Genomic DNA, 55,644 nt, shown 5'->3' with positions numbered 1-55,644 from the left:
GAACGCTCCACAAAGCACCAAATGGTCGTGGTCACGGTTCCGACTCTTGGCGGCGTGGAAATAGCGAAGTTTACACGTAAATTGGCCAATCATTGGGGGATCGGCCGCAAAGGTCATAACGATGGAGTGGTCGTTCTTGTCGCTCCAACGGAGCAGAAAATTCGCATAGCGGTTGGCTACGGGTTGGAGGGGACGCTAACAAAGGCAGTCTGTCAGCAAGTCATTGTCGAGAAGATGTTGCCGCATTTTCGTCAGAACGATTTTGGGGGAGGCATAGAAGCCGGAATTGACGCGTTGATTGCTCGCTTGGGTTAACGTCCGCTTTCCATCAATTACGGCATCGACGATTTTCCTGTCCTACAGCACACCCAATATGCTTGGTTCATTCGATGATCCTTCGCGCCATCCTGACCGACATTTGCCCGCTGACACGCGGAGCACGCATGACGCCATTGACTCGCATGACACGATTACCACAAAACCTCGCCACACTGTCTAGTTGTCCAAAACGCCCCCCCGCATCCTTCCCGCCCCCCGCGCATTGACCCTCAAATGCGCGCCTTCAGCCAGCTCCTCGACGACCTCGTCTACACCCGCTCGCGCAACACCAAGCTGCGGCTGATCGGTGACTATCTCAAGGCCACTCCCGACCCTGACCGCGGCCTTGCCCTCGCCGCGCTGACCTCGACGCTCGACATTCCCGCGATCAAGCCCGCCGTCGTCCGCGCGCTCGCCGAGGAACGGATCGACCCCGTCCTCCTGCGCATGAGCCGCGACTATGTCGGCGACATGGCCGAGACCGTCTCTTTGCTGTGGCCAGCCCCGGACGGTGAACCCGGCGACCTCGACGACGGCACCATCACCGTCTCGGCGGCGGTCGCCCAGCTTACGGCCGCGAGCCGCGCCGACGCCCCCCGCATCCTCGCGCGCATGCTCGACCATCTCGACGCCTCGGGCCGCTTTGCCTTGCTCAAGCTGGCCACCGGGGCGCTGCGGGTCGGCATCTCGGCCCGCCTCGCCAAGCAGGCGCTGGCCAACGCCTTCGGGCTCGACGTCGAGCAGGTCGAGGAAGTGTGGCACGGCCTGCGCCCGCCGTTCACTGAGCTGTTCGACTGGGGCGAGGGCCGCGCCGAACAGCCGACCGCGAAGGACATCCCCGTCTTCCGCCCGTTCATGCTCGCCCACCCGCTCGACGAAACGAAAGTCGATCTCGCCGACTATGCGACCGAGTGGAAATGGGACGGCATCCGCATCCAGCTGGTCCACGCCGGGGGCGACACCCGCCTCTATTCACGTACCGGGGACGACATTTCCGGCAGTTTCCCCGACATCGCCGCTGCCTTCACCCACCGCGCGGTACTCGATGGCGAGCTGCTCGTGCGCGGCGCAGGGCAGGGGGCCGACGAACATGGCGGCGCCGCGGCCAGCTTCAACGCGCTCCAGCAGCGCCTCGGCCGCAAGAATGTCTCGGCCAAGGTGCAGGGCGACTACCCCGCCTTCGTCCGCCTCTACGACATGCTGTTCGACGGCGAGGAAGACCTCCGCGCCCTCCCCTGGTCCGATCGCCGCGCCCGGCTCGAAGCCTTCATGCCGACGCTCGACCCCGACCGGTTCGACCTTTCGACCATCATCGACGCCCCTTCGTTCGACGCCCTCGAGGAGCTTCGCGCCGGAGCCCGCGACTCGGCGATCGAAGGCATGATGCTCAAGCGCCGCGACTCGCCTTACGTCGCCGGCCGCCGCGTCGGACAATGGTATAAATGGAAGCGCGACCCGCTCACCGCCGACTGCGTCATGATGTATGCCCAGCGCGGATCGGGCAAACGCTCGTCCTTCTACTCCGACTTCACCTTCGGCTGCTGGACGGAAGGCGGCGAGTTGCTCCCTGTCGGGAAGGCCTATTTCGGCTTCACCGATGAAGAGCTCAAGATGCTCGACAAGTTCGTCCGCGGCCACACGCTCAATCGCTTCGGTCCGGTGCGCGAGGTCGAAAAATCGCTGGTCCTCGAAGTCGCCTTCGACTCGCTCCACAAATCGACTCGCCACAAGTCGGGCCTCGCCATGCGCTTCCCCCGCATCGCCCGCATCCGCACAGACAAGCCCGCGCACGAAGCCGACCATATCGACACGCTGATGAAGCTCGCGACCTAGAGGAGCGACTTCTCGAGCACGACAAACTCAAGCTCTTCATGTCCATCGATCGGGAATGGTCGCCGCTCGCCGGTCGCTGCATATCCCCGCCGCTCGTACCAGGCGATCAACTCGGTGCGCAGTCCGATAACGGTCATTTCTATCCGCCGTGCCCCAAGGTCGGCACGGGCATGATCCTCGGTGGCGGCCAGCATCATCCGCCCCAGCCCCGACGCCTGCCGCGCCGGATCGACCGTCAGCAGTCCCAGATACACCAGTCCCTCGTCCTTCCGCGTCAGCGCGACACAGCAGGCGGGACGCTCGCCATCGTGGAACAGCAGCAGGTGCTGCGCCGGATTGGCCAGCATCGCACCAAGCTCCGCCTGGTCGGTCCGCTCGCCCTCAAGCAAATCCGCCTCGTGGCTCCACCCCGCCCTCGCCGTCTCGCCCCGATACGCCGATTCAATCAGCGCATGGAGGTCGGGCAGATCGTCGGTCGTCGCTTCTCGAAGCTTCATCGCGTCCCCACTCATGGCTCAAGAAAAACCCGGCCGGCCATCACTGGCCGACCGGGTCATCATCCCGCAAGGGGATTAGCTGAAGAGTCGAACTTACTGGTTCGCCGGGCCGAGGTTCACCGCGGCATATTTACCACGACGATCGACCTCGATCTCGAACTCCAGCCGGTCGCCTTCGTTGAGCGTCGGCATGCCGGCACGCTCGACCGCCGAGATGTGCACGAACGCATCGGGCTGCCCGTCATCGCGACTGATGAAGCCGAAGCCCTTCATCGCGTTGAAGAACTTGACCGTTCCGCTGGCCTTTTCACCGGTCAGCTGACGCTGCGGTCCGCCACGATCGCCGCCCGGGGCAGCGCCGAAGCCGCCGCCGCCTTCGCGCGGGGCCGCCGGGGCACCGGTGCGGACGACTTCCATCGGCTCGCCATCGATGCGCAGGTTGGTCGCCGAGATGCGCCCGCCGCGATCGACGAGCGTGAACTCGAGCGGCTGGCCATCGGCAAGGTCGGCCAAGCCGGCCTGCTCGACTGCGCTGATGTGCACGAACACATCTTCGCCGCCGTCATCACGGACGATGAAGCCGAAACCCTTTTGCGGATTGAAGAATTTGACGACGCCCTTGCCTTCGCCAACGACCTGCGGAGGCATGCCGCCACCCGCGCCGCCGCCGCCGCCACTGCGGAAGCCGCCGCCGCCGCCGGGCGCACCGCCGCCGCTGCGGAAACCACCGCCGCCACCGGGCGCGCCGCCGAAGCCGCCGCCGCCACCGCCGCGATAGCCACCGCCACCACCGCCGCCGCCGCCGCCGAAGCCGCCACCGCCGCCACGATCGCCATAGCTGGCGCCGCCGCCGAAGCCGCCGCGATCACCGAATCCACCGCCACCGCCGCCGAAGCTGCTGCCGCCGCCTTCGTCACCACCAAAACTGTCGCGCTTGTCGCGGCCGCGTCCGCCGCGATCCCCTTTACGCCCTCGATCGAAACCCATTCAAACTCTCTTCACGTGCCCCGACGAGACGGATAACCAACGCGCGGGGCCCATGGCGCGAACGGTATGCGCCCGTGAAAACCGCGCGCGCACGGCCAATGGCATATCGTAAAAAGGCCTCGCCTCCTAGTGATTCGTCGGTTGGCCACTGGCACTGCCCCCCGATTAGCGCCTATTGGCCGCATGAGGCGGCTTCGGCGGCGCGAACAGGCAAAGGAATCAACGGCGTTGGCGATCCATTTCCATGAAGAAGACTTGCCCGCTGGCGTGACCTTCGCCGACGGCCCGATTGCGGTCGATACCGAGGCGATGGGCCTGATCGCCGGGCGCGACAGGCTGTGCCTGGTCCAGCTGAGCGACGGCGGTCCCGACGAGCATCTCGTCCGCTTCGGCCCCGACAGCGACTATTCGGCGCCCAATTTGAAAGCACTGCTGGCCGATCCGAACCGGCTCAAGCTCTATCATTTCGGCCGGTTTGATATCGGCATCATGCGTGCCTACCTCGGGATCATGGCCGCCCCCGTCTATTGCACGCGCACCGCGTCGCGGCTGATCCGCACTTACACCGATCGCCACGGGCTGAAGGAACTCGTCAAGGAACTGCTCGGCACCGACATTTCGAAGCAGCAGCAGACCAGCGACTGGGGCGGGCCCGACCTCAACGATGCCCAGCGCGACTATGCCGCGTCCGACGTCCGCTACCTCCACCGCCTCAAGGCCGAGCTCGACAAACGGCTGTTGCGCGAAAAGCGGATGGAGCTCGCCCAGGCCTGCTTCGACTTCCTCCCCAATCGCGCGCTGCTCGATCTTGCTGGCTGGGCCGAGCAGGATATTTTCGCGCATGCCTGAAGCGGCGGATCTCGACCGCGCGCCAGTTCCGCGCTGGGCGCGACCGGGAAGCTCGCATGACCGGTTCGTGCGGCTGCTCAAGCTCGGCCTGCCGGTGATCGGCTTTGCGCTGCTGCTGCTCCTCGCCATCGCCCCGTTCAGCAAGAAGACCGAAGTCAGCTTCCTGCTCGACAAGAACAAGGCCGACAAGGCGAGCGAACGGATGCGGGTTGAACAGGCGCGCTACACTGGCGCCGACGACAAGGGTCAGCCATTCGAGATCAACGCCCGCCAGGCGGTCCAGCATTCGAGCGCGGTGCGCATCGTCGACATCAACGGGATGACTGCGAAGGTCGGGCTCGACCAGGGCCCGGTGTCGATCGCCGCCGATCATGGCCGCTATGACCTCGACCGGCAGAGCGTCTCGGTCCCCGGCGCGGTCAGCGTGCGCGACGACAAGGGCTATCACCTCGACACCAGCAATGTGAACGTCGACCTGAAGGCCAAGAACCTGTCGAGCGGCGGACCGGTCAGTGGCACGATGAAACTCGGCACCTTCACTGCCAACCATCTTTCGGCCGACCTGGGCAGCCGCACTGTGACACTCAGCGGCGGCGCGCGCTTGAAAATCGTGCAAGGGGCGATCAAGAAGCAATGATGCAGCGCACACGCCCCTCAATCGCCGGCCCTCTGATCACCGGTCTCGCGGCCCTCGTCGGCGTCGTCGGCCTTGCCCATGCCGACCCGACCTCGGCCCTCAAGGGCCATGACAGCAATGCCCCGGTCGACATCAGCGGCGCGCGGATGGAGGTCCAGGACCGGGCCGACCGCGCCGTCGTCGCGGGCAAGGTCCATGTCCGCCAGGGCGAACTGACTCTCGACACCGAGCGGCTGACGATCGCCTACACCAATGTGAAGGGCATCGCGATCCAGCGGCTCGACGCCTCGGGCGGGGTCGTGGTGAAAAGCCCAACCGAGACCGCGCGCGGGTCGTTCGGAGTCTATGACCTCGACCGCAAGCTGATCACGCTGGTCGGCGGGGTCCAGCTCACTCGCCAGCAGTCGCAAATCAACGGCTCGCGGATGGTCATCGACCTCACCACAGGCCGCGCGGTCGTCGACGGCGGTGCCCCTGGGCTCGACGCCTCGGGCGGGCGAGTGACGGGCCACTTCATCGTTCCGCAGCGCAAGGGCTGATGGACCAGGCTACCCTTCTCGACCGCTCGGACAGTCCGCAGGCGGCAGCGCCGGTGCGCGGGCTCGAAGTATGCTCTATCGCCAAGTCGTACGACAAGCGCGCCGTGCTCCATGACGTCAGCCTGTCGGTCTCGCGCGGTGAAGTGGTCGGGCTGCTTGGCCCCAATGGCGCCGGCAAGACCACCTGCTTTTACTCGGTGATGGGGCTGGTCAAGCCCGACGCCGGGCGGATCATCCTCGACGGGCAGGATATTACCAGCCTGCCAATGTACCGTCGCGCGGTCCTCGGGCTGGGCTATCTGCCGCAGGAAACCTCGATCTTCCGGGGGCTCACGGTCGAGCAGAATATCATGGCGGTGATCGAACTGTCCGAGCCCGACAAGTCGAGGCGCCGTGATCGGCTCGAACAGCTCCTCGGCGAATTCGGGCTGACCAGATTACGCGACAGTGCCGCCATGGCGCTTTCCGGGGGCGAGCGTCGCCGCTGTGAAATCGCCCGCGCGCTGGCCGCCGAACCCTCGATCATGCTGCTCGACGAGCCGTTCGCGGGGATCGACCCGATCTCGATATCGGACATTCGCGACCTGGTGAAAGATCTCAAGCAGCGCGACATTGGCGTGCTCATCACCGACCATAATGTCCGCGAAACGCTCGACATCGTCGACCGCGCCTGCATCATCTACGGCGGCGAAGTGCTGTTCCAGGGCAGCCCGCAGGACCTGGTCGCCAACGCCGATGTGCGAAGACTCTATCTAGGTGAAAGCTTTGCGCTGTAAGGACTAAGGCGTGGGTTTAGGTCCTCGCCTTGATGTCCGCCAGTCGCAGTCGCTGGTGATGACCCAGCAGCTGCAGGCGGCGATCAAGCTGCTCGCGCTGTCCAACCTCGAACTCGAAGCCGTCATCGCCGAGGAACTGTCGAAAAACCCCCTGCTCGAGGCGAGCGGCGGCGACGGCGACAATGTCGTCATCACTGTCGACCGCGAAACCGGCGACGAAGCGGCCGAGCCGACCGGCGCCGACGAGCTGCTCGCTCGGGGCGACGACAGCGGGCTCGACATGGACTGGTCCGCCGCCGCGCTCGACACCGACAGCGCGTCCGATGTCGGCAGCGGAGGGAGCAGCGACGAAGCGTTTGACTTCGACCGGCTTGCCAGCTGCGAGACCGGGCTGTGCGAACATCTAATGGACCAGCTTCACGGCGCGAGCAGCCTGGCCGAGGCGATCGTCAGAGAGCTTGAGGAAACCGGCTACCTCGCTACCCCGCTCGAGGCGATCCAGGCCGCTACCGGCACCACCCGCCGCGAGGTCGAGGAGGCCCTTCGCCTTGTCCAGTCGCTCGACCCCGCCGGAATCGGCGCGCGCACCCTGTCCGAATGTCTCGCGCTCCAGGCGAAGGCCGCCGACCGCTACGACCCCGCCATGGCCCGCCTGATCGACAATCTCGACCTGCTCGCGCGCGGCCAGATGAAGGACCTCAAGCGCATCTGCGGGGTCGATGACGAGGATCTCGCCGACATGGTCCGCGAACTTCGTGCCTATGATCCCAAGCCCGGTTGCCGTTTCGCCGACAAGGCGCCCGACGCTGCCCAGCCCGACCTGTTCGTCCGCCGCACGCCCACCGGCTGGCACGTCGAACTCAACGCCGCCTCGCTCCCCCGCGTCCTCGTCAATCGCCGCTATCACGCCGAACTCAAATCAGGCGCGACCGACAAGGCGTCGAAGGCATGGCTGACCGATTGTCTCGCCAGCGCCCACTGGCTGGTCAAAGCACTCGACCAGCGCGCCCGCACCATCGTCAAGGTCGCCTCCGAAATCGTCCGCCGCCAGGAAGGCTTTTTCCTCGGCGGAGTTTCGGCGATGAAGCCGCTCACCCTGCGCGACGTCGCCGAGGCGATTGAAATGCACGAATCGACCGTCAGCCGAGTGACGTCGAACAAATACCTCCTCTGCGATCGCGGCCTGATCGAACTGAAATATTTCTTCAGCTCGGGGGTCGGCAGCGACGATGGCGAGGGCGCCGCCGCCGAAGCCGTCAAGGCCGCGATCGGCCGACTGATCCATGACGAAACCGACATTCTCAGCGACGATACTTTGGTCGATCTGCTCAAGGCAAAAGGCTTCGACCTCGCTCGCCGCACCGTCGCCAAGTACCGCGAGGCGATGGGCATCGGCTCCTCGATCCAGCGGCGTCGGCAAAGGAAGATGGCGGGCGGGTAGGGGAGTTTTTGTTGCGAAGAGAACCAGCGAAGCGCCAACACAACCCCATTCCTACCGCGGGTGGATTTTCGCCCACACCGGCAGATGATCACTCGCCTTCGACGCCGCGACGCTATGATGAACCCCGCAGTCCGCAATCGCCAGGCACCGCTCGACGATAATCCGGTCGAGCGCGGCCACCGGCCGCCGCGCGTGAAAGCTTGGCCCCGTATTGGCCATCTCGTACCGCCCATCGAATTCGCGCAGCACCCCGCCAGCCTTGCTCCACTCATTGGTGTCACCCATGATCACCGTCGGCATCGGCCGGTGGCGCCGGGCGATATGGTCGAGGATCCGCATCACCTGCCGCTTGCGCCACAGCCCGCTGAGGTCGAGGTGCATCCCCACCACGCGCAGTTCCTGCCCGCGCACGTTGAGCTCGGCCAGTACCGCCCCGCGCGGTTCCAGCGTCGGCAGGTCGAGTGCCTCGTAACCGGTGATCTCGACCTCGCGCTTCACCAAGATCGCATTGCCGTGCCAGCCCAGATTCTTGGTCACCAGCCCCAGCTTCGTCTCGATCGTCTCGCCGAACGGAATGGCATGCGCCAACCGCGAATGGCTCACCCCAAACTCGACCGGCTTGTACAGGCCATGGCTGTCGATCAGCGCGTGCGGCACCGCCGACGCGCGCGTGCCAAACCTCTTGTCCGCCTCCTGCAGCGCGACAATGTCGGCATCCATCTCCTGCAGCACCGCCAGCACGCGATCCGGCCGCCGCCGCCGATCAATCCCGATCGCCTTGCGCATATTGTAGGAAGCGACGGTGATGGTGGAGGCGCCAAGTGTCACTCGCCGCCAACCCCCCGCATCTGCCCCAAGTTCCTAAACGTCCAGATTCGCCACGCTCAGCGCATTGTCCTGGATGAACTCGCGCCTTGGCTCCACCACATCCCCCATCAATCGCGTGAAGATCTCATCGGCGATGTCGGCCTGGGTGACTTCGACCCGCAACAGCGAGCGGTTCGTCGGGTCGAGCGTGGTCTCCCACAATTGCTCGGCGTTCATTTCGCCAAGGCCCTTGTAGCGCTGGATCGACAGCCCCTTGCGCCCCGCCGCCAACACTGCGTCGAGCAATTCGGACGGCCTCGTCACCGGCAGCGACTTCTTGGTGTCGCTCGCGGCTTCCTCGATCATGTCTTCCTCGCCCTCCACCTGCTCGGGCGCGGCTTCGACCGGGGCGGTCGACTTGCGCACCGTGCGCAGCACCGCCGGCTTTGAGTAAAGCGGGCGCTGCTCGGCGGCGAGCGCGTGCAGTTTGCGCGCTTCGGCCGAGATCAAAAACGCCGGCTCGACGATGGTGACGTCGGTCACGCCGCGCCACAGGCGGCGGAGCAGATAGCCACCTTCGGCGGCAATCTCGCCTGACCAGGTTGCCTCCAAATCGCCTGCGCCCTGCCACGCCGCGACGGTCTCGATCATCGCCTTCTTGGCCGTCCGATCAATCTCGGGGTCGAGCGCGCCCGACAAGGCCAGCGCCTCGATCAGCGACGGATCATATTTCTTGGGGGCATAGCGCATTAGCGTGCGCATCCGCCGGCTATGCTCGACCAGGGTCCGCAAATCGGCCCCCGACCGCTGTCCTTCGCTAGTATCCAGTACCAGCCCCTCAAGCCCGGCATTGACCAGATATTCGTCGAGCGCTGGATCGTCCTTGAGATAGACTTCTGACCGGCCGCGCGCGACTTTGTAGAGCGGCGGCTGGGCGATGTAGAGATGCCCCGCCTCGATCAGCTCGGGCATCTGGCGATAGAAGAAGGTCAGCAGCAGCGTGCGGATATGCGCGCCGTCGACGTCGGCGTCGGTCATGATGACGATCTTGTGATAGCGCAATTTCTCGAGGTTGAACTCCTCGCGCCCGATCGACGTACCCAGCGCCTGGATCATCGTCCCGATTTCCTTCGACCCGAGCATCCGGTCGAATCGCGCGCGCTCGACGTTGAGGATCTTGCCCTTGAGCGGCAAAATCGCCTGGATATTGCGGTCGCGGCCCTGCTTGGCCGATCCGCCGGCCGAATCTCCCTCGACCAGGAATAGTTCGCACTTGGTCGGGTCGCGCTCCTGGCAATCGGCGAGCTTGCCGGGCAGCGAGGCGATATCCATCACCCCCTTGCGCCGGGTCAGCTCGCGCGCCTTCTTTGCGGCCTCGCGCGCGGCAGCGGCATCGATCGTCTTCTGGATGATCGATCGCGCATTTGCCGGATTTTCCTCGAGCCACTCGGCCATCTTGTCGCTCATCAGCGATTCCAGCGGCTGGCGGACTTCGGACGACACCAGCTTGTCCTTGGTCTGCGAACTGAACTTGGGATCGGGCAGCTTGACCGACACGATCGCGGTCAGCCCCTCGCGCATGTCGTCGCCGGTCAGCGTCACCTTTTCCTTTTTCAACATCCCCGATTTCTCGGCATAATTGTTGAGCGTGCGGGTCAGCGCGGCGCGGAAGGCGGCCATGTGGGTGCCACCGTCGCGCTGCGGGATGTTGTTGGTGAATGGCAGGACATTTTCATAATATGAGTCGTTCCACTCGAGCGCGACGTCGATCCCGATGCCGTCGCGGACCGCCGAAATGGCGATCGGATCGGGGAACAGCGCGATCTTCGCCCGGTCGAGATATTTAACGAACGCGCCGATCCCGCCCTCATAATATAGCTCGACTTCGCGACGCTCCTCGTGCCGCGCATCGGCCAGGATCAGCCGGACCCCCGAGTTCAAAAACGCCAGCTCGCGGAAGCGATGCTCCAGCTTCTCGAAATCAAACTCGATGATCTTGAACGTCGCCGGGCTCGGCAAAAACGTGACCTTGGTGCCCTTTTTGCCTTCTGGCGCGGGGCCCACCATCTTCAACGGCGCCACCGCATCGCCAAAGGCAAAGCGCATGAAATGCTCCTGCCCGTCACGCCAGATCGTCAGGTCGAGGAATTCGCTGAGCGCATTGACCACTGACACGCCGACGCCGTGCAGCCCGCCCGACACCTTATAGGCATTGTCGTCGCTGGTGTTCTCAAATTTCCCGCCCGCATGGAGCTGGGTCATGATGACTTCGGCCGCCGACACGCCTTCCTCGGTATGAATCCCGGTCGGAATCCCGCGGCCATTATCCTCGACCGTGACCGATCCGTCGGGGTTGAGCTGGATCAGAATCCGGTCGCAATGCCCCGCCAGCGCTTCGTCGATCGCATTGTCTGAAACCTCGAACACCATGTGGTGGAGGCCCGACCCGTCGTCGGTATCGCCGATGTACATGCCCGGCCGCTTGCGCACCGCGTCGAGGCCCTTGAGCACCTTGATGCTGTCCGCGCCATAGTCGTTCTGATTGGGATCTTCTGCCATGTCCCCGATATAGGGATTCGGGCTGAGAAGTCACGCGCACACGCACGCATGTGCGCACGCGAGCGAGGCCATTGCACCACTTTGCGTGGCTGCTAGCTTGGCCGCTTCAACCTGGGGGTCGGATCATGAAATACCGGACGCTGCTGCTCGCCACAACTCTGGCCCTTGGCGCAATGCCGGCGTCCGCCAAACTGCCGATCCCGGCGGCGATCTTCACCGATCCGGTGCGCGACCTGAAGCATCTCGCGCGGATGGAAGTGCTCCATGTGCCGAGCGGCGATGTCGCGCTCAACGGGGTTGCCTATCTTGCGTCAGGACCAGGTCCGCACCCGACCCTGGTGATTCTCCACGGCCTGCCCGGCAACGAGAAGAACCTCGATCTGGCCCACGCCGTCCGCCGCGCCGGGTGGAATGCTGTCACCTTCAACTATCGCGGATCATGGGGCTCGCCAGGTCGCTATAGTTTTGGCGGCAATCTTGAGGACCTGCCGGCCGTCCTCGCCTACCTGCGTGACCCCGCCAACGCGGCAAAGCTCGGCATCGACCCTGCGCGGATCGCGCTTGCCGGGCACAGCATGGGCGGGTGGGTCGCAGCGAAGACTGCCGAACAGGACCCAAGGCTGATGGGAACGGTGCTGATTTCAGCCGCCAACATGGGCGGACTGCGCCTCGGCCATGCCCGGGACACTGCATTCATGGCCGAGAATATGGAAAGCCTCGCTACGACGGCACAAGCGATGGCCGACGAGGTCAAGCAGCTTCAGCCGCACTTCGACTGGACGCCCGGCGCGGCGGGATTGGCCCGGCGCCCGCTGCTGATCCTGAGTTCGGACGACGGCCTTGCCCCCGGTACCGATGCGCTGGCGGCGGCGGTGCGGAGGGTCAAGGGCGCCCAGGTCACGACAGTTCACGTCGCCACCGACCATGGGTGGTCGGACCGGCGGATCCGCCTCGAGACCGAGGTGATCCGCTGGATCGCGACGTTGAAGCCGATCGCTCAGTAAGCCGAGCGCTGGCCGCCCGACGGACGACTTCCGCCGCCACCGCCGTTGCCGCCGCGGCCACGCTGGCCACCGCCATTGCCACCGGGACGACCGCCGCTGCCAGCAGGGCGTTGACCCTGACCTTCGTGCGAAGAACGCCCACCTTCACGCGCCGGACGCTGCCCGCCTTCGCGGACCGGACGTCCGCCCTGGCCATTGCCGGGGTTGGCCCCGCCGAACGCCGGACGCTGTCCATCACGATTTTGGCCATCACGATTCTGGCCGCCTTCGCGCAGCGGGTTGCCGATCGGACGGGCATGCGCCGTTACCGGGCGAGCAGCATGCGCCGGACGACGCTGGGCGCCACCGGGCGCGCGCTCCTCGCGCTGCGGCATGTCGCGGCGCGGGTCGTTGTTGCCAATGATGTCGCGGCGCGGATCGGCGTCGCGGGCCCGGCCACGGTTGAGCTTCTGGTTATGGCGATGACCTTCGTCACGGCGGCCACGCTCGGGCTCGGGCGCCGGGCGAAGCGCCTTCATCCGCGCAGCCTCGGCGGCAAAGTCGGCCGGCAGCGGGGTCGGGTCGATCTTCTGCCGCGTCAGCTTCTCGATCAGCTTGAGATAGGGCCGCTCGTCACCCGCGCAGAAGCTCAGCGCAATGCCGTCGGCGCCGTTGCGCGCAGTCCGGCCGATGCGGTGGACATATTGTTCGGGAACGTTGGGCAGGTCGTAATTGATGACGTGACCGACGCCGGTGACGTCAATCCCGCGTGCCGCAATATCGGTCGCGATCAATACCTTGACCCGGCCCGACTTGAAGTCGGCCAGCGCCCGCTCGCGCTGCGGCTGGCTCTTGTTGCCGTGGATGGCGACCGCCGGAACGCCCGACGCGCCGAGCACGCGGACGATCTTGTCGCAGCCATGCTTGGTCCGGCTGAACACCAGCGCGCGCTCGACGGCCTCGCGCTTGAGCGTCAGTGTCAGCAGCGCGCCCTTTTCATTCTGGTCCACAAAAGTGACGCTCTGCTCGATCCGCTGGACGGTGGTCGCCGCCGGGGTGACCGCGACTTCGACCGGGTTCTTGATGAACTTGCCGGCAAGATCGCGGATCGACGCGGGCATCGTCGCCGAGAAGAACAGGGTCTGGCGCTCGGCCGGAAGCCGTTGGCACAGCCATTTCAGCGCATGGATGAAGCCCAGGTCGAGCATCTGGTCGGCTTCGTCGAGCACGAGGATCTCGGTCGCATCCAAATTGACGGCACGCTGCTCGATCAGATCGACCAGCCGGCCCGGGGTTGCGATCAGGATGTCGGCGCCGCGCGCCATGTCCTGCTTGTTCTTGTAGATTGACGTGCCGCCGAACACCGTCGCGACGTGAAGCCGCGATCCGCGAGCGTAGAATTTCGCATTCTCGGCGATCTGGCTGGCGAGTTCGCGGGTCGGGGCGAGCACCAGCATCCGGCAACGCCCGGGCGCGGGCTTCTTGGCCGACGCGACGAGCCGGTCGATCGACGGCAGCATGAACGCCGCGGTCTTGCCGGTGCCGGTCTGGGCGATGCCGAGCAGATCGCGGCCGCTCAGCACGGTCGGAATGGCCTGCGCCTGGATCGGCGTGGGGGTGGTATAATCCTTCGACGCAAGCGCATCGAGGACGGGCTGCGAGAGCCCGAGGGATTGGAAAGTCGTAATGGCAAATACCTTGCATGCCGAGCGCACGGCACCGGACTGGTACCATGGGGCGGCGGGGGTTTTTGGGGCGCCCCGCGTGATAGGAGAGCTTTAAGCGATTAATCGCTCAGGACACCGCCGGGGGCCACTTATCCTCTGTTCGAGGTGGGTCCGATCACGCTGCATGTGTCCCGTGATGTGGCGCATATGGGGCAAGACTGCGCAAAAGTCCAGCTTTCGTTGCAGCGCAGCATCGGACGGGCTCAGACGGGGGTCACTTTCCCGTCGCCGACATGAAGCCGGGTCGCCTCCCCGGCGGCCTCGAACAGCGCAGCTTCGGTCCCGGTCATCCACACTTGCGCCCGCCCGTGCAGCCGCCCGAACAAGGCCTCCCGCCGCCCCGGATCGAGGTGCGCGGCGACCTCGTCGAGCAGCAGGATCGGATGCTTGCCCCGCCGCTCCGCGACCAGGTCGGCATGCGCCAGGATCAGCCCCAGCAGCAGCGCCTTCTGCTCCCCCGTCGACGCCCGTGCCGCGGGTTGCCGCTTGGCCAGATGGGTGACGGCCAGGTCCTGCCGATGGGGTCCTTCGACCGCTCGTCCGGCCGCCGAATCACGTCCCCGATTGGCCCTCAACCGCCCGGCCAGATCATCCCCGCTCCACCCTTCGAGCGCAATCAAGGATCGCGGAAATCCGCCATCGCCGCTTGCCTCGATCGCCCCGGCCAGCGCCCCGACGGTCCGCGCACGACCGTGTCCGAGCGCGTCGCCATGCTCGGCCATCCCGGCCTCCAACGCGGCCAGCCACGCCGGGTCGGCATGGTCGGGATCGGCCAGCAACTTGTTGCGCGCCCGCATCGCCGCTTCGTATCGAGCGGCATGGCTGGCGTGCCCGGGCTCGATCGCCAGCACCAGCCGGTCGAGGAACCGCCGCCGGTCCCCCGCACCGCCGGCAAACAACCGGTCCATCGCCGGGGTCAGCCACAGCACCGCCAGCCACTCGGCGAGCGCATTGACCGACGCCGCCGCGCCGTTGATCCGCACCTGCCGTCGCTCGGGCGCGGTTGCCAGCGTGCCGGTCCCAAGGGCCACCTCGCCGGCCAGCTGCGCCGAGATCGAAAAGCCCCCCGGCCCGTCGCTCCGCGCCATCTCCCCCAGCGCCGTCCCCCGCAATCCGCGCCCCGGTGCCAGCAGCGACACCGCTTCCAGGATATTGGTCTTGCCCGCGCCATTATCCCCGGTCAGGATGACAAACCCCGCACCCGGACCAATCGCCGTTTCGCGGTAGGATCGAAAATCGGTCAGGGTCAGGCGGGTGATCGGCACCGCCTTGTCGTAACGCCGTGCCGAGCCGGGGCAAGCGGCGCGATAATATCCGGCACTTGTCGTTCGATATGCGTTACAGTCCTGCTTCATCATCAAGGTACCGACGCCATGAACAACCCCTTCGCGCTGTGGACCAGTATGCTCAATGCCGGGCAGATGATGAGCGAGACCGCCGAAGCCTCGGGCGCAGTCATCGCCAATCGCAGCGGGACGATCGCCGCCGCCGCGCGCAGCCCGATGGACGCCGACCACCGCGAACTCGGGCGGATGGTGTCGGAGAAGAGCACCGCCTTCGCCAAGTCGGGCGCCAGCCTTGCCGCCGACTGGACCAGGATGCAGCGCGACCTGATGGCCCAGACCCAGGCACTGGGCGCCTTCTGGCTAAGCGGCCGCCTGCCGACCCCCGGCGCCGCCGCGGCAATCATCGCCCGCTCGCAGAAGATCAACGAGGCGGCGCTGGCCAGCGGCATCCGCGCGCTGCGCCCGATCCACGCCACCGCCACTGCCAACCAGAAGCGGCTGGGGCGCGGCCGCTAGGCAGGGCGCTCGATTGCCTCCGGTTACACCCGCATCGGCATGATGACGTAAAGCGCGTCGCTCTTGTCGTTTTCGCGCAATAGTGTGGGCGCGGCGGCGTCCGCCAAATGGACTTCGACGGTATCGCCCTCGATCTGCGCCAATATGTCGAGCAGATAGCGCGCGTTGAAGCCGATCTCGATGGCGTCCGACGTGTAATCCGCCGCCAGTTCTTCAGTTGCCAAGCCGTTCTCGGGGCTGGTCACCGACAGCGTCACCCGGTCGCGGTCGAGTGCGATCTTGACTGCGCGGGCTTTCTCGCTGGCGATCGTCGAGACGCGGTCGACGCCGGCTGCAAATGCCTTGGGATCGAGCTTGAGCAGCTTGTCGTTCCCGGTCGGGATGACCCGCGTATAATCAGGGAAGGTGCCGTCGATCAGCTTCGAGGTCAGCACCGCCGTGCCCAGGTTGAAGCGGATCTTGGTCGGCGACAGCGACACTTCGAGCGTCCCATCGACCTCGTCGAGCAGCTTGCGAATCTCGGCGACGCATTTCTTGGGGATGATCACGTCGGGCATGCCGTCGGCGCCATCGGGCTTGGCCACGGTGACGCGGGCGAGGCGATGCCCGTCGGTTGCAGCGGCCTTCAGCCGGTCATCGGCGATGTGCAGGAAAATGCCCATCAGATAATAGCGCGTCTCCTCGCTCGAAATGGCGAAGCGGGTCTTGTCGATGATCTGGCGAAGCGTCGCCGCGGGCAATTCGAAGCGGGTCGGCAGGTCACCCTCGGCGATCACCGGGAAGTCATCGCGCGGCAACGTCGACAGGTTGAACCGCGCGCGCCCGGCGACGACCTGCATCTTGCCATCGGCGGCGGTGATTTCGACTTGGCTGCCCTCGGGCAATTTGCGGACGATGTCGAACAAGGTGTGGGCGGAGACGGTGGTCGCCCCGGCCTGCGACACTTGCGCCGGAACATGCTCGTCGACCTGCAGGTCGAGATCGGTCGCCATCAGGCGCAGGCTGCCGCCTTCCTCGGCCTCGATCAGCACGTTGGACAGGATGGGGATGGTGTTGCGGCGCTCGACCACCGACTGGACGTGGCCGAGGCTTTTCAACAGGGTCGCCCGCTCGATGGTCGCCTTCATATCCGTAATCGCCCCGTTTCTACGCGTTTGTCGAGCGCACTATAGCGGCGACGGTGGGGCTTGCCAGTGGCGATCGATGCTTTTGTGAGGGGTGGTTCTGGTTTGCGGGGGCTGGTTTTGGACAGGCTGGACGCTGTGCCCGCAAATGCGTTCGCGGCGGCAGGCGTGTCGACATGGTCGCGATCGTCGCCTGTGTCAGGCGCGGCGCGTGGGCCGGGAGGACAGGCGGCGGCGCGTCCGTCAGATCTGTCATGCGCGTTGTGATGGTCGCGGACGTCACGGGTGTCAGGCGAGCCACGCGCCGCGCGCCGCGCCGGGTGTCGCCGGGGTCAGGGATGTCGCGGGCTGCCAGCGTGTCATGGGTGTCGTCGGCGTCGGGGGCGCCGCGCCGGGGGCAGGAGCGGGAGTGGGGGCGGCGATCCGCTGGAGGTAGGCGTCGCGCCGCGCACAACGTGCGACATGACTGGCGAGCAGTTGATGTTCGCGCTCCTCGAGCAGCCCGTCCCATTCGGCCGCGAAGGCGGGATCGCGGTCCCGCAAGGCATAGGCCGACTGACGGCTCATCCCGGCGCTGCGAGTTGCCGCCGCGACGTTGGTGCCGTGGCCGATCATGTCGAGAAAAATGGCGCGGCGGACAGCGGTCCAGCTGGCGGTGGCGGTCATCCGAGGCGCGCGGGGCGCACGCGAAGGCACTGCTATAGTCATCAGGCTTCCTCCAGCCGGAACGGCCAAGCGAACCAAGCAGGTGAAATCCTACTTTGCAACAAGAAGGTTCTTGGTGTCTGGAGGAGGCGCGCGAGTCAGCGCAGCGCGGCGATCGCCTTGACCGTGCGCCGCGCCTGGGTGTCGAGCGCCTCGAGTTCGGGCTGGCCGGTGATCGCCGCCGATTCGATCACCGCGGCGACCCGGCCAAGGGCGGTCGCGCCAAGATTGCTCGCCGCTCCCTTCAGGCTGTGCGCCTCGGCCCGCGCCGCGTCGAGGTCACCGCGCTCGATGCAGGCACGGATCCGCGCCGGGCAGCGCCCGAGCTCCTGCGCAAGCAAGTCGAGCAAGTCGCGCACTTGTGCCCCGCCGAGCGATTCGCGCAATTCCTCGTAACGGGCGACATCGAAGGGCTCGCCCGGATCTGAGGGGTCGGACGCCGACTGGCGGGCCGTCGCCCCCGTGGCGGCTGTCCTGCCCCCGAATTCGTCGACGACAGGGTCGGGGTCGGCCGGCGCGGCGGCTTCGGCCGCAGCCATCGTCCGCCCGATCGCGTTGAGCCGATCGGCCAAGGCGTGGCGGTCGATCGGCTTGGTCAGGAAATCGGTCAGCCCGGCGCCGTCGTAGAAGCGTCGCCGCTCCGACGAGGCATCGGCGGTCAGCGCGATGATCGGCACCTTGCCGTGGGGTGCGGGTAGGTTGCGGATCGCGCGGGTCGCGGCAAGGCCGTCCATTTCGGGCATCTGCATGTCCATCAGGACGACGTCGAACGCCTGTCGGCTCGCTTGCTCGAGCGCCAGATGGCCATTTTCGACGCAGGTCACGTGGTGGCCGAAGCGGCGCAGGATCGCGCCGATGATCATCTGATTGATCGGATTATCCTCCGCGACCAGGACATCGAGCGCGCGCGGTCCGGCGACAATCTCCGCCGGTGCCTTGGTGACATCTTCGCCGGTGCCCGCCGCCAGCGGGAGTTCGATCCAGAAGGTCGATCCGCGCCCCGGGCGCGATCGTACTCCGGCCTTGCCGCCCATCGCGTCGACCAGCCGGCGACTGATGGCGAGCCCGAGCCCGCTGCCCCCGAAGCGGCGCGAGGTCGCCGCATCGGCCTGGACGAACGGTTCGAACAGCGACCCCAACTTGTCGGCGGGAATCCCGATCCCGGTGTCGCGCACCTCGATCCGCCAGCATAGTGCATCGGGTGCGGCATCGGCGGCGGCGGGCCGCGTCGACAGCATCAGCGTGATCCGCCCCACGGCGGTGAACTTGATCGCGTTGCTGATCAGATTGCTGACCACCTGCTGCACGCGGACGGCATCGCCGCGCACCCGGGTGGCGGCCCCTCGATCACCCTCGAAGCCGAGCAACAGGCCCTTTTGCGAAGCCGCCCCGTCGAACAGGTCGATGGTCGACTGCATCAATTCCTCAATGTCGAAATCGGCGTCCTCGAATACCAGCCGCCCCGATTCGATCCGGCTGAAGTCGAGCACGTCGTCGAGCACGGTCATCAGCAGGTCGGCCGATTGCTTGAGCGTGATGAAAAAGCGGTCGCGCTCTTCGGGCGCGGGATTGTCGCGGAGCAGTTCGATCATCCCCAGCACGCCGGTCATGGGGGTGCGGATCTCGTGACTCATTGTCGACAGAAAGTCGCTTTTGGCGCGCGCCGCCGCCTGCGCTTCGTCACGCGCGCCGACCAGCTCGGCCTGGACGGTGACCGATTTGGAGATGTCTTGGATCACCCCGAACAGGCCGGTCAGCGTGCCCGCCGCGTCATGCTCGGCCTGCGCGACCAGGCAGACATGGCGGATCTCGTGGGCCAAGGTCAGCCGCGCCGTCTCCTGTATCGGCACGCGCCGGCGGCTGGCGAGCACCAGCGTGCGCAGAACGGCGCGGCGATCGTGGCGGTCGACCTGGTTGAGGATCTCGGTTGGCCCGATTGGCTGGTCGCGCGGGATGTCGGTGATGACATTGACCTGCGGCGAGCAATCGAAGCCCTGCGTCGCGATATCGAACCGCCAGTGCCCGACGTCGGCCAGGCTTTCGGCCAGCGTCAGCAGGCGGTTGCTTTCGCGCAGCTTCGCGGCGGCGTCGGCGGCCACATGATCGGCGTGGCGGCGCGCGCTGATGTCGCGCAGCGAGGCGATCAGCTCGCTTGGTTCGCCGGTGGCGGGGTCGACCGTGGTCCGTGCGCTGGCCTCGAGCCAGACATAGTCACCGCTGCGGCGGCGGTGACGGAATTGAGCGATCGCCTCGCCGTTGCCATGGTTGGCGCTGGGGAACAGCAACTGGAAGTCGGGCAGGTCGTCGGGGTGGATGAAGCGCGCCATCGGCCGCTCCATGAGGTCGCACGGCTCGAACCCGAACAGCCGCGTCGCGGCGTTGGAGACATAGCGGGTCCGCCCGTCGAGCGTCAGCCGGACGATGATGTCGAGGCTGTTTTCGGCGAGCAGGCGATAGAGAGACTCGCTTTCCTGCAGCGCCTGTTCGACCGCGTGGCGATGGGTGACGTCGAACAGCTTGACGATGAAGCCGTGGAGCCGCCCGTCGGCCAGCTCGGGGTAGAAGCTGTACTCGGCCCAGCAAATCGCCCCGAGCGGGTCGAGGAAACGGATTTCGCCCCCCGCCGCCTGGTGGAGCGTGCTGGCCCGCTGCCACGTTTCGCGAATCAGGTCGCGATCATCGGGGTGGAACGGGTCGAGCCACGCCGCATCGGCCAGGCTGGTGGGCTGGAGGCCGGTCAGCTCGACCCATCGATCGTTGGCGAAGCTTATCGTGCCGTCGAGCTCGACATGGAGGATCCCCGCCGGGGTTGCTTCGGCGATGCGGTGGAACAGCCGATCGCTATGGTCGGCGGCGACCCCCAGCTCGTCGCGCTCGCCGATTACCGCCGCGACGGGCAAGACCAGCATCACCAGCGTCGCGAGAAACGCCTGGAGGACATAGATGCGATCGACCGGATCGAGGGTGGTAGCGGCGATCGGACCCTGTCCGCGGGTCGTCATCGCAATGGCAAAGGCGGCAACCGCAGCCACGGTCAGCATCGCCGGCAGCAGCCGCAGCCGGAAGGCGGCGAACAGCACGACCGGCGCGAGCAGGAACAGCAGCGGCTTCGTCCCTTGCGCAAACACCAGCGCGGCCAGCCCTGAGGCGACCAGCGGGATCAGCAACGCCTCAAGCGGGCGCTGCTCGACGATCACGTGGCGCAGCGGGCGGACCGCGAGCAGGATCGGCGAGACGATCAGCAGGCCAAGGACATCGGCCCCGTACCAGCTGGCGAACCCCAGCGTGAAAGGCAGCCCGTCGCGCGCCATGAACCATGTCGCGCTGATCACGGACGGTGCCAGCGGCCCGACCATTGCCGCCCCCAGAAAGCGCCCGATCGACCTGGTTTCGAACTGTCGGTCAGGATCGAGCCCGCTTGCCGTCATCGTCACGACCAGCGAAATCTCGAGCGCGTTGAGCAGCGACAGCAAGGTCGCGTCGAGGAGAATGTCCCCCGCCGCAAGGTTTGCCAGCACATTGCCCGCCAAGCCCGCCAGCAGCAGCATCGACCATTCGTGCTGCGGCCGGCGGAGCAGCAGGGCGACCGCAAGGCCATTGGCGAGCCAAACGGCGGCGATCCGGCCGCTCGCGCGGGTCATCAGTATGCCGAGCAGCGCGATTACGAACACCGTCGCGGCGATGGCGAGACAGCGCCACAACAGCCCGAAACTCGCATGGCGCGGCGCAAGGCCTTGCGCCCACAGGCCGAGCGAGCGGATCACGAATCGGGGAAGCGCAGCGATCGTCGAAAGCGGCATTGCGCGAGCCATGGGCTGTTTGTCCTGTCGCGGAGCAGGAGCCAAGCTACGGCGAACGGTCCCTGATAGCCCGCGAAGACCAATCCGATCTGGCGGTTAATCTACTGTTGAGTTGTATCCACAATGTCGCGCTTCAGCCGGATAGCGGCGAGCCCGCACAATGTGGCTGCGACGACGTAAAAGCCTAGCCCCAGCAGTATCGAATAATGAAGCGAGGCCGCGCCATAGACGGGCTTCAGTTGGTCGGACAGAAAGCCGAACAGGAAGGTGCCAAGTCCGATTCCGATCAGATTGTTGATCAGCAGGAAGCAGGCCGACGCGGTCGCGCGCTCGGTCGGAGGAACCAGCCGGTGGATCGCACTGACAATCGGCCCGAGCCACACCAGCGACAGCATGTAGGGCAGCGCGAACAGCGGCCACGCGATCGCCAGCGAGGGCGCGGCCATGGCAGCGGCATAAAGCGGCGCGGTCAGCAGGAAGGCGACTGCGGGCACCCCGGCGTCGGCCCCGATCGATGTGACCCGCAGGCGATCGGCGATCCGTCCGCCGAGGTAGATCCCGATCGACCCGCCGATCAGCACGATGCTGGCGAAATAGAAGGCCATGTCGGTCAGGCTGAGGTGGAGGTCGGCGACGAAATAGGACGGCAGCCAGAAGCCCAGCCCATAGCCGCAGATCGATCCCGACGCGGCGCCGAACGAGAGCAGCCAGAAGCTCGGCTTGCGCGCCAGCCGCCCGGCCACGTCTCCGAACGTTGCCGCGGGCGGAGCGAACGTTGCCGTCGGCGGTCCGCCGGCGATATGAGGCGCTTCAGGCACGAATCGGCGGATCGCCCATGCGATCGGAAGGCCGGCAAGCCCGATTACGGCAAAGGCGTAGCGCCAGTCGAGGTGAACCGTCAGCCACGCCCCCGCGACCAGCCCGAGCGCCGATCCTAAGGGAATCCCGAGCGAGAAGATCGCCAGCGAGCGCGCCCGCCGCTCCTGGGGCACGCTGTCGGCGATCAGTGCATAGGACGGTGCGACCCCGCCCGCCTCGCCGATCCCGACCCCCATCCGCATCGCGAATAATTGCCAGAAATTCTGTCCCAGCCCGCACAAGGCCGTGAACAGGCTCCACACCGCCACGGCGGCGGCAATGACGGGAACGCGCCCGCGCCGGTCGGCGATCCGGGCGAACGGGATCGCCAGCGTCGAATAGAGAGCAGCAAACGCAATCCCGCCCATCAGCCCCAGCTGGGTGTCGCTCAGGCCAAGCTCGGCCTTGATCGGGATCTTGAGGATCGCCAGCAGCTGGCGGTCGAGGAAGTTAAAGATGTAGGCGAGCAGCAGCAGCCCGACGACGAGCCCGCTGTGCGCTGGCTGCCGGTCATTTGCTTCGCTGCTCGCCATGATGGTCAGAACTTATACCCGACCGAGAAGAACAGCTGGCGCGGGTTGCCATAGAAAGCGGTCGAGACGCCTTCCTTGCCGAGGGTGGACTTGATGCCCGGGGTCCCGTCGGTCTTGATATATTGCCCGGTGAACGGGTTCACGTTGAGATAATTATAGCCTGACACGATGACCCTCTTGTCGGTCAGATTGCGCGCATGGACGCCGAACGTCCAGTGGCGATCGGGGCCGGTGTAGTTGAAATTCGCGTCGAGCAGGGCGTAGCCCTTCTGGTCGAGCCCGGCGATCGGGAATTCGAACTGCTGGGTCGCCCCGCGATAGGACAGGGTTGCGCTGGCGTTGATTTCTTCGCCGCGCCCGAACGGGTGGGTGAAGTTCAACGTCCCGCTCGCGGTCCACTTCGGCGTGTTCTGGATCTTGCGATACTTCGCGAGGTCGAGCGAGGTGGGCGCGGTGGGCGCGCCGGCATTGGGGGCTCCCGGCGGCGCATAGGAAACCAGGCCCATGAACTTTTGATATTTGCCGTCGAGATAGCCGATCGCCCAGCCCAGGTTTAGGCGCGTTCCCGAAGGATCCCCTGCGATCCGCGCATCGCCTTCCCACTCGACCCCGCGGATGCGCGCCTTCGCGGCATTGGTGGTCGCACCGACGAAGGTCGCGGTGCCGTTGACGGTCTTCGCGGCGGAGCCCGGGATCTGGACGTCCTTGTAGCTTGAATTGAACAGCGCGATCGCGGTGTAGACCCGCCGGTCGAACAGCGACGCCTTGTAGCCGATTTCCTCGGTCGTCACTTTCTCGGGGCGGAAGGTGAAGTAATTGTAGATTTCCGAGTAGCTGATGCTGCCATTGAGGTCGGTGTCGGGCGCCGAAATGCCGACGCCGCGCGGGTCGAACCCGCCGCCTTTGAAGCCCTGCGCATAGCTGACGTAGAAGCTGTTGTTCGTATCCGGCTTGAAGCTGATCGAGGCGCGGGGGGTGAAAGCAATGTCCTTGCGCTTGCCGGCGAAATTGGTCTGCGGGTTGCCGGCCTTGATGCCCAGCCCGCCGAACAGGGGCGACCCGCCGCCCAGATAGACCTGGCGCAGGATCGACGAACTCCGCCGATCATCGGTGTAGCGACCCCCGACCGAAACTGCCCACTGCGGCGAGAGGGCGTAGGTGAAGTCCCCGAACAGCGCATAGGTCTTGGTACCGACATTGCCCGAGGTGAACACCGTGAAGCCCGGCGAGGTCGTGAACAGGCGCACGTCGAATGCGGTGATTGCCGTCGCGTCGAGATAATAGGCCCCGAGCAGCCCCTGCAGCGGCCCCTTGTTGACCTGGAGCTGGAGCTCCTGGCTGAACTGCTTGTTGCGATAAATGGCCGGCACGTCGAGATCGACCGCGGGCAGCGCGTCGAAATCGATCGGGGTCGCGCTATCGTCCTTGCGATAGGCGGTGATCGATTTCAGCATCAGCCCGTCGCCGATCGCCAGTTGCGCAGTCCCGGCAATGCCTTTCGAGACGACTTTCTGCTTCGGGTCCTTGAGCCCGCCCTGCGAGGTGTAGACGTTGGCCAGCACCGGGGTGCCCGACAGCAGGCCCGCGATCAGCCGGTGCCCGCCGCGCGGATTGCTGTTGTCGCGGGTGTAGTCGGCGTTGATCCGGATGAGCGCATTGTCGTCGCGCCCGATCTCGGCCGACACCCGGCCGGCAGTGATGTCCTTGTTGTAATTATCCTGGCCGGTCGTGACATTCTGCCCGAACCCGCCGCGATGGAGCCGGGCGACCGAGGCGCCGATCCGCAGCGCATCGGCCAGCGGGTAGGACATGGTCGCGGTCGCATCGAGCTGGCCATACTCGCCGACATTGCCGCCGATGCGCAGCTCGGGCGTCTTCGACAGCCGCCGCGTGACATATTTGACCGCGCCGCCGATCGTGTTGCGACCGTAGAGCGTGCCCTGCGGTCCGCGCAGCACTTCGATCCGCTCGACGTCGTAAATGTCCATGACCGCGCCTTGCGGACGGTTGAGATAGACATCGTCGAGATAGATGCCGACGCCCTGTTCGAACCCCGCCACCGGGTCCTGCTGGCCGACCCCGCGGATGAAGGCGGAAAGGGTGGAATTGGTGCCGCGCGATACTTCCAGCGTCACGTTGGGGGCAGATTGCGCAACATCGGTAATGTCGATCGCGCCCGATTTCGCGAGCTGCGCGCCGGTGATGGCGGTGACCGCGATCGGCACGTCCTTGAGCGTTTCGGCACGGCGCCGCGCGGTGACGACGATCGCCCCGGTATCGACGTCTGTGGGGGATGTCGCGGCAGCCGTCGAGGCGGTGGAGGGCGGCGTATCCTGTGCAGCGGCGAACACGGCCGACGGAATGACGACGGTGGCGGCAGTGGCCAGCAACAGGCGCTGCGTGAATGAGACGAAAAGCATGGTATCCTCCCCTTTGGTGGCGTTCCGGCTGGACCGGTTGCATCGCCTTGTCGCTTGCATTAGTGAAAGTTGAACCGAGTTTCAACTTTATTGTGAAAACGGTGGGGGGACAATAAGATGGCGACCAGTCCGGCAAGCGAGGGCAAGGCGCCGCGAACGCCACGAGGCGAGAAAACGCTTCGCCGAATCCTCGATGCCGCGCGGCTCGAATTCGGTGAGCGCGGCTTTGCCGAAAGCTCGGTCTCGTCGATCACCGGCCGCGCCGAGGTCGCACTGGGCACGTTTTACACCTATTTCGACAGCAAGGAGGCATTGTTCGCCGCGCTCGTCAGCGACATGTCCGAGCGGGTGCGGGTCGCGGTCGCTCCTGCGCTCGATGGCGCAACCGATGCACTGGATGGCGAACGCCGCGCGCTTGCAGCCTATCTGGGCTTTGTCGCCGACCACCGCGAAGTCTACCGGATCATCGACGAGGCCGAGTTCGTCGACCCGGCGGGCTTTCGCGTGCATTACGAGACGACCGCGACCCGCATCGCCGCGCGCCTGGCCGCGGGGAGTGCCAGCGGCGACCTTGCCGCCATCGCCCCCCTCGACCGCGAAGTCGCGGCGTGGGCAATCATGGGGATGAACGTGTTCCTCGGCCTGCGCTTCGGCGTATGGGGCCGCGAGGACGGCGAGGCGGTCGCTACCTCGGCGAGCCGCCTGCTGCGCGACGGGCTGGGGGCCTAGGTCAGCGTTTTGGCCAACAGCGCAAACGAATCGATATCGCGCTCGTCGTGATACAGGCCGATCCCGATCCGCAGCACGTCACCGCGCACATCGGTGATGCAGTCCTGCGTCGCAAGATCGGCCTGCCACGCTGCAGCGCGGGGCGAGCGCCAGGCCAGGAAGCGGGCGTGCGGCCGCCCGTCGATCGGGTTGAGCAATGTGGCCTCGCCCAGCGCTGTCGCCGCGATCACTTCGACCAGCCGCGCCTGGAGCTGCGCGACCTGCGCTGAAATCTTCGCGGTCGTCAGCCCTTCGTCATCGAGCATCCGGCGCGCCGCGTTGAACCGGTACAGCCCCGACGCATCGAACGTCGCGCCCATGAAGCGCATCGCGTCGGGCGCATAGCCAACCTGACCCGGCGCGAGGTCTAGCTCGTCGAACTCGGCATACCAGCCGGTGATCGGCGGGCGCGGGCCAAAGCCAGGCGGGCAATGCATGAAGGAACAGCCCTCCCCCGCCATGGCATATTTATAGCCGCCGCCGAAGAAGAAGGCGGTCTCGCCGAGCGTCCCGCCGAACGGCTGCTCGATGCCCATGAAGCTGTGATAACCGTCGACCACCACCCACGGCCCGTCGGCGCGCCCGACAGCGGCGATGCCCGCAACATCGACCAGCGTCCCCGTCCCGAACATCAGTTGCGACACGAACAGCAGGTCGTGATCCGCCGCCGCCGCGATCATTTGCGCGGGCAGGTCGTCGGTCACCGTCAGCCGGGTGACGACCGCCTCGCCCGATTCCTCCCACCGCGCCAGCTGGCGCCGCGCGCTGTGAAATTCTCCCTCGGTCGTCAGCACGCGCAGCGCCTGTCCCCCGCGCCGCGGACAGGCTGCCGCCAGCCGGATCAGCAAGTCGTGCGTATTGCCCGCGAACACCACCGCGCCGGGGTTGCCGGTGCCAAGCTCGTCGGCGACATGGCGCTGCGCCTCGGGCCACACTTCGCCCATGATCCGGTCCCACTTGCGGTCGGCCAGCCGCGCGGCATCGTCCCACGCCTCGACCTGCCCCGCAAAGCTGGCGTCGGGCCAGAGATGATGGCTGTGCGCCGCCAGGTGGAGCCGGTCGGGTGCGGCGGACAGGCTTTTGGAAAAGAGGCTTTTCGAGGAAGAGCTGGTCATAGCTGGGTGCGCAAGTCCCACAGCGCCGGGAAGGCGCGCTTGGCCAGGGTCGAGGCGAGATAGGCCGCCCCGGCCGATCCGCCGGTGCCGGGCTTGCCGCCGATGATCCGGCTGACGGTCAGCAAATGCTTGTGCCGCCACGCCGCCAGCGCATCGTCGATGTCGACCAGTTTCTCGGCCAGCTGGTAAAGGTCGAACCAGCGTTCGCTGTCGCGATAGACCGCCAGCCACGCCGCCGCGATCGCCGCCTCGTCGCCGGTCTCGAATCCCGCCCGGGCGAGCGCGGCGACCGCCTCGTCCCACAAGCTCGGCTCGGCCAGCGCTGCCTCCAGCTTCACGCGTCCTTCGGCGCCGCCCTCGGCATGGTCGAGGAAGCGCGCGTCCTTGAGGCCGAGGCGAAATTCGAGCTCGCGAAACTGCGCCGACTGAAAGCCGCTCGACGTGCCCAGGACATGGCGGAAGCGCGAATAATCGACCGGGGTCAGCGTCGCCAGCACATCCCATGACAGCGTCATCACCGACTGGATCCGGCTGACCCGGCTGAGCGCCTTATAGGCTTCGGCAAAGCGATCCGTACGCACCAGCGCCACCGCGAGGCGCACCTCGTGGAGCATCTGCTTGAGCCACAGTTCCTTGGTCTGGTGGATGACGATGAACAGCATCTCGTCGTGCAGGTCCGACTTGGGATGCTGCGCCGAGAGGAGTTGATCGAGGCTGAGATAGTCGGCGTAGGTCACGCCTGCAGGAGTTGCGGTCATCGGGCCACCCTAAGCCGGGATGGCCAGATTCCCAACCCTACTGCCCGCCGGGCTGGCCCCCGGCATTGCCCGCTCCGCCGAGTCCGCCCGACCCGACCATGCCGATGTTGCCGAAAATCTCGTCGAAAAAGCTGCGCTTGCGGCCGAGTGTCGGGGTGGTCTTGCGCATCGGCTTGACCGAGGCGATCTGCTCCTTGCCGGTGCGGTCGACCGAGGCGACGTTGCCGCTGGCGTCGAAGCGGATGTGGAGCAGGTCCTGCCTGGTCGCATGGGGGTTGCGGAAGGCGATGGCGGCGGTGTCGCGCGACAGATAATACCAGTCGCTGTCAGTGAACTGGCCGGCAAAGCTGGGGCGACCAAGGGTCTGGGTGACCGACGCCTTATTGTCGATTCCCGGCTGGATCGCGCTGGCCAGCGCCTTGTCCATAACGAAGCCGCGATGCTCGCGGACTCCGCTACATCCGGCAAGGAGGGTCGCGGCGGCAGCGACGGCGATCAGCGAACGGGACATAAATTCTCCTTGGCAGCGCTTGTCTCGCGCTGCGCCAGCCTCAATATGCGGGACGGCGCCATCGACGCAAGGCGCAAAGGATTTTCCATGCCCATAGTCTTCAAGGCGCTGCGACCTGCAGCCCCGCCTTCGGCCCCGGCCTATGACGCTGCGGTGAACGCCGCGCGCGACCCGGCCTTTTATCGCGGCGGCGCGGTGCCCGACACGATGGACGGGCGCTTCGCGATGCTGGCCACGGTCGTCGCGCTGGTCGTGCTGCGGCTGGAGGCGGACGGTGACGAGGGCCGCGCCCCGTCGGTCGCGCTGACCGAGGCGTTCATCACCGACATGGATGTCCAGATGCGCGAGCAGGGGTTCGACGCGACGCTGTCGAAGCAGGTTCGCAGCCTGGTTGGAAGCCTCGCCAGCCGGGTCGACCGCTGGCGGACCTTGCTTGCCACCAGCGGCGACTGGGACGAGGCGGTTCGCGCCAGCGTCTATCGCAACGATATGGTCGCCGATGCCGCGCTCGCCGCGACCACCGAAAAACTGCGCCAGCTGGTCCAGTCGCTCGCCGCCCTCCCGCTCGATCGCGTCGTTGCGGGGACGTGGGCAGGGATCGGGGCAGGGATCGGGGCAGGGGTCGGGGCATGACCGATTTCGCCCACCACCTGCCGATCGACCAGATCCGCGACGGCTCGCGAATGGACCTGGTTGCCGACGATGCCGAGCGGGCCGCCATCGCCGCGCGGCTCGGCCTCGTCTCGCTCGACCGCTTCGACGCCCATGTCACCCTCCACCGCGATGGCCGCACGGTGCGCTGCGAAGGTCGGCTCAAGGCGCGGCTCGAACAGGCCTGCATTGCCAGCGGCGAGCCCGTCCGCGCCTCGATCGACGAGGCCTTCTCCCTCGCCTTCGTGCCCCCGCCGGTGGTCGACGGCGCCGAGCCCGAGATCGAACTTGGCGAGTCAGACCTCGATACCGTCATCCACGACGGCCAGGCGATCGACCTTGGCGAGGCCGTCGCCGACACGCTGAGCCTCGCGCTCGACCCCTATCCCCGCGGGCCCCGAGCCGACGAGGCGCTCAAGTCCGCGGGCGTGCTGAGCGAGGCCGAGGCCGGCCCCTTTGCCGCCCTGGCGAAACTGAAAGGCGGATCGGGTGGCGAATAATCCGCGCCCGCTGCTGATCACCGATTGCGATGAAGTGCTGCTCCACATGGTGTCGCATTTCGAAGCGTGGCTTGGCGAGGAGCACGGCATCGACTTTGATTTCGAAGGCGGCAAGTTCGCCGATGCGCTCACCCGCCGCACGACCGGCGAGACGCTTGGCGAGGGCGAGGTGTGGCCCTTGCTCAACCAGTTTTTTCGCGAGGAAATGCACCGCCAGACCCCCGTTCCCGGAGCGATCGAGGCACTCGGCCGGATCGGCGAGGTGGCCGACATCGTCGTCCTGACTAACCTTGGCGACGAAGCCCATGGCTGGCGGGTCGAGCAGCTCGCCAGCCACGGCATCCGCCACGAAGTCGTCACCAACCAGGGCGGCAAAGGGGTGCCCGCGCGCGCCATCATCGCTCGCCATGCCCCGACGGTGACCGCCTTCATCGACGACCTCGCTGTCCACCACGCCTCGGTTGCGAAGCACGCCGCCGACGTGTGGCGCGTGCACATGGTCGCGGAACCCCGGCTCGCCCCGAACGTCCCTGCGGCCGAGCAGGCCCACGCCCGGATCGACCATTGGGACCGGGCGTTGCCATGGATACTCGACAAATTCGACAAGGGTGAAGCAGCGTGAAGACAGCATTTATTACCGGCGTGACATCGGGCATCGGCGAGGCCTGCACCCGCCAGTTCATCGCCGACGGCTGGCGCGTGATCGGCACCGGGCGGCGGGTCGACCGGTTGAAAGCGCTGGCCGACGAACTGGGCGATGCGTTTACCCCGATCGCGCTCGACATGGTCGATCGCGCCGCCGTCATCGAATGCGCCAAGGGCCTCCCGCCGATCGACCTGCTGATCAACAACGCCGGCTATGCGACCGCTGCAGTTCCGCTGCAGGAAGCCGATCTCGACCCGATCCTCGGCATGATCGAAACCAATGTCGTCGGGCTGGTCATCCTCACCAGGACGTTGCTGCCCAACCTCATCGCTACCAGGGGCGCGATCATCGACCTGTCGTCGGTCGCCGCCACCTATCCCTATCGCGGCGGTTGCAACTATGCCGGGACCAAGGCCTATGTGCACCAGTTCACGCTGGGCCTGCGCTGTGACCTGCAAGGCACCGGGGTCCGCGTCACCTCGATCGAGCCGGGCATGGTCGAGACCGAATTCACCCTGGTGCGCAGCGGCGGCGACCAGGCCGCGAGCGACGCGCTTTATGGCGGCATGGAGCCGATGACGGCTGAGGATATTTCCAACACGATCCACTGGGTCGCGACGCTTCCCCCGCACCTCAACATCAACGTCGTCGAACTGATGCCCGTCAACCAGAGCTGGGGCGGGTTCGCGGTGCATCGGCCGGAGGCTTGACGTCGGCCGGGTGCGGGTGTTGAGAGCCATTCCATGACCATCGACCAGCGCCTCGCCGAGCTCGGCATCACCCTTCCGCAAGCCGCCGCCCCCGTCGCCGCCTATGTGCCGACGGTCGAGGTGGGCGGCCTGCTCCACGTCTCGGGGCAAATCTCGTTCGCCGAGGATGGCAGCCTGATGAAGGGCCGGCTCGGCGACGATGTCGATCTCGATGCCGGGATGGCCGCCGCGCGCCGCTGCGGGATCATGCTGCTGGCCCAGATCAAGGCCGCGTTGGGCTCGCTCGACCGGGTCGAACGGATCGTCAAGCTGGGCGTGTTCGTCAATTCGACGACGGATTTCACCGACCACCCCAAGGTCGCCAATGGCGCCAGCGAGCTGATGGTCGAGGTGTTCGGCGAGGCCGGCAAGCATGCCCGCGCCGCGGTCGGGGTCGCCGCCCTCCCGCTGGGAGTCGCGGTCGAAGTGGATGCGGTCGTCGCCATCAAGGCCTGAGCCTCTGACGCCTCCCGCGGCGGGCTTCGCGCATCGCGGACTTCATGTCGCGGGCGTGCCCGAGAACAGCATGGCCGCATTTCGCGCCGCGATCGCACTTGGCGCCGGGATCGAGTGCGACGTCCAGCTTTCGGCCGATGACGTGCCGGTCATCGTCCACGACGCCGATCTCACCCGCCTGTGCGGCGATCCCGCCCGCGTTGCGAACCTCAGTGCCGCCGCGCTTGCCGGCAAGCGCCTCTTCGGCACGACTGAAACGATCCCGCGCCTTGCCGACCTGCTGATGATCGCCGCCGGGCGCACCCCGCTGCTGATCGAGATCAAGACCGATTCGGGCAATGCTGCCCGCCTCACCGCTGCTGTCTGCCGCACGCTCGGCGCTCGTCCCGGCCCCGTCGGTATCATGAGCTTCGACCCGCGAGTCGGCGCGTGGCTCGCCCGCCACCGTCCCGATCTTCGCCGCGGGCTGATTTTGTCGGGGCGCGAGCAGGGCTTCGCGCGTTGGGCCAGGATGCTCGTGTCGCGTCCCGATTTCCTTGCCTTGAGCGTGCCCGATCTCGCCGCACCATGGGTCAGCCGATCGGGGCTGCCGGTCTATGTCTGGACGATCAGCGACGCCGTCGGCCGCGCCTGGGCGGGCCCGCGCTCGAGCGCGCTGATCTGGGAAGCAGATGGCCGACCGTGATTCGGAAATCCTCGCCCGGCTCGGCCCCTCGGTCGGTTCGGTCGAGGCGTGGGACAGCCTAGCCCCCGCCGATCCGTTCATGGCCCGCGCTTTCCTCGCCCTGCTCGAGGACAGCGACAGCGTCGGCGGGCACAGCGGCTGGACCCCCGCGCCGATCCTGATCGATGCTCCCGACGGCAGTCTCGCTGCCGCTGCCCCGGCTTATCTGAAGGCGCACAGCCAAGGCGAATATGTGTTCGATCATGGCTGGGCCGAAGCATGGCAGCGCGCGGGGGGCGATTATTATCCCAAGCTGCAGATCGCGGTCCCGTTCACCCCCGTCCCGGGTCGCCGCCTGCTCGGATCACGCTCGCAGGCGCTGATCGCTGCCGCCGAAGCGATTACCGTCCAGAACCAGCTAAGCTCGGCCCACGCCACCTTCATCGACCCGCTCGAAGTGGCCGAGTTCGAGGCCCGCCGCTGGCTGATCCGCGACGGCATCCAGTACCACTGGTTCAACCGCGACTATGCCAGCTTCGACGATTTTCTCGGGAGCCTCGCCAGCCGCAAGCGCAAGGTCATCCGCAAGGAACGCGCCGCCGCGCGCGAGGGGCTGGAGTTCGTCGCGCTTCGCGGGACCGAGATTGGCCCACACGAATGGGCCGCGATGTGGCGCTTCTATCAGGACACCGGCAACCGCAAATGGGGCCGCCCCTACCTCACCCGCGCCTTCTTCGAAGGGCTCGGGGCGGCGCTCGGTGACCGGGTGCTGCTATTGCTCGCGCTGCACGACGGGGATCCCGTCGCGGGCGCGCTCAACCTGATCGGCGACGACACGCTCTACGGCCGCTACTGGGGCTGCGACCGCGAAATCCCCTTCCTCCATTTCGAGCTGAGCTATTACCAGGCGATCGAGTGGGCGATCGCGAATGGCCTCAAGTCGGTCCAGGCCGGCGCGCAGGGCGAACATAAGCTGGCGCGGGGCTATGAGCCGGTCGTGACCCACTCGGCGCATTTCCTCCCCAACCCCGACTTCCGCCGCGCGGTCGCGGCCTTCGTGGAGGGAGAACGCGACGCGGTGCGGCAGGAGCTGGATCTCTTGCGGGGGATGCTGCCTTACCGGCGCTCAGGATCCGAATAGACCCCGATCTCGCGGCCATTGGCGCTCGCTCGTCCGCGATACATTCCCGGCGTCGTGAACCCCCACGCCGCCTCGCCCGCAGGCGTCACTGCGATCAGCCCGCCGGTCCCGCCAAGGCTCGCCACATCGGCCAGAACCGCGTCGATCGCTTCCTGCAGCCCTGCCCCCGCCAGCCGCATCCGCGCGCAGACTTCATGCGCCCCAACCGCGCGGATGAACGCCTCGCCGAGCCCGGTTGCCGACACTGCGGCGGCGCGATCGTCGGCATAGGTGCCCGCCCCGATCAGCGGCGAATCGCCGATCCGGCCCCAGCGCTTGGCGGTCAGCCCGCCGGTCGAGGTCGCCACCGCGACATGGCCGTGGACGTCGCACGCCACTGCGCCGATCGTGCCAAATTTGACCTCGGCGTCGAACTTTCCCCCCGCTGCCAATATCCTGTCGAGCTGGGCCTTGCGCTCGGGGGTGACGAACCAGTCGTTTGCGACCTGCTCCAGCCCGTGCACCGCCGCAAACCGGTCAGCCTGGTCGTAGGTCAGCAGCACGTGGGGCGTATGCTCCATCGCCGCCCGCGCCGCGCTTACCGGCGCGCGGGTCGTGGTCAGCCCGGCGACCGCCCCGGCGCGTCGGTCCGCCCCGTCCATGATCGCGGCATCGAGCTCGACCCGCCCCTCGGCGGTCAGCACGCTCCCGCGCCCGGCATTGAACGCCGGATCCTCCTCCAGCACCCGCGCCGCGGCCTCGACCGCATCGAGCGCGGACCCGCCACCGGCCAGCACCGCGCTGCCGGCATCGAGCGCCGCGCCAAGCCCGGCCCGCGCGCACTCCTCCTGCTCGGGGGGCAAATGGTCGGGCCGCATCGCGCCGCAGCCGCCGTGAATGACAAGGGTCCAGCTCATCGCGCCGCCCTAGCCCAACTCCCCGGCAGGACGCCACTTGACTCTTCATACATCACGATACTAATATGATATCAATTAAAGGGGGAGACCTACCGTGTCCGATTCGCCATCCATGTCCGATTCGACTCAATCCGCGCTTAACGCCAGCCGCGAACGGCCCGCCGCGACGATCAGCGGCTATGCCATGCTGCTCGTCCTGCTGCTGCTGATCGTGCTGCAGGTCTTCGGTGTGATCAGCCTTGCTTCCGACCGCTTTGGCGCAATGCCGATTGCCAGCGTCATCCTCGGCCCGATCGGGCTTATCCTGATCGCGCCGGGCTTCTACATGCTCCAGCCCAACCAGGCCGCCGCGCTGACCCTGTTCGGCGCCTACAAGGGCAGCGACCGGGCCACCGGACTTCGCTGGACCTGGCCGTGGCTGATGAAGAAAAAAGTCTCGGTCCGATCGAACAACGTCATTTCGGACAAGATCAAGGTAAACGACCTGCGCGGCAACCCGATCGAGATGGCGGCGCAGATCGTGTGGCGCGTGATCGACACCGCCCAGGCGTTGTTCGACGTCGACGATTACAAGGCGTTCGTCATGGTCCAGGTCGAAGCCGCGGTCCGCACCATCGGCTCGCGCTATCCCTATGACGATTTCGAGCATCAGGAAGTCACGCTGCGCGGCAATCACGACCAGGTCGGGGTCGAGCTTCGCGCCGAGCTCATCGCCCGGCTGGCGGTCGCCGGGATTACGGTCGACGAATGCGGCTTCACTCACTTGGCCTATGCCCAGGAAATCGCCGGGGCGATGCTCCGCCGCCAGCAGGCGCAGGCTGTCGTCGCGGCGCGCAAGACGATGGTCGAAGGCGCCGTCGGCATGGTCGAAATGGCATTGGAAATGCTCTCGGCCAAGAATGTCGTCGAGCTGGATGACGAGCGCCGCGCGGCGATGGTCTCGAACCTGATGGTCGTGCTGTGCGGCGAACGCGATGCGCAACCGATCGTCAACGCCGGCTCGCTCTACCAGTAATGAGCGCGCGCAAGTCCTTCCCCCTCCGCGTCGACCCGGCCCTGTGGGGCGCGGTTGAGCGGCTGGCGGCGTGCGACCTGCGCAGCGTCAATGCCGAAGTCGAATATCTGCTGCGCGAGGCATTGCGTGCGCGCGGCGTGAAATTGGGGGATCCGCTTCCCGTGAAGCGGGGTCGCCCACCCAAGGAGGATTGACATGAGTTTCTTGCTTGCCGCCCTGTTGGCGACGACCGCGCCTACGCCCACGGCGACATCCGCCGCGCCGATATCCCGCCCGCTGACCGCCGGCCCGACCGCCGCCCTCGCCGGAACGCTGGCCATGCCCGTCGGCCGTGCGCGCGCCACGTTGCTGATCATCCCCGGCTCGGGCCCGACCGACCGCGACGGCAATAATGTGATGGGGGTCGCCGCCGCGCCTTATCGCATGCTCGCCAGCGACCTTGCGGCGAGAGGTATCGCCACCGTCCGCATCGACAAGCGCGGAATGTTCGCCAGCAAGGCTGCGGGCAATCCGAATGCCGCGTCGATCGCGCTCTACGCGCGTGACACCGCCGACTGGGTCGCCGCGACCCGCCGCGCCACCGGCGCCAGATGCGTCTGGCTTGCGGGCCACAGCGAAGGCGGGCTCATTGCGCTGGTCTCGGCGCATCAGCCGGGCATCTGCGGGCTGATCCTGATCGCCGCTCCCGGCCGCCCGCTGGGACAGATCATCCGCGCCCAGTTGCTGGCCAACCCCGCCAACGCCCCGCTGCTGCCCCCGGCGCTGGCCGCGCTCGACCAGCTCGAAGCGGGCAAGCATGCCGACCTTGCGAAGATGCACCCGGCGCTGGCGAAGGGCCTGTTCAACCCCAAGGTCCAGGATTATCTGATCGAGGCCTTCCGCTACGACCCTGCCGCGCTGGCAAAGGGCACGACCGTTCCCCTCCTCATCGTCCAGGGCGAGCATGACATCCAGGTGTCGCGCGCCGACGCCGACCGCCTCGCCTCTGCCCAGCCGCGCGCGAAGCTCGCGGTCATCGCGGGGATGAACCACGTCCTGAAAATTGCCCCCGCCGACCGCGCCGCCAATGTCGCCACCTATGCCGACCCGGCGCTGCCGCTTGCGCCGGGCCTGGTCGACGCCATCGTCGGCTTTGTCACGGGTGCGAAGAAATGAGCGACGGCCCGATCTGGTTTGCGCCCAAGCGTTACGGCTATGGCGCCGGCTTGCCGATTGCCTGGCAGGGCTGGCTGGTGATGGCGCTGTTCATGGCGGTAACGATCGCTGCGGCAATCCTGTTCGCCGATCGCCCGCTCGTCCTTGCTGCCGTACTCGTGCCGGCGGTCATCCTGCTCGTCATCCTTTGCGCCCGGACGACCCGCGGCGGCTGGCGCTGGCGCTGGGGCGGCGAGGACTAGCCCCGCCTACCTCAACGCCGCGTCGAGCAGTTTCGCCAGCCGAAGCCCACCCGCTACCACTTGCCGCCGCGCGACCGGGATCAGCCGCTGCACCATCGCCTCGTCCATCACCGGGCGCGGGCCCTTGGTTTCCACGCACGGATCGGCGAACATCGCGCCATAGGCACTGTCGTGCGACACGCGCCAGCTGTCGCGGCTCCAGTCGGTGACCTCGCCCGCGACCAGCGCCCTCCGCTCGCTCCGCGGGGTCGAGCGGATCAGCCCCATCACCCCGCCTGGCGGTGTCGAGATCGAGCGTTCGGCAAGATAGCCGTCCCAGATCATATGCAAGTTCGCCCGCCCGGCGATCACGCCATAGCTTGCGGTCACCTTGTTGCCGCCAAGGTCGTGGCGGTCGCCGGCGTGAAGCGGCTGCGACAGGTCCCCGACGAAGTGGGTCAGGAACGCCAGCGCCTGGATCCGGTCGGCCAGCGGCAGCGATCGATCGGCCAGCCGCGCCTGCTGGCGTATGATCTGCGCCGACACGCAATTGCCGTCGGCGCACGGCGTCTTGAGGTCGAACGGCTTGCAGATGTCGACGTTCTGAAAGTGCCAGTTATAGGCATAGCCGAAGCGCGCCTTGCCCGCCGCGTCCTTCAATGGCTTGATGCAGTCGGCCCAGGTCGATGCGCTCGCCATGTCGCTGACCGGGCATTCGGGGGTTCCCAGCAAGGCGCCGTGGCGAAGCAAGGCGTTCAGCTTCGCGCGGGTCGTCGCGCGCACTTCGGCATAGGCGATCTTCGCCACCGTCTGATGGCCATATTCCCAATAGGCCGACGCCGGCGTGGCAAGGATCAGGGCGGGGACAAGCGCCAGCAGCAGCGCAGCGATCCGCGCAAGTAATTGATGAGGCATCGTACCGCCCTACCGCCTCCCCGTTGCAATGGGGAGACGGCGGCGCGACGAATTTAGCGAAACGCGACGAACAGCGCGGCGCCGATCGCGACCGCGGCTAGCGTGATGGCGACCTTCGCCATGTTTCCGAGGTTGGGGCCCCCGCCATTGCGAATGATCGGGTCCCACACGAATGGCGGATGGCTGGCGTCGCGATAGGGGCCGTCGAAGCATAGCGCGAACTGGAAGCTGGCCCCGGTTCCCCCATTTTTGTTGGTCAGGAACAGCGTCGACTGATCCTTCGACACGCGCCCGTCGAACCCCGCGACGGTGGCGCCCGCCGCCGGGCAAGTCGGGCTGGGCGCAATCCCGAAGGCCTGGGCGAAGGTCGGCCGGAACATCAGTCCCGGGGGCACGTCGCTGAGGAAGAACTCGATGTCGAAATTGCCGGCGTTCTTGTCGAAGATCAGCGTGTCATGATCCTGCTTGCCACCCTTGTCGTGATAATTGGCGTTCATCGAATAGTCGAACCACGGCGCGTCCTGACGCTCGATGGCGGTGATGCCGACACTGACTTTCTTCGCCGTCTTGGGCGTCGGTGTGGCGTGGCTGCTCGTCTGCTCGGTCATGGCATTCCCCCTCATTTCATCGCGGCGAGATAGTCCGGATAGCGATAGCCGATGCGGTCGAGCCGCGCGGCGAGCGGGCGCACGGCGGCCTGGTTGCCAAGCCGTCTGTACAAGGACGCCCGGCGCGCCAGTACGGGCGGTGTTTCGGCGTCGCCCGGCGGCAGATCGGTCAGCGCCGCCTGCCACTGGGCCCGCGCCCCGCCCGCGTCGCCGCTCCGCACCAGCACGTCGCCGAGCAGCGAGCGGAGCTGCGCCAGCTTGCCACGACTATTGCTGTTGGTATCGCCCTGTGTGGTTCGCGCCGGGATGGCGTCGCGCGCCGCCGCTTCGGCCTCGCCGATTGCCCCCGCTTCCAGCGCCAGCCGACCGCGCGCCAACGCGCAGGCACGGCGAAGCGCGTCGTTCCAGCCGACCACGCTGCGGTCGCGGGCGATCAGCCGCGCGGTCGAATCGCAGCCGTCACGCGCCGCGCTCGCCGCCGCGTCGCGCTGCCCGTCGAAGCGCAACTGGTCGGACAGGTCGAGCTGGGCCCAGGCGGCATCCTCCAGCCACAGGCTGTTGCCCGGTTCGGTCGCGATCAGGGCGTTGGCGATAAGGATCGCCTGGCGGAGCTGCGCAATCCCGGCACCAAGCTGGCCGCGACTGGCCAGCAGCCGGCCCAGCGCCCGCCGCGCCACCACCATCTTCTCGCGAATCGCCGCGTCGCTCGTCCACCGCTCGGCCAGCACCAGCTCGCGCTCGCGGTGCGTGATCGCCTCGTCGAGCTGGCCGGTCCCCTCCTGCGCCTCGGCTAGCCAGGCGTGCGATTCGATCAGTGATTTCTGGAGGTCGGCATTGCCCGGTTGTGCCGCCGCCAGCGCCTCGGTCGCGACAAGCCCGCTCTGGAAGGCTGCGCTCGCCTCGACAAAGCGCCTTTGTTCGATCAGCAGCGTCCCCAGATTGCTGTCAGCATAGGTCCCCTCCAGTCGATATTTGGGATTGTCGGGAGCAATCTGGATCATCCGCTGGGCGAGCCTCTTATACTCGCGAAATGCCTTCGCGCCCTCGTCGATCTGGCCGCGCTGCCACGCGATCTGGCCGACCCAGAAGATATTCTGCGCCTGATCGAACAATCGCTGGCTATTGTTGGGGTCGCGCCGCAGCTGCTCGGTGGTGCTCGCCAGCGCCTCGCGATAGCGTTCCAGCGCCCCGCCCAGATCACCCCGCGTATTGGCGATCTCGCCCATCATCGTCAGCGCGCGCGATCGCTGCGCCAGCGCCTCATCGCTCAGGCTCGCCTTGTCCTGATGCTCGTAATAGCCAAGCGCCCTGCTCCCGACCGAATCGAGCGCGTCCAGCCGCCCGAGCGGCTCGAGCTTGCCGCGCAAATCGCCCAGCATGAAGCCGACCAGCCCCTCGGCCTCGCGGCGCTGCTCGCGCGCTTCGTTGCGGGCATGATAGGCGACCACGGCCAGCGTCGATGTCAGCGCCATCCCCGCCAGGCTCGCGCTCGCGATCCACCGCAATCGCTGGTGCCGCCGCGCCGCATCGCGCCGGACCAGCTCGTCGAGCCCGACCCCCAGCATGCCTGCGACGATCTTGAGGAAGCCCAACCGCCGCCCGTCGCCGCCGTCGCGAAAATCGGCCGCGATCGGTTCCGCGCGGGCCTTGGTCGGGCGCCCGCGCTTGTCATATTTGTGGCGCAGCGCGGGGGGGAAACATTCCTCCGCCTCGCGCCCCGCCATTTCGCTGGCGAACGGCTCGCCCGCGATGATCGCCGCCAGCACGCAGCCGTCGGGACGGAGCTTCTTGAAGCTGTCGATCTCGGCCCCGGTCCAGCGCGACACGGCGGCGGCCGGCGAGCACAGCACCACCAGGAAGCGCGACTCTGCGATGGCGTCGCGGATCATCGCGCCAAGGTCACCCGACGCGGCCAGTTCGTGGCGGTCGCGGAAGATCGGGTTGAGCCGCGCCGGGATCGGCCCGTTGGCGGTCACCTTGCCGACCAGCGCGCGCGGCACGCGATATTTCTCCAGCCCCTCGTGGAGCCATTTCGCGAACTCGGCGTCCTTGTGGCCATAGCTCAGGAAGGCGCAATATCGATACGCGCGACTTTCGGGAGCGGGGGCAACCGCCGGCAGCACTTGCCGTGGGCTCAGTCCGGATCCGTCGGCCACCGCTTAGCCCTTCCGAGTCGGTTGATCGACATTAACATTGTCGGGGGCGTTCACCGAGTCTGCAACACCGGCTTTGCGCTTGGCCCCCGCGCCGCCTATATCGCGGGCATGTCCTCGCTTCGTCCGTGGCGCCATATCGAGCGCCGTAAGTCCCGCCAGATCATGGTCGGCACTGTCGCCGTCGGCGGCGATGCCCCCGTCACCGTCCAGACGATGACCAATACCCCGACCTCCGACGCGGCGGCGACGATCGCCCAGATCCGCCGCTGCGAGGAGGCCGGGGCCGACATCGTCCGCGTGTCCTGCCCCGACAAGGAATCGACCGCCGCCCTGCGCGAGATCGTGCTGGCGGCCAAGGTGCCGATCGTCGCCGACATCCATTTCCACTACAAGCGCGCGCTCGAGGCCGCCGATGCCGGGGCGGCCTGCCTGCGCATCAATCCGGGCAACATCGGCTCGGCCGAACGCGTTGCCGAAGTCGTCGCCGCGGCCCGTGCCAATGGCTGCGCGATCCGCATCGGGGTCAATGCCGGCAGCCTGGAAAAGGACCTGCTCGAAAAATATGGCGAGCCCTGCCCCGAGGCGCTGGTCGAAAGCGCATTGGACCATATCCGCCTGCTCGAGGATCATGGCTTCCAGAATTACAAGGTCGCGGTGAAGGCCTCGGACCTGTTCCTTGCGGTCGCCGCCTACCAGCAGCTGGCCGACCAGGTCGACTGCCCGCTCCACCTCGGCATTACCGAGGCCGGCGGGCTGATCGGCGGCACGGTCAAGTCGGCGATCGGCATGGGCTCGTTGCTGTGGGCCGGGATCGGCGACACCATCCGCGTTTCGCTTTCGGCCGAGCCGGAGGAGGAAGTCCGCGTCGGCTACGAGCTGCTCAAATCGCTCGGCATCCGCAATCGCGGGGTGCGTGTCGTGTCGTGCCCGTCGTGCGCGCGGCAGGGGTTCGATGTCATCCGCACGGTCGAAAAGCTTGAACTCGCGCTCCAGCATATCCGCACCCCGCTCTCGCTCTCGGTCTTGGGCTGCGTCGTCAACGGCCCCGGCGAAGCGCGCGAGACCGACATCGGGCTGACCGGGGGCGGCAATGGCAAGCATATGGTCTATCTGTCGGGGATCACCGACCATGTCGTCCAGGACGAGGGCATGATCGAGCACATCGTCCGGCTGGTCGAGGCCAAGGCCGCCGAGATCGAGGCCGGCGCCATCGCCGCGCCCGGAACGCCAATCCTCGCGGCCGCGGAGTAACTGGTAAGCTTTTCGCAAGGTTGCCCGTTTATCCCCGGAGCAATGGAGCGGTTCATCTTCTTCGTGCTGATATTCGCCGTCGTCGTCGGACTGGCGGCCCCCAATGGCCATTCGAGCCAGGCCCAGCTCAACCAGCAGATATTGGTCGACGCCAATGCGTCCGCCTCGGCGGCGAGTGGATCGGCCGATGAGACCGCCATGTCGCCCGCCTATGGCGGCGAGACCGAACTTCAACGCGGGCCGGGCGGACATTTCTACACCGCTGCCAGCATCAACGGCCAATCGCTGCCGTTCGTCGTCGACACCGGCGCCACCTCGGTCGCGCTGACGGTCGATGCGGCGCGGGCGGCGGGCATCTACATCGATCCGTCGAGCTTCACCGTCGTCGGCACCGGCGCATCGGGCGCGACTCGCGGCACGCGGGTGACCATCAGCCACCTCGAAGTCGCCGGGCGCACGGTCGACAATGTCGACGCCGTCGTGCTCGAAGGGCTGGAGATCAACCTCCTCGGCCAGTCGGTCCTGTCACGCTTCGGCAGCATCGAGATGAAGGGCGACAGAATGATGCTTCGCTAGCGAAGCAGATTCAAAGACGTGCTTCGCTAGCGAAGCAGATTCTCAAAGATCCGCTGCGCTGGCGTCGCGCGACCAATTCGTTCAGGCGGTCCGCCATGACCGCGCCGCTCCACGCCCCGCTCAAAGCCTATGGCGCCGCCATCGCCGGGATCGGGCTGTTCTCGGTCATGGACATGATCATCAAGGTATTGGTGATCGACATCGGCACTTACTCGACGATGGTCTATCGCTCGATCTGCGGGGCGATATTGGCCAGCCTGGTCGCAGTGATACTCAGGCCGGGACGGCCGACCGGGCCCGCGCTCAGGCTCCACGTCCTGCGCGGGGTGATTGCCGCGGCCATGTCGTTCCTGTTCTTCTGGGGGCTGGGCCGAGTCCCGATGGCGCAGGCGGTCGCGCTCAGCTTCATCGCTCCGCTCCTCGCGCTCGTCCTCGCCGCGCTGGTCCTGCGCGAACCATTGGGGCCAAAGGCGATCGCCGCCTCGCTGCTCGCCGCGCTCGGCGTGGTGGTCATCTTCGTCGGCCAGGCGCAGGCCGACCTTGGCCCCGATGCCTTGCTCGGCAGCGGCGCGATCCTCGTCTCGGCGGTCATTTATGCGTGGAATATCGTCATCATGCGCCAGCAGGCGCTGGTCGCCAAGCCGGTCGAGATTGCGCTGTTCCAGAACCTCGTCTTCTGCGCCACGATGCTGGCAACGGTGCCGCTCGTCGGCGTGCCGCCTTTGCCGGCCGGGCATGTCACCGAACTGCTGATTGCCGCCGTCCTCGCGCTCGGCTCGCAGCTTCTCCTCGCCTGGGCCTACGCCCGCGCCGGCGCCGCTTACCTCTCGAGCACTGAATATTCGAGTTTCCTGTGGGCGATGGCGCTCGGCTGGCTGCGCTTCGGGGAGCCCGTGTCGCTATTCACGTTGGCCGGCGCCGCGCTGATCCTGATCGGCTGCTGGATGGCGGCGCGCGCGACCGAACATCCCACGCTGGAGGCTAGCGCGTAGTTTGTTTGAAGAACTGTGCCAGCCCGGACCTCCACCCGGCCAACCCAGTCAGTGTATTCTATGGGTTGGCCGGGTGGGGGTGCGGGCTGGCACAGAACCCGAGAAGCGCAACAAACGCCCTAGTTCGACGCGAGCACGTTGATCGTCAGCGCCAGCACGCCAAGATTGAAAAAGAACCCCGCGACGCAGTGGGCGGTGACCACCTTGCGGAAATGCGGTGACGTCACCTGCACGTCCGACGTTTGTACCGCGACCCCCAGAGTGAAGGCGAAATAGACGAAATCGGCGAAGTCGGGCTCGGCGTGGTCGCCGGGGAAATCTAGCCCCGCGCAATCCTTGCCGCCGTCGTCGGTCGAATAATAAAGGTGCGCGTAATGGAGCGTGTAGACCAGATTGCCGAACACCCACACGGTGACCAGGCTGGCGGCGATGAAGACTTTGTCGACCATCGCGATCTTGTCCGGGCCCGACATCATGCTGACCATCGCCGTCAGGATGACCAGCGTCAGGATAAAGCTTAGCACCAGCAGCTGAGTGCGATTGGCGTCATTCTCGTTGGCGATCTTGCGCAATTCCTTGGTCGTGCGGCTGAACGCGACCGATGTGCGCGCGAAAAACACCAGCGCGGCGAAGTCGAACCCCGCCAGCAGCGCCCGCTCCCAGCCCAGCAGGGCGAAGCCGGCCGCCCAACCGATCACCAGTGCGGCGAAGAACCATCGGAACAGGGGCGGGATGAGGCGATTGCCGCCGGACGCTCGTTTTGTCATGAGGCTGTATCGGCACCGCTTCCGCCAAGCGCAAGGACCCAATCACCAATGGCATGGCTGCTGCTCATCATCGGCGGAATGTTCGAAGTTGGCTTCACCACCTCGCTGCGGTTCGTCGACGGCTTTCGCAACCTGCCGTGGACGCTCGCCTTCCTCGTCTCGGTGACCTTGTCGATGGGCCTGCTCGAGCGCGCTGCCCGGGTCATCCCGATGGGTACCGCCTATGCCGTGTGGGGCGGGATCGGCGCGGTCGGCACCGTCGCGGTCGGCATGGCTTTGTTCGACGAGCCCGTGAACACGGCCCGCATCCTGTTGATTTTATTGATCATAGCGGCCATCGCCGGCCTGCGCCTAACCGCCTGATCTAGAACAACTTTATCGCTCTTCGATACCGTGTCCCAGCGTGTCGCCTTCTACCGTTGCCGACCCATCAGCGGCGCGACTTCGGGGGTCTCCTCGATCGACCGCGGGAAGCGCGGGACGACCAGCGTCCGGCTCGCCTGCTCATAGGCAAAGCCGAGCGACAGGATCTTCGCATCGCTCCACTTCGCCCCCATGAAGCTCAGCCCGACCGGGAGTCCGTGCACCGCCCCCATCGGCACCGTCAGGTGGGGATAGCCGGCAACCGCGGCCAGGCTGCCTGCCCCGCCGCCCGCGATCTGGTCGCCATTGACGGCATCGATCTTCCATGACGGCGGCATCGTCGGCCCGACCAGCGCATCGAGCCGGTTGGCCTTGAGCATCTTGTCGATCCCGTTGACCCCGGCGGCGGCAAGGCTGGTCGCGCGGGCGAGCTTGTAGGCGGGGTCGGCCAGCCCCTTGGTCTTCTGCGCCTCGACGAATGTTTCCTGCCCGAACAGCGCCATCTCCTGTCCGGCATGGGCAGTGTTAAAGGCGATGACGTCGGCCAGCGTCCGGGTCGTCACCGCCGGCGGAGTAGTCGCAAGATAGGCGTTGAGTCCGGCTTTCAACTCGGCATGGAGCACCTTGGTTTCGTTGCCGCCGATCGCCTTGTCGTCGAAGCTCTTGATCTCGACCAGCGTCGCGCCCTGCGCCTTGAGCACCGCCAGTGCGGCGTCGAACGGGGCATCGGTGCCGAAGCCGGCGGCAAAGCGCATCACCCCGATCCGCGCGCCCCGCAGTGAGTTGGTGCTGAGCGCGGCGGCGAAATTGGCGCGGTGGGCATCGGCCTCGCGAGTGGCGGGATCGGTCGGATCGCTACCGGCGATGACGCTGAGCAACATCGCGGCCTGCTGGACGGTGCGGGTAATCGGCCCGGCGGTGTCCTGGCTGGCGCTGATCGGGACGATCCGGCTGCGGCTGACCATGCCGACGGTGGGCTTGAATCCGACAACCCCGTTGACTGCGGCGGGGCAGGTGATCGATCCGTCGGTCTCGGTGCCGATGGCAAAGTCGACTTCGCCCGCCGCCACTGCCGCGCCCGACCCGCTCGACGAACCGCACGGATTGCGATCGAGCGCGTGGGGGTTGCGAGTCTGGCCGCCGACCGCACTCCAGCCGGAGATCGAGTGGGACGAGCGGATATTGGCCCATTCCGACAGGTTGGTCTTGCCCAGGATGACCGCCCCCGACGCGCGCAGCCGGGCGACGAGCGGGGCGTCGCGATTGGTGACATTGTCGATCAGCGCAAGGCTTCCGGCGGTGGTCGGCAGCGGCCCCATCGCTTCGATATTATCCTTGATCAGCACCGGTACCCCGACCATCGGCCCGCGCAGGCCGCTGGCATCGACTTGCCGTGCCTGGGCGATCGCGGTCGGATCGAGCGAGATGACGGCATTGATCAGCGGGTCGATCCGCTGGACCCTGGCGATAGCGGCGCGAGTCGCGTCTTCGGCGGGCCCTGCGGCGATCGCGGGGGCGGCCAGCAAGGTGGTGACGAGGAGAGCAGGGCGCAGGAAAGCAGTTGGCAGGCGGCTGTTGGTCACGCGGACACTCCCGTTGGTCGAAAAAATCACTGCCGTCATGCCAGTTTCATCTTTGCCCCGCCAGTCACGGAGCAATCCGCTCCACGACCATTGGCTGTCCATCATGATCCGCACCGCTTTGCTTGCCTCGACCAGCCTGTTCCTCCTGCCCGTCGCGGCGATCGCGCAGGACGCGCCGACCCCGCCATGGGCGGTGCCCGTGCCGGCCGGCGAGGCCCCGAGCGGTCCGCGCGCTTCGTCCCCGCCAAGCGACGCGGCGGCGAGTGATTCCCCCGACGCGGGCGAGGACGGCGGCGACATCGTCGTCACCGGGCAGAAGCCGCGCGGGTCGGTGGTCGGTGACATTCCGCCCGAAAATATGCTGTCGAGCCGCGACATTCGCGCGACCGGGGCGACCAGCATCACCGAATTGCTCGCGGCGATCGCGCCCCAGACGGGCAGCGCGCGGGGGCGGGGCGACAGCGGCGGCCCGGTCATCTTGCTGAACGGCCAGCGCATCTCGGGCTTCCAGGAAATCCGCGACTTGCCACCCGAAGCGATCGAGCGGGTCGAGATATTGCCCGAGGAAGTCGCGCTGAAATATGGCTATGCGGCCGACCAGCGGGTAGTCAACATGGTGCTTCGCCAGCGCTTCCGATCGACTGCGGGGCGCGCCGATGCCGGGACCGCGACCGATGGCGGCTATCTGAACGGGCTGGCCGACGTGTCGCGGCTCAAGATCGAGAAGAATGGCTGCACCTCGATCACGCTTCACGCCGAGGGGAATAGTGCGCTTCGCGAGAATGAGCGCGAGATTGCGTTGCAACCGTTGCCGACCCAGCCAGCGCCGATCGATCCGCGCGATTATCGCACGCTCGTCGGGACGCAGCGGATGGTGCGCGGCAACGTCACGCTCAACCGCACCGTGCTCGGCGACGCGTCGGGGACGTTGACCGCCGAGGCGACCCATAGCGAGGGGCAGAGTCTGTTCGGGGTGCCGACGGGCGGACTCGCGATCCCCTCGACCAGCCCGTTTGCGAGCGAGGGGTCGAGCGTGCTGCTGGCCTATCCCGGGCTCGGCGCGCTGACCCGCAACACGACGAATGATACGGCTCACCTTGGCGCCTCGCTCAACGGGGCGAAGTCGCGCTGGCGTTATTCGGCGACGGGGACGGCCGACATCACGCACAGCGTGACGCGCAGCGACCGGGGGCCGGACCTTTCAGCAGCCCAGGCGCGAATCAACGCCAATGACCCGACGCTCGATCCCCTGGGGTCGCTTGGGGCGCCAGCGCTGTTTGCGCGCGATCGCGGGGCTTCAACGAAGAAATCGGCGGGGATCGACGGGACGCTCAACGGTCCGCTGGCGACGCTTCCGGCGGGTCGCGCCAATGTCACGCTCAAGGCCGGGGTCGACACGCTGGCGTTCGACAGCAGCGCCAGCCGGGCGGGGACCGTCACCGGCGCGAATCTCAATCGCAACCATGCGACGGGATCGGTCAACATCGACCTGCCGATCACCAAACGCGGTGGGGCTGGCGGGGCGATCGGGTCGCTGACGCTCAACGCAAATGCCGAGGTCGAGCATTTCTCCGACTTCGGGACGCTGACGACGCTGGGGGCGGGTGCCAACTGGACCCCGTCGCCGCGGCTCAACCTGGTCACGAGTTTCACTCGCGAAGAGGGCGCGCCGTCGATCAACAATCTGGGCGACCCGATCCTGGCGACGGCGGGGACGCAAGTGTTCGACTATGTCAGCGGGCGCACCGCGATCGTCACCGCGACCACGGGGGGGAATCCGGCGCTGATCGCTGATCGCCGCAACGTGCTCAAGGTCGGCGCCAACTGGCAGCCATCGGAGAAGACCGACCTCAAGTTCAGGATCGACTATGTCACCTCGCGGCTGACCAATCCGGTGCAGACCTTTGCCGGGCCGAGCGCGGCGCTCGAGGCGGCCTTCCCGAGCCGGTTCACGCGCGATGCCGGGGGCAACCTCACCGCGGTCGACTTCCGGCCGGTCAATTATGACAGCGCGCGCAACGACACGGTACGAATCGGGTTCGACTTCACCAAGCCGCTCAAGAGCAAGCGGCCGTCGCAATCGACGATTGACCAGCTGCGCCAGATGGCGGCGGCGCGGGGCGTGACCTTGCCCGGGCCTGGTGGTCCGGGTGGGCCGGGTGGCGGCGGCGATCGCGGGGATCGGGGCGGCGGACGCGGCGGCGGCGGATTCGGTGGACCCGGGGGAGGACAGCGCGGGCGGCTGACCTTCTCGCTGACCGACACTGTCACGCTGGTCGACAAGGCGGTCATCCGGGCTGGCATCGCGCCGCTCGACTTCCTCCATGGCGACGCCAGCACCGGGGGCAGTGGCGGTGGCCGGTCGCGCCACCAGGTCGAGGCGCAGGCGGGCTATTTCAACAATGGCTTTGGGTTACGCCTGTCGGCCAATTACCGGACCGCGACCGATGTCAGCGGCGGCCAGAACGGCGACCTTCACTTCGGCTCGCTGGCGACCTTCGACCTGCGCCTGTTCGCCAATCTGGGTGACAATCTGGCCAATGTTGTCAAGCACCCGTGGATGCGCGGCACGTCGATCCGGCTGGAAGCAACCAATATCCTCAACGAGAAGCAGCGGGTCAGCGACCGCTTCGGCTTCATTCCCACGGGCTATCAGCAGGATTTGCTGAACCCGCTCGGGCGGACGGTGAGCATCTCGATCCGCAAGCTGTTCATTCCGGCGCGCTTCTTCCAGCGTCCGCGAAATTAACCCTTCGACTGCTGCTCGCGCTCGATCGCCTCGACGATTACCTTCTTGGCGGCGGCGGCATCGCCCCACTTGCCGATCCGGACCCATTTCTCTGGCTCGAGATCCTTATAGTGAGTGAAGAAATGCTCGATCTGGCGGAGCACGATCGACGGCAGATCGGTCGCTTCCTCGATATCGGCATAATATGGGGTTGTCTTCACTTCGGGCACGGCGAGCAATTTCTCGTCGCCACCGGCCTCGTCCTCCAGAAACAGCACGCCGACCGGGCGGCAGCGAATCACGCTGCCCGGCATCAGCGCCCAGCGGTTCATGACGAGGCAGTCGATCGGGTCGCCGTCGCCGCCCAGCGTCTGCGGCACGAAGCCGTAATTGGCGGGATAGCGCATCGGGGTGTGGAGGATCCGGTCGACGAAAATCGCGCCCGACACCTTGTCGAGTTCATACTTCACCGGCTCGCCGCCGATCGGGACTTCAATCAGGACATTGATGTTGTGCGGCGGGTTCGAGCCCGCGGGGATGAGGTCGATGTTCATGGGTCGGGGGCTCTAGCCGGTCGGACGGCCAGAGCAACCCCTTCATCTATCTGTCACAATCGAATCAACGTGATAGCTTCACCGCGGCGCCAGCAGTGTGTCGAGCGCGCCGACGCCCTTGCCGACTTTCTCGAATCGCGGATAGCGGAGCCCACCAGCGTAGGGGATGGCGATCGTGCGAACCTCGTCGCCGCGCTTGACGATCAGGCTGAGCGGCGTGGATCCGCCCTTGGCAGCGGTGATCGCCTCGCCCAGCACGTCGTCGGTGTAGGCGCGGCCATTGACCGAGACGATTTCGGCTCCGTTGGCGAGCCCGGCGGTGAAGGCGGGAAAGCCCCAGCGGACATTGCCGATCTTGGCCTTGGCGACGGTGAAGCCGAGCGAATAGCTGTAATCGGCCGATTTGCGCGCTTTGAAGATTGCCTTGGCGGCGTCGGTCGGCTTGTCGGTGTAGGTCAGGCGATAGCCCGACTTGGTGAAGCCATCGAGCGGCGCCTTGGGATTCACGTCATAGACCCGCGCCTTGAGGAAACCCGCCCAGTCATAGGGCGCGACGGTGTTGAGCGTGCGGACGACATCGTCGAGCGTGTAGGTCACTTCGCCATAGTCGCCGTCGTTGATGCCAAAGAAGGCGCGCGCAAAATCGTCCATCCCGCGCTTGGCCCCGGTGCGCTCGCGGATGATCGCGTCGGCCTCGGTCCAGATCAGCAGGCCCTCGTTGTAATAATCCTCGGCGCGCTGGTAGCTCGACCAGGGTTGGGCACTGCGCCTCGACATGATCGGGTCATTGGTGGTGTCGACCAGCGGGCGCCACTGGCGACCGGGAAGATTGTCGAGCCCGGCGGCGATCAGCGCCAGCTTGTCGAGCACTTGCTGCTTGGTCGAAAGCCCCGAGCGGGCTTCGAGGACAAAACCCCAGAACTGGGTCTGGCCTTCATAGACCCACAGCAGGCTGTCGCGCATCGGGGTACGGTAGTCCGGGGTCCACAGGTCAGCGCCTCGGCGAAACTTGCCGTCCCAGCTGTGGGTGAATTCGTGCGGCAGCAAATTGTGGTCGGCAAGGCTTGCGGACCAGTCGGTGAAATAGCCGGGATCGTTCTGATTTTCGGAACTGCGGTGATGCTCGAGCCCGATCCCGCCCATCCGGTCCGTTACCGCGTGGAGGAAATCATAATGGTCAAAGTGGCGCGCGCCGAACAACTTGACCGCCTGCGTGGCAAGCTCGCGATGCTTGGCAAGGACATCGGGCGGAATCACCAGTTCCTTGGGGCTGTCGGCGACGGTGTTGAGGGTTACCCCCTGGCCAAGGTCGTCGACGCGGAAATATTTGCCCGCGAACACCGGCGAATCGACCAGCACTTCATAGCTGACGACGCCATAGTCGATCTTGTTGGCAAGCGACGTCGCGGTCGGGCGAAGCGCGGTTGCCGCTTTCCATCCGGCGGGGAGCGTCAGGCTGGCGCGGACCGGAATCTGGCGGACGAAATAGCCGGCCGGGTATAACGACACCGCGTTCCACTGGACGTTCGACATTTCGCGCGTGACGACGATGCGACCCTGATCGTCCGAGGTTGGCGAGAGGTAGGAAAAGCGCGCCTCGACCGAGCTTGCCCCGGCGGGCACGTCGAGGTGGAAGGCGAAGACGTCGACCGGGTCGCGGACCCACTTCAGTTCCTGCCCACCGGCAAAGAAGCGCATGCCCGCAAGCTTGTCGATCTGCCCGCTCGGCGAATGATTGCCCGGGAGCCATTTCGGCAGCAGCAGCGTCAGCGGGCCCGGGCCGGCGACAGGGATCGTCTCGACAACATCGATCACGCCATGGTCGAGATCGGTTGCGGTCACCGCAAGATCGATCGTTCCGGGATAAGCGATATCGCGCGGCGGCGGGATGGTGTCGACGATCGGCACGGGCTGCGGCGCGCTGTTGGCGGCAACCAGGCAAGTGGATGACAAAAGGGCGAAGGCGAGCATGGCGGCTCGCGGCGCGGTGACGCTGGACATGGGGCGACGCTAGCCAGTGCCGCGCGTCCTCGCTAGTGGCGTTCGACCAATGGCTGTTTCCACACCCCAACCCGTTCGCGGCACCCAGAGCATGATCGGCGAGCAGGCCGACCGCTTCGCGCAGGTCGTCGCCACCTTCGACCGCGTTCGCCGCCTCTATAGCTTCAAGCGGATCGAAGTGCCGGTGATCGAGCCGACCGCAGTGTTTGCGCGCACGATGGGCGAGACGACCGATGTCGTGTCGAAGGAAATGTATTCGTTCGACGACCGATCAGGCGAATCGATCACGTTGCGGCCCGAGTTCACGGCGGGAATCTGCCGCGCCTATCTTTCGGAGGGCTGGCAGCGGTTCGCGCCGTTGAAAGTTGCGACCCATGGCCCGGCATTTCGCTATGAGCGGCCGCAGAAGGGCCGCTTCCGCCAGTTCCACCAGCTCGATGCCGAAGTGATCGGATCGGCCGAACCCGAGGCCGATGTCGAATTGCTGGCGTTCGGGGCGCAATTGCTTCGGGAACTTGGGATTTCGGGGGTGAAGCTCAAGCTTAACACGCTTGGCGATGTCCAGAGCCGCGATACGTGGCGGGCGCAGCTGGTCGAGCATTTCGCCAGCGTGCGCGGCCAATTGTCCGAAGACAGCCAGGCGCGGCTCGACAAGAACCCGCTGCGCATTCTCGACAGCAAGGATCCGCGCGACCGGCCCTTCGCCGACAGTGCGCCGCCGATGGTGCTGACCAGCGAGGCCGAGGATTTCTTTGGCGCGGTCAAGGCCGGGCTCGAGGCAGCGGGAGTCGATTACGAGATCGCCCCGCACCTGGTGCGCGGGCTCGATTATTACCGCCACACCGCGTTCGAGTTCGTCACCGACCAGCTCGGCGCACAAGGGACGGTGATTGCGGGCGGGCGCTATGACGGGCTGATTGAACAGCTCGGCGGGCCGCACACGCCTGCAGTCGGCTGGGCGGCGGGGATCGAACGGTTGGCGATGCTGATCGAGACGCCTTCGTTCGAAAAAGCTGGCGTGGCGGTCGTAGCCGAAAACGAAGCGCGCGAGCGAGACGCAATCGTCTTAACCCAGCGCTTTCGTGAAAACGGGATTGCGGCAGAAGCTCACGTCACCGGCAATCCGCGCAAACGGTATCAAAGAGCAATAAAGGACAATCCGTGTGCAATTGTGTCGCTCGATTTTCGCGACGGCTTTCCTACGACGGGGATGAAAGCGCTGGCGGATGATCCTCAAGTCGCGGCTGCGGGTGCTGTCTACGACGAGTATCGACGGGACATTGCATGAGCATTTCCTCCGAACGGATCGCGTTGATCGAGGCCAAGAAGCACGAGCTGTCCGAAGCCATGTCGGCGGGCAATCTCGCGCCCGACGACTTTGTTCGGCTGTCGAAGGACTATGCCGCGATCGAGCCGGTCGCCGCGGCTGCTCGCGAAGTGCGTCGCCTGCGGGCCGAGCGCGAGAGCCTGGCGACCATGACCAAGGATGCCGACGAGGAACTGCGGGCAATTGCGCAGGAGGAATTGCTCGAGATCGAGGTGAAGCTACCCCTCGCCGAGCGCGCGCTGGCGGTGCAATTGCTGCCCAAGGACAGCGCCGACGAACGCGCCGCGATGCTCGAAGTCCGCGCCGGGACCGGGGGCGACGAGGCGGCGCTGTTCGCGGGTGACTTGCTGCGCATGTACCAGCGATTTTCGGAAGAGCGCGGCTGGCGGTTCGAGCTGATCTCGGCCTCGTCCGCCGATGTCGGCGGCTACAAGGAAGCGGTCGCCTCGATCACCGGCAATGGCGTGTTCGCCCGGTTGAAGTTCGAAAGCGGCGTGCACCGCGTCCAGCGCGTTCCGGCGACCGAAAGCGGCGGGCGAATCCATACGTCGGCGGCGACCGTTGCGGTGCTGCCCGAGGCCGAGGAAGTCGATGTCGTGATCAACGACGCCGACCTGCGGATCGACGTCTATCGCTCGTCGGGACCCGGCGGCCAGTCGGTCAACACCACCGACAGCGCCGTGCGAATCACCCATTTGCCGACCGGGCTGGTGGTCATCCAGCAGGACGAAAAGTCGCAGCACAAGAACAAGGCCAAGGCGCTCAAGGTGCTGCGGACCCGGCTCTACGAACTCGAGCGCTCGCGGCTCGCCAATGAACGCGCCGGCACGCGCAAGTCGATGGTCGGGTCGGGCGACCGGTCGGAGCGGATCCGGACCTATAATTTCCCGCAGGGGCGCGTCACCGACCACCGCATCAACCTGACGCTGCACAAACTTGACGCGATCCTCGAGGGTCCGGGGCTCAACGAGCTGACCGAGGCGCTGATCGCCGAGGACGAGGCCGACCGGCTCGCCAGCCTCGACGAGGAATGAGCCCGATCAACAAGGCGCTGGCGAGGGCGAGCCAGCAGCTTGCCGACGTCAGCGACACCCCGCGACTCGACGCCGAGCTGTTGCTCGCCGCGGCGCTTGGCATTGGCCGCGACCGGCTACTGCTCGACCCGCCGCCGATCGCACCAGCGCAATTTGCGGCGATGCTCGAGCGTCGGCTGGCGGGAGAGCCCGTCGCATACATCACCGGGCATCGAGGTTTCTGGAACATCGATCTCGAAGTCGGTCCCGGGGTGCTGATCCCGCGCCCTGACAGCGAGACGCTGATCGCGGCGGCGGTCGAGCATTTTGCCGGTACGACGGGGCCGAAACGGATCCTCGACCTCGGCACCGGACCCGGCACGCTGCTGCTCGCCGCGCTCGACGAATGGCCGCGCGCGACCGGGCTGGGGGTCGATTTCTCGCCCAACGCGCTCGAATATGCGCGGCGCAACGCCACGCGGTTGGGGCTGGCCGATCGCGCCGAGCTTCGGCTGGGCGACTGGGCCGATGGCGTTGACGAAGCCTTCGACCTCGTCCTTGCCAATCCACCCTATGTGGCGCGCGATGCGGTACTCGGGGCCGGGGTCGCGGAGCATGAGCCGCGTGAGGCGCTGTTCGCCGGCGACGACGGGCTTGATGCCTATCGCCGTCTCGCCCCGCAGCTCGGCCGGTTAATCGCGCAGGGTGGCCTCGCGGCGATCGAGATCGGCCACGACCAGGGCGAAAGCGCCGCAGATGTGCTTGGACAAGCCGGGCTTTTCAGTCGCTTGGCACGCGATCTGGCGGGCCGTCCGCGGGCCCTGTTGGTCGCAAGATGATAAAGTCCTTGCATAATTTGGGACACTTCGATTAAATCGCGCACAGGGCCGGGGCCGCTCCAGACATACCGAAGAGCTCGCGCCGACCCACCCCCGACGACATCCGCTCGCGATGCTTATGCTCGCAGCAGGTCAGCGGCGGCCGTGCCGATGCACGACCGTGCTGCTTTGGAGGGAACGGACTTCTTGCCGCAGGACAAGGATCGGCGCGCATAGCGCCTGTGCCACAAGGACAGACTCTTTGATCAACAATCGTCAGCAGAACGGTGGCCGCCGTCGCGGCCGCGGTGGACAGCGTCCCCAGGGAATGTCGGGCAACAGCAGTGGCGGCAACGCCCGCGACCAGCGTCAACGTGGCAATGCGGCGCAGCTGCTCGAAAAATACAAGAGCCTGGCGCGCGATTCGCAGCTCGCCGGTGACCGCGTCCAGACCGAATACTGGCTGCAGTTCGCAGACCATTATTTCCGCGTGCTGGGCGAAAGCCGCGCCAAATACGACGAGCAGCGCCGCGCCCGCGGCGAGAGCGTCGACGATGATTACGACGAGGATGGCGAAGGCTATGACGGCGACGACGACGGCGATGAGCCCTCGCAGCAGCCCCAGCAGCCCCAGCAGCAGCAGCAGCCGCAGCGCGAACAGCCGCGTCGCCAGCAGGAAGGCGATCGTTATGAACGTCAGGACCGCCAGCAGCAGCAACAGCCGCGCAACGATCGCTATGAGCGCCAGGACCGGCCAGAGCGCCAGGCTGAACGCCAGGAGCGCCCCGAGCGCCAAGAGCGCCCGAATCGTGCAGAGCGTCCCGAGCGTCAATCCGAACGCCAGGAGCGCCCGCCGATCCAGCAGCAGCCGCGCGAGCGTGTCGAGCGTGCCCCGCGTGCGGACGCCGTCGAGCAACCCGAGCGGGCGCCGCGCGCCGACCGGCCGCGCATCCGCCGTGATCGCCAAGTCGAGAGTGACGGAGGCGGTGAGCGAATCGCATTCGACGTGATCCCGCCTGCAATCGGAGCAGTATCGGCGCCTGACGTGCCGGCTAACGACATGGTCGAGGAGGCGCCCGCGCCGCGCCGCCGCGTTCGTCGTGCCCGTCCCGAAGGCGAAGCGGACGCCGCGCCCGCCGCGTAATCTGGCTATACGAATAGGCAGGACAGGTCGGTGGGGTTCGCTCCGCCGGCCTTTTCTGTGCGGCCGCTGTTATGCGGCTGGAGGATCGACCGGGCGAGGCCGCGCCTGCTCGTCGATCGCGACAAAGGTGAAGACGCCCTCGGTTACCTTGACCTCGGTCTCGCCGCGGTCGCGCGCCGCGATGACCTCGATGCGGATGGTCATCGACGTGCGGCCCACGCGCTCGCACACCGCAAAGACCGAAATGAGGTCGCGCAGGTGGATCGGGCTGATGAACTCCATCCGCTCGATCGCGACGGTGGCGACCGAGCCTTGCGCCCGCCTGCTCGCGACGATTCCCGCGGCGATATCCATCTGGCCCAGGATCCAGCCGCCGAAGATATGACCGTTTGCGTTAATGTCGCTCG

General features: G+C 66.6%; 53 protein-coding genes and 1 pseudogene (2 of these 54 cut by a window edge). 31 read left to right on the top strand and 23 right to left on the bottom strand.

Annotated elements, in window-relative coordinates; all coding sequences use genetic code 11:
* On the top strand, positions 1-315 hold the 3' portion of the coding sequence (locus U1700_RS04485) for a TPM domain-containing protein (protein ID WP_332750504.1). It extends 216 nt beyond the left edge of the window; only the last 315 of its 531 coding nucleotides appear in the window; its start codon lies off the left edge, out of view; it ends in the stop codon at positions 313-315.
* 237 nt (positions 316-552) lie between these two features.
* A complete protein-coding gene (locus tag U1700_RS04480; RefSeq protein WP_332750502.1) occupies positions 553-2,151 on the top strand; it encodes a cisplatin damage response ATP-dependent DNA ligase in 1,599 nt (532 codons plus the stop codon).
* Here U1700_RS04480 and U1700_RS04475 read toward each other — a convergent pair.
* Both U1700_RS04475 and U1700_RS04470 read right to left on the bottom strand, forming a co-directional pair.
* Positions 2,148-2,648 (bottom strand): GNAT family N-acetyltransferase, encoded by a 501-nt coding sequence (locus U1700_RS04475; RefSeq protein ID WP_332750500.1) that lies wholly within the window; start codon positions 2,646-2,648, stop codon positions 2,148-2,150. The genes U1700_RS04480 and U1700_RS04475 overlap by 4 nt on opposite strands.
* Positions 2,649-2,741: 93 nt before the next feature.
* Positions 2,742-3,635 (bottom strand): cold-shock protein, encoded by an 894-nt coding sequence (locus U1700_RS04470; RefSeq protein ID WP_332750498.1) that lies wholly within the window; start codon positions 3,633-3,635, stop codon positions 2,742-2,744.
* A gap of 228 nt (positions 3,636-3,863) precedes the next feature.
* On the opposite strand from U1700_RS04470, the gene U1700_RS04465 reads away from it, so the two are divergent.
* Genes U1700_RS04465 through rpoN form a run of 5 tightly spaced genes read left to right on the top strand, consistent with a single transcriptional unit; the run spans position 3,864 to position 7,877 of the window.
* A complete protein-coding gene (locus tag U1700_RS04465) occupies positions 3,864-4,484 on the top strand; it encodes a ribonuclease D (RefSeq protein WP_332750496.1) in 621 nt (206 codons plus the stop codon).
* A complete protein-coding gene (gene lptC / locus U1700_RS04460; protein ID WP_332750495.1) occupies positions 4,477-5,121 on the top strand; it encodes an LPS export ABC transporter periplasmic protein LptC in 645 nt (214 codons plus the stop codon). Before U1700_RS04465 ends, lptC begins: the two co-directional genes overlap by 8 nt.
* Complete coding sequence (locus U1700_RS04455) at positions 5,121-5,660, top strand: LptA/OstA family protein (protein ID WP_332750494.1); 540 nt, start codon at positions 5,121-5,123, stop codon at positions 5,658-5,660. The genes lptC and U1700_RS04455 overlap by 1 nt, the downstream gene beginning before the upstream one ends.
* A complete protein-coding gene (lptB, locus tag U1700_RS04450; RefSeq protein ID WP_332750492.1) occupies positions 5,660-6,436 on the top strand; it encodes an LPS export ABC transporter ATP-binding protein in 777 nt (258 codons plus the stop codon). Before U1700_RS04455 ends, lptB begins: the two co-directional genes overlap by 1 nt.
* A gap of 10 nt (positions 6,437-6,446) precedes the next feature.
* Positions 6,447-7,877 carry an RNA polymerase factor sigma-54 gene (gene rpoN, locus U1700_RS04445; protein ID WP_332750491.1) on the top strand — a complete coding sequence of 477 codons (1,431 nt, stop codon included), beginning with the start codon at positions 6,447-6,449 and terminating at the stop codon, positions 7,875-7,877.
* A 51-nt stretch (positions 7,878-7,928) separates the two neighbouring features.
* On the opposite strand, the gene U1700_RS04440 is transcribed toward rpoN, so the two are convergent.
* Positions 7,929-8,663 (bottom strand): endonuclease/exonuclease/phosphatase family protein, encoded by a 735-nt coding sequence (locus U1700_RS04440; RefSeq protein ID WP_332751130.1) that lies wholly within the window; start codon positions 8,661-8,663, stop codon positions 7,929-7,931.
* A gap of 75 nt (positions 8,664-8,738) precedes the next feature.
* A complete protein-coding gene (gene gyrB / locus U1700_RS04435) occupies positions 8,739-11,243 on the bottom strand; it encodes a DNA topoisomerase (ATP-hydrolyzing) subunit B (protein WP_332750489.1) in 2,505 nt (834 codons plus the stop codon).
* Between the two features lie 125 nt (positions 11,244-11,368).
* On the opposite strand from gyrB, the gene U1700_RS04430 reads away from it, so the two are divergent.
* A complete protein-coding gene (locus tag U1700_RS04430; protein ID WP_332750488.1) occupies positions 11,369-12,247 on the top strand; it encodes an alpha/beta hydrolase family protein in 879 nt (292 codons plus the stop codon).
* Here U1700_RS04430 and U1700_RS04425 read toward each other — a convergent pair.
* On the bottom strand, positions 12,241-13,941 hold the full coding sequence (locus U1700_RS04425) for a DEAD/DEAH box helicase (RefSeq protein WP_332750486.1): 1,701 nt from the start codon (positions 13,939-13,941) through the stop codon (positions 12,241-12,243). The genes U1700_RS04430 and U1700_RS04425 overlap by 7 nt on opposite strands.
* Before the next feature lie 215 nt (positions 13,942-14,156).
* A complete protein-coding gene (recF, locus tag U1700_RS04420) occupies positions 14,157-15,218 on the bottom strand; it encodes a DNA replication/repair protein RecF (protein WP_332750484.1) in 1,062 nt (353 codons plus the stop codon).
* Between the two features lie 108 nt (positions 15,219-15,326).
* Here recF and U1700_RS04415 point away from each other — a divergent pair, with 108 nt between their 5' ends.
* Complete coding sequence (locus U1700_RS04415; RefSeq protein ID WP_332750482.1) at positions 15,327-15,755, top strand: hypothetical protein; 429 nt, start codon at positions 15,327-15,329, stop codon at positions 15,753-15,755.
* Positions 15,756-15,778: 23 nt separating this feature from the next.
* On the opposite strand, the gene dnaN is transcribed toward U1700_RS04415, so the two are convergent.
* From dnaN to U1700_RS04390, 5 genes are all read right to left on the bottom strand, one after another.
* A complete protein-coding gene (gene dnaN, locus U1700_RS04410; protein ID WP_332750480.1) occupies positions 15,779-16,882 on the bottom strand; it encodes a DNA polymerase III subunit beta in 1,104 nt (367 codons plus the stop codon).
* A gap of 285 nt (positions 16,883-17,167) precedes the next feature.
* Positions 17,168-17,545: a hypothetical protein gene (locus tag U1700_RS04405; RefSeq protein ID WP_332750478.1), complete on the bottom strand. Its 378-nt coding sequence runs from the start codon at positions 17,543-17,545 to the stop codon at positions 17,168-17,170.
* A 137-nt stretch (positions 17,546-17,682) separates the two neighbouring features.
* Complete coding sequence (locus U1700_RS04400; protein WP_332750476.1) at positions 17,683-21,384, bottom strand: PAS domain S-box protein; 3,702 nt, start codon at positions 21,382-21,384, stop codon at positions 17,683-17,685.
* 101 nt (positions 21,385-21,485) lie between these two features.
* Positions 21,486-22,775 carry a spinster family MFS transporter gene (locus tag U1700_RS04395; protein WP_332750474.1) on the bottom strand — a complete coding sequence of 430 codons (1,290 nt, stop codon included), beginning with the start codon at positions 22,773-22,775 and terminating at the stop codon, positions 21,486-21,488.
* A 5-nt stretch (positions 22,776-22,780) separates the two neighbouring features.
* Positions 22,781-25,195 (bottom strand): TonB-dependent receptor, encoded by a 2,415-nt coding sequence (locus tag U1700_RS04390; RefSeq protein ID WP_332750472.1) that lies wholly within the window; start codon positions 25,193-25,195, stop codon positions 22,781-22,783.
* Positions 25,196-25,312: 117 nt separating this feature from the next.
* Between U1700_RS04390 and U1700_RS04385 the strand changes: the two genes are divergently transcribed.
* Positions 25,313-25,924 carry a TetR/AcrR family transcriptional regulator gene (locus U1700_RS04385; RefSeq protein ID WP_332750470.1) on the top strand — a complete coding sequence of 204 codons (612 nt, stop codon included), beginning with the start codon at positions 25,313-25,315 and terminating at the stop codon, positions 25,922-25,924.
* On the opposite strand, the gene U1700_RS04380 is transcribed toward U1700_RS04385, so the two are convergent.
* The 3 genes from U1700_RS04380 to U1700_RS04370 are packed head-to-tail and all read right to left on the bottom strand — an operon-like array spanning position 25,921 to position 28,347.
* Positions 25,921-27,078, bottom strand: a complete 1,158-nt coding sequence (locus U1700_RS04380; protein ID WP_332750468.1) for a class V aminotransferase — start codon at positions 27,076-27,078, stop codon at positions 25,921-25,923. The genes U1700_RS04385 and U1700_RS04380 overlap by 4 nt on opposite strands.
* The gene (locus tag U1700_RS04375; RefSeq protein ID WP_332750466.1) at positions 27,075-27,836 is read right to left on the bottom strand and encodes a tryptophan 2,3-dioxygenase; all 762 of its coding nucleotides are present in this window, start codon (positions 27,834-27,836) and stop codon (positions 27,075-27,077) included. The genes U1700_RS04380 and U1700_RS04375 overlap by 4 nt, the downstream gene beginning before the upstream one ends.
* 37 nt (positions 27,837-27,873) lie before the next feature.
* Complete coding sequence (locus U1700_RS04370) at positions 27,874-28,347, bottom strand: outer membrane protein assembly factor BamE (protein WP_332750464.1); 474 nt, start codon at positions 28,345-28,347, stop codon at positions 27,874-27,876.
* Between the two features lie 87 nt (positions 28,348-28,434).
* On the opposite strand from U1700_RS04370, the gene U1700_RS04365 reads away from it, so the two are divergent.
* Genes U1700_RS04365 through U1700_RS04335 form a run of 7 tightly spaced genes read left to right on the top strand, consistent with a single transcriptional unit; the run spans position 28,435 to position 33,154 of the window.
* Positions 28,435-28,980 (top strand): ubiquinol-cytochrome C chaperone family protein, encoded by a 546-nt coding sequence (locus U1700_RS04365; protein WP_332750462.1) that lies wholly within the window; start codon positions 28,435-28,437, stop codon positions 28,978-28,980.
* Positions 28,977-29,498, top strand: a complete 522-nt coding sequence (locus U1700_RS04360; RefSeq protein ID WP_332750460.1) for a YceD family protein — start codon at positions 28,977-28,979, stop codon at positions 29,496-29,498. The genes U1700_RS04365 and U1700_RS04360 overlap by 4 nt, the downstream gene beginning before the upstream one ends.
* Complete coding sequence (locus U1700_RS04355) at positions 29,488-30,120, top strand: HAD family hydrolase (protein WP_332750458.1); 633 nt, start codon at positions 29,488-29,490, stop codon at positions 30,118-30,120. The genes U1700_RS04360 and U1700_RS04355 overlap by 11 nt, the downstream gene beginning before the upstream one ends.
* Entirely contained in the window at positions 30,117-30,854 is a 738-nt protein-coding gene (locus U1700_RS04350) for an SDR family NAD(P)-dependent oxidoreductase (RefSeq protein ID WP_332750456.1), read from the top strand. Before U1700_RS04355 ends, U1700_RS04350 begins: the two co-directional genes overlap by 4 nt.
* A 33-nt stretch (positions 30,855-30,887) precedes the next feature.
* Positions 30,888-31,349 (top strand): RidA family protein, encoded by a 462-nt coding sequence (locus tag U1700_RS04345; RefSeq protein WP_332750454.1) that lies wholly within the window; start codon positions 30,888-30,890, stop codon positions 31,347-31,349.
* A complete protein-coding gene (locus U1700_RS04340) occupies positions 31,267-32,034 on the top strand; it encodes a glycerophosphodiester phosphodiesterase family protein (RefSeq protein ID WP_332750452.1) in 768 nt (255 codons plus the stop codon). Before U1700_RS04345 ends, U1700_RS04340 begins: the two co-directional genes overlap by 83 nt.
* Positions 32,021-33,154 carry a GNAT family N-acetyltransferase gene (locus U1700_RS04335; RefSeq protein WP_332750450.1) on the top strand — a complete coding sequence of 378 codons (1,134 nt, stop codon included), beginning with the start codon at positions 32,021-32,023 and terminating at the stop codon, positions 33,152-33,154. The genes U1700_RS04340 and U1700_RS04335 overlap by 14 nt, the downstream gene beginning before the upstream one ends.
* Here U1700_RS04335 and U1700_RS04330 read toward each other — a convergent pair.
* Complete coding sequence (locus tag U1700_RS04330) at positions 33,130-34,050, bottom strand: isoaspartyl peptidase/L-asparaginase family protein (protein ID WP_332750448.1); 921 nt, start codon at positions 34,048-34,050, stop codon at positions 33,130-33,132. The genes U1700_RS04335 and U1700_RS04330 overlap by 25 nt on opposite strands.
* A 112-nt stretch (positions 34,051-34,162) precedes the next feature.
* On the opposite strand from U1700_RS04330, the gene U1700_RS04325 reads away from it, so the two are divergent.
* From U1700_RS04325 to U1700_RS04310, 4 genes are read left to right on the top strand one after another with little or no spacing between them, the layout of a single operon-like run.
* Entirely contained in the window at positions 34,163-35,065 is a 903-nt protein-coding gene (locus U1700_RS04325; RefSeq protein ID WP_332750446.1) for an SPFH domain-containing protein, read from the top strand.
* Positions 35,065-35,259 carry a toxin-antitoxin system HicB family antitoxin gene (locus U1700_RS04320; RefSeq protein ID WP_332750445.1) on the top strand — a complete coding sequence of 65 codons (195 nt, stop codon included), beginning with the start codon at positions 35,065-35,067 and terminating at the stop codon, positions 35,257-35,259. Before U1700_RS04325 ends, U1700_RS04320 begins: the two co-directional genes overlap by 1 nt.
* A 1-nt stretch (position 35,260) precedes the next feature.
* The gene (locus U1700_RS04315; RefSeq protein ID WP_332750444.1) at positions 35,261-36,220 is read left to right on the top strand and encodes an alpha/beta hydrolase; all 960 of its coding nucleotides are present in this window, start codon (positions 35,261-35,263) and stop codon (positions 36,218-36,220) included.
* Positions 36,217-36,462, top strand: a complete 246-nt coding sequence (locus U1700_RS04310; RefSeq protein WP_332750442.1) for a hypothetical protein — start codon at positions 36,217-36,219, stop codon at positions 36,460-36,462. Before U1700_RS04315 ends, U1700_RS04310 begins: the two co-directional genes overlap by 4 nt.
* 6 nt (positions 36,463-36,468) lie before the next feature.
* Here U1700_RS04310 and U1700_RS04305 read toward each other — a convergent pair whose 3' ends face one another.
* Genes U1700_RS04305 through U1700_RS04295 form a run of 3 tightly spaced genes read right to left on the bottom strand, consistent with a single transcriptional unit; the run spans position 36,469 to position 40,120 of the window.
* Positions 36,469-37,356, bottom strand: a complete 888-nt coding sequence (locus U1700_RS04305) for a S1/P1 nuclease (protein WP_332750440.1) — start codon at positions 37,354-37,356, stop codon at positions 36,469-36,471.
* A gap of 53 nt (positions 37,357-37,409) precedes the next feature.
* Positions 37,410-37,964: a hypothetical protein gene (locus U1700_RS04300; protein WP_332750438.1), complete on the bottom strand. Its 555-nt coding sequence runs from the start codon at positions 37,962-37,964 to the stop codon at positions 37,410-37,412.
* Positions 37,965-37,975: 11 nt separating this feature from the next.
* On the bottom strand, positions 37,976-40,120 hold the full coding sequence (locus U1700_RS04295) for a TIR domain-containing protein (protein WP_332750436.1): 2,145 nt from the start codon (positions 40,118-40,120) through the stop codon (positions 37,976-37,978).
* A gap of 108 nt (positions 40,121-40,228) precedes the next feature.
* Between U1700_RS04295 and ispG the strand changes: the two genes are divergently transcribed.
* The 3 genes from ispG (at position 40,229) to U1700_RS04280 (ending at position 42,939) form a co-directional block, all read left to right on the top strand.
* Positions 40,229-41,371, top strand: a complete 1,143-nt coding sequence (gene ispG / locus U1700_RS04290; protein ID WP_332751128.1) for a flavodoxin-dependent (E)-4-hydroxy-3-methylbut-2-enyl-diphosphate synthase — start codon at positions 40,229-40,231, stop codon at positions 41,369-41,371.
* 42 nt (positions 41,372-41,413) lie between these two features.
* Positions 41,414-41,947, top strand: a complete 534-nt coding sequence (locus U1700_RS04285) for a retropepsin-like aspartic protease family protein (RefSeq protein WP_332750434.1) — start codon at positions 41,414-41,416, stop codon at positions 41,945-41,947.
* Between the two features lie 95 nt (positions 41,948-42,042).
* Positions 42,043-42,939, top strand: coding sequence for a DMT family transporter (locus tag U1700_RS04280; protein ID WP_332750433.1), 897 nt, complete (start codon positions 42,043-42,045; stop codon positions 42,937-42,939).
* Positions 42,940-43,058: 119 nt separating this feature from the next.
* On the opposite strand, the gene U1700_RS04275 is transcribed toward U1700_RS04280, so the two are convergent.
* Entirely contained in the window at positions 43,059-43,706 is a 648-nt protein-coding gene (locus U1700_RS04275; protein WP_332750431.1) for a DUF1345 domain-containing protein, read from the bottom strand.
* 48 nt (positions 43,707-43,754) lie between these two features.
* Between U1700_RS04275 and U1700_RS04270 the strand changes: the two genes are divergently transcribed.
* Complete coding sequence (locus U1700_RS04270; protein WP_332750429.1) at positions 43,755-44,069, top strand: DMT family transporter; 315 nt, start codon at positions 43,755-43,757, stop codon at positions 44,067-44,069.
* A gap of 50 nt (positions 44,070-44,119) precedes the next feature.
* On the opposite strand, the gene U1700_RS04265 is transcribed toward U1700_RS04270, so the two are convergent.
* Positions 44,120-45,691 (bottom strand): amidase, encoded by a 1,572-nt coding sequence (locus U1700_RS04265; RefSeq protein ID WP_332750427.1) that lies wholly within the window; start codon positions 45,689-45,691, stop codon positions 44,120-44,122.
* Between the two features lie 64 nt (positions 45,692-45,755).
* On the opposite strand from U1700_RS04265, the gene U1700_RS04260 reads away from it, so the two are divergent.
* Complete coding sequence (locus U1700_RS04260) at positions 45,756-48,401, top strand: TonB-dependent receptor (protein ID WP_332750426.1); 2,646 nt, start codon at positions 45,756-45,758, stop codon at positions 48,399-48,401.
* Here the strand turns inward: U1700_RS04260 and ppa are convergent.
* Positions 48,398-48,934, bottom strand: a complete 537-nt coding sequence (ppa, locus tag U1700_RS04255; protein WP_332750424.1) for an inorganic diphosphatase — start codon at positions 48,932-48,934, stop codon at positions 48,398-48,400. The genes U1700_RS04260 and ppa overlap by 4 nt on opposite strands.
* Before the next feature lie 78 nt (positions 48,935-49,012).
* A complete protein-coding gene (locus U1700_RS04250; RefSeq protein WP_332750423.1) occupies positions 49,013-50,935 on the bottom strand; it encodes a M61 family metallopeptidase in 1,923 nt (640 codons plus the stop codon).
* Between the two features lie 49 nt (positions 50,936-50,984).
* Here U1700_RS04250 and hisS point away from each other — a divergent pair, with 49 nt between their 5' ends.
* From hisS to U1700_RS04225, 5 genes and pseudogenes are all read left to right on the top strand, one after another.
* Positions 50,985-52,223 carry a histidine--tRNA ligase gene (gene hisS, locus U1700_RS04245; protein ID WP_332750421.1) on the top strand — a complete coding sequence of 413 codons (1,239 nt, stop codon included), beginning with the start codon at positions 50,985-50,987 and terminating at the stop codon, positions 52,221-52,223.
* Entirely contained in the window at positions 52,220-53,296 is a 1,077-nt protein-coding gene (prfA, locus tag U1700_RS04240; RefSeq protein WP_332750420.1) for a peptide chain release factor 1, read from the top strand. Before hisS ends, prfA begins: the two co-directional genes overlap by 4 nt.
* Positions 53,293-54,114 (top strand): peptide chain release factor N(5)-glutamine methyltransferase, encoded by an 822-nt coding sequence (gene prmC, locus U1700_RS04235; protein WP_332750419.1) that lies wholly within the window; start codon positions 53,293-53,295, stop codon positions 54,112-54,114. Before prfA ends, prmC begins: the two co-directional genes overlap by 4 nt.
* A gap of 112 nt (positions 54,115-54,226) precedes the next feature.
* Positions 54,227-54,544, top strand: a pseudogene (locus U1700_RS15570) (DUF4167 domain-containing protein); the annotation flags it as partial.
* 555 nt (positions 54,545-55,099) lie between these two features.
* Positions 55,100-55,237: a hypothetical protein gene (locus U1700_RS04225; protein WP_332750417.1), complete on the top strand. Its 138-nt coding sequence runs from the start codon at positions 55,100-55,102 to the stop codon at positions 55,235-55,237.
* 69 nt (positions 55,238-55,306) lie between these two features.
* On the opposite strand, the gene U1700_RS04220 is transcribed toward U1700_RS04225, so the two are convergent.
* On the bottom strand, positions 55,307-55,644 hold the 3' portion of the coding sequence (locus U1700_RS04220) for an acyl-CoA thioesterase (protein WP_332750415.1). The gene runs 43 nt beyond the window's last position; 338 of the gene's 381 nt are visible here — the last part of the coding sequence; its start codon lies beyond the right edge, outside the window; its stop codon occupies positions 55,307-55,309.

Source organism: Sphingomonas sp. RB1R13, from assembly GCF_036663775.1.
GTDB lineage: Bacteria > Pseudomonadota > Alphaproteobacteria > Sphingomonadales > Sphingomonadaceae > Sphingomicrobium.
Note: the sequence above shows the minus strand (reverse complement) of the source record. Positions and strands in the feature narration are given on the sequence as shown.

Excerpts from the sequence above, each read along its gene's own strand:
- U1700_RS04375 (WP_332750466.1), bottom strand. The coding sequence starts at position 27,836 with ATGACCGCAACTCCTGCAGGCGTGACCTACGCCGACTATCTCAGCCTC.
- prmC (WP_332750419.1), top strand. The coding sequence starts at position 53,293 with ATGAGCCCGATCAACAAGGCGCTGGCGAGGGCGAGCCAGCAGCTTGCC.
- U1700_RS04405 (WP_332750478.1), bottom strand. The coding sequence starts at position 17,545 with ATGACCGCCACCGCCAGCTGGACCGCTGTCCGCCGCGCCATTTTTCTC.
- U1700_RS04340 (WP_332750452.1), top strand. The coding sequence starts at position 31,267 with ATGCCCGCGCCGCGGTCGGGGTCGCCGCCCTCCCGCTGGGAGTCGCGG.
- U1700_RS04385 (WP_332750470.1), top strand. The coding sequence starts at position 25,313 with ATGGCGACCAGTCCGGCAAGCGAGGGCAAGGCGCCGCGAACGCCACGA.
- U1700_RS04300 (WP_332750438.1), bottom strand. The coding sequence starts at position 37,964 with ATGACCGAGCAGACGAGCAGCCACGCCACACCGACGCCCAAGACGGCG.
- U1700_RS04280 (WP_332750433.1), top strand. The coding sequence starts at position 42,043 with ATGACCGCGCCGCTCCACGCCCCGCTCAAAGCCTATGGCGCCGCCATC.
- lptC (WP_332750495.1), top strand. The coding sequence starts at position 4,477 with ATGCCTGAAGCGGCGGATCTCGACCGCGCGCCAGTTCCGCGCTGGGCG.
- dnaN (WP_332750480.1), bottom strand. The coding sequence starts at position 16,882 with ATGAAGGCGACCATCGAGCGGGCGACCCTGTTGAAAAGCCTCGGCCAC.
- hisS (WP_332750421.1), top strand. The coding sequence starts at position 50,985 with ATGGCTGTTTCCACACCCCAACCCGTTCGCGGCACCCAGAGCATGATC.
- U1700_RS04325 (WP_332750446.1), top strand. The coding sequence starts at position 34,163 with ATGTCCGATTCGACTCAATCCGCGCTTAACGCCAGCCGCGAACGGCCC.
- U1700_RS04345 (WP_332750454.1), top strand. The coding sequence starts at position 30,888 with ATGACCATCGACCAGCGCCTCGCCGAGCTCGGCATCACCCTTCCGCAA.
- U1700_RS04360 (WP_332750460.1), top strand. The coding sequence starts at position 28,977 with ATGACCGATTTCGCCCACCACCTGCCGATCGACCAGATCCGCGACGGC.
- U1700_RS04365 (WP_332750462.1), top strand. The coding sequence starts at position 28,435 with ATGCCCATAGTCTTCAAGGCGCTGCGACCTGCAGCCCCGCCTTCGGCC.
- U1700_RS04470 (WP_332750498.1), bottom strand. The coding sequence starts at position 3,635 with ATGGGTTTCGATCGAGGGCGTAAAGGGGATCGCGGCGGACGCGGCCGC.
- U1700_RS04335 (WP_332750450.1), top strand. The coding sequence starts at position 32,021 with ATGGCCGACCGTGATTCGGAAATCCTCGCCCGGCTCGGCCCCTCGGTC.
- ppa (WP_332750424.1), bottom strand. The coding sequence starts at position 48,934 with ATGAACATCGACCTCATCCCCGCGGGCTCGAACCCGCCGCACAACATC.
- U1700_RS04440 (WP_332751130.1), bottom strand. The coding sequence starts at position 8,663 with ATGCGCAAGGCGATCGGGATTGATCGGCGGCGGCGGCCGGATCGCGTG.
- U1700_RS04430 (WP_332750488.1), top strand. The coding sequence starts at position 11,369 with ATGAAATACCGGACGCTGCTGCTCGCCACAACTCTGGCCCTTGGCGCA.
- U1700_RS04285 (WP_332750434.1), top strand. The coding sequence starts at position 41,414 with ATGGAGCGGTTCATCTTCTTCGTGCTGATATTCGCCGTCGTCGTCGGA.
- U1700_RS04305 (WP_332750440.1), bottom strand. The coding sequence starts at position 37,356 with ATGCCTCATCAATTACTTGCGCGGATCGCTGCGCTGCTGCTGGCGCTT.
- U1700_RS04390 (WP_332750472.1), bottom strand. The coding sequence starts at position 25,195 with ATGCTTTTCGTCTCATTCACGCAGCGCCTGTTGCTGGCCACTGCCGCC.
- U1700_RS04395 (WP_332750474.1), bottom strand. The coding sequence starts at position 22,775 with ATGGCGAGCAGCGAAGCAAATGACCGGCAGCCAGCGCACAGCGGGCTC.
- U1700_RS04265 (WP_332750427.1), bottom strand. The coding sequence starts at position 45,691 with ATGACGGCAGTGATTTTTTCGACCAACGGGAGTGTCCGCGTGACCAAC.
- gyrB (WP_332750489.1), bottom strand. The coding sequence starts at position 11,243 with ATGGCAGAAGATCCCAATCAGAACGACTATGGCGCGGACAGCATCAAG.
- U1700_RS04275 (WP_332750431.1), bottom strand. The coding sequence starts at position 43,706 with ATGACAAAACGAGCGTCCGGCGGCAATCGCCTCATCCCGCCCCTGTTC.
- U1700_RS04320 (WP_332750445.1), top strand. The coding sequence starts at position 35,065 with ATGAGCGCGCGCAAGTCCTTCCCCCTCCGCGTCGACCCGGCCCTGTGG.
- U1700_RS04475 (WP_332750500.1), bottom strand. The coding sequence starts at position 2,648 with ATGAAGCTTCGAGAAGCGACGACCGACGATCTGCCCGACCTCCATGCG.
- prfA (WP_332750420.1), top strand. The coding sequence starts at position 52,220 with ATGAGCATTTCCTCCGAACGGATCGCGTTGATCGAGGCCAAGAAGCAC.
- lptB (WP_332750492.1), top strand. The coding sequence starts at position 5,660 with ATGGACCAGGCTACCCTTCTCGACCGCTCGGACAGTCCGCAGGCGGCA.
- U1700_RS04480 (WP_332750502.1), top strand. The coding sequence starts at position 553 with ATGCGCGCCTTCAGCCAGCTCCTCGACGACCTCGTCTACACCCGCTCG.
- U1700_RS04415 (WP_332750482.1), top strand. The coding sequence starts at position 15,327 with ATGAACAACCCCTTCGCGCTGTGGACCAGTATGCTCAATGCCGGGCAG.
- U1700_RS04310 (WP_332750442.1), top strand. The coding sequence starts at position 36,217 with ATGAGCGACGGCCCGATCTGGTTTGCGCCCAAGCGTTACGGCTATGGC.
- U1700_RS04270 (WP_332750429.1), top strand. The coding sequence starts at position 43,755 with ATGGCATGGCTGCTGCTCATCATCGGCGGAATGTTCGAAGTTGGCTTC.
- U1700_RS04260 (WP_332750426.1), top strand. The coding sequence starts at position 45,756 with ATGATCCGCACCGCTTTGCTTGCCTCGACCAGCCTGTTCCTCCTGCCC.
- U1700_RS04330 (WP_332750448.1), bottom strand. The coding sequence starts at position 34,050 with ATGAGCTGGACCCTTGTCATTCACGGCGGCTGCGGCGCGATGCGGCCC.
- U1700_RS04380 (WP_332750468.1), bottom strand. The coding sequence starts at position 27,078 with ATGACCAGCTCTTCCTCGAAAAGCCTCTTTTCCAAAAGCCTGTCCGCC.
- U1700_RS04370 (WP_332750464.1), bottom strand. The coding sequence starts at position 28,347 with ATGTCCCGTTCGCTGATCGCCGTCGCTGCCGCCGCGACCCTCCTTGCC.
- U1700_RS04455 (WP_332750494.1), top strand. The coding sequence starts at position 5,121 with ATGCAGCGCACACGCCCCTCAATCGCCGGCCCTCTGATCACCGGTCTC.
- U1700_RS04250 (WP_332750423.1), bottom strand. The coding sequence starts at position 50,935 with ATGTCCAGCGTCACCGCGCCGCGAGCCGCCATGCTCGCCTTCGCCCTT.
- ispG (WP_332751128.1), top strand. The coding sequence starts at position 40,229 with ATGTCCTCGCTTCGTCCGTGGCGCCATATCGAGCGCCGTAAGTCCCGC.
- U1700_RS04400 (WP_332750476.1), bottom strand. The coding sequence starts at position 21,384 with ATGCCGCTTTCGACGATCGCTGCGCTTCCCCGATTCGTGATCCGCTCG.
- U1700_RS04315 (WP_332750444.1), top strand. The coding sequence starts at position 35,261 with ATGAGTTTCTTGCTTGCCGCCCTGTTGGCGACGACCGCGCCTACGCCC.